This is a genomic window from Mycobacterium sp. MAA66, assembly GCF_041261665.1.
Classification (GTDB): Bacteria; Actinomycetota; Actinomycetes; order Mycobacteriales; family Mycobacteriaceae; genus Mycobacterium.
On record NZ_JBGCCC010000002.1, the window covers coordinates 1 to 57,671 of the forward strand.

The 57,671-nt window shown below is 65.0% G+C and carries 47 protein-coding genes and 1 pseudogene (1 of these 48 running past the window's edge); 30 read left to right on the forward strand and 18 right to left on the reverse strand.

All coding sequences use genetic code 11. The features are described 5' to 3' along the window. The 7 genes from ABIA30_RS06550 to ABIA30_RS06580 all read left to right on the forward strand — a co-directional run. A partial coding sequence (locus ABIA30_RS06550) for a hypothetical protein (RefSeq protein ID WP_370063396.1) occupies window positions 1-1,337 on the forward strand: 1,337 nt, incomplete at its 5' end. A 584-nt stretch (window positions 1,338-1,921) separates the two neighbouring features. Continuing rightward, window positions 1,922-8,818 carry an Ig-like domain-containing protein gene (locus ABIA30_RS06555; protein ID WP_370063398.1) on the forward strand — a complete coding sequence of 2,299 codons (6,897 nt, stop codon included), beginning with the start codon at window positions 1,922-1,924 and terminating at the stop codon, window positions 8,816-8,818. Between the two features lie 283 nt (window positions 8,819-9,101). Continuing rightward, the gene (locus ABIA30_RS06560) at window positions 9,102-9,998 is read left to right on the forward strand and encodes a sulfurtransferase (protein ID WP_370063400.1); all 897 of its coding nucleotides are present in this window, start codon (window positions 9,102-9,104) and stop codon (window positions 9,996-9,998) included. Further along, a complete protein-coding gene (locus ABIA30_RS06565; protein WP_370063402.1) occupies window positions 9,995-10,414 on the forward strand; it encodes a SufE family protein in 420 nt (139 codons plus the stop codon). The genes ABIA30_RS06560 and ABIA30_RS06565 overlap by 4 nt, the downstream gene beginning before the upstream one ends. Before the next feature lie 212 nt (window positions 10,415-10,626). Continuing rightward, window positions 10,627-12,060, forward strand: coding sequence for a hypothetical protein (locus ABIA30_RS06570; RefSeq protein WP_370063404.1), 1,434 nt, complete (start codon window positions 10,627-10,629; stop codon window positions 12,058-12,060). Window positions 12,061-12,200: 140 nt separating this feature from the next. Further along, entirely contained in the window at window positions 12,201-14,000 is a 1,800-nt protein-coding gene (locus tag ABIA30_RS06575; RefSeq protein ID WP_370063406.1) for a biotin carboxylase N-terminal domain-containing protein, read from the forward strand. 85 nt (window positions 14,001-14,085) lie between these two features. After that, window positions 14,086-14,403, forward strand: a complete 318-nt coding sequence (locus ABIA30_RS06580; protein ID WP_370063408.1) for a hypothetical protein — start codon at window positions 14,086-14,088, stop codon at window positions 14,401-14,403. On the opposite strand, the gene ABIA30_RS06585 is transcribed toward ABIA30_RS06580, so the two are convergent. The 4 genes from ABIA30_RS06585 to ABIA30_RS06600 form a co-directional block, all read right to left on the reverse strand. Continuing rightward, a complete protein-coding gene (locus ABIA30_RS06585) occupies window positions 14,400-14,738 on the reverse strand; it encodes a hypothetical protein (RefSeq protein ID WP_370063410.1) in 339 nt (112 codons plus the stop codon). The genes ABIA30_RS06580 and ABIA30_RS06585 overlap by 4 nt on opposite strands. 38 nt (window positions 14,739-14,776) lie before the next feature. Further along, window positions 14,777-15,088, reverse strand: coding sequence for an ArsR/SmtB family transcription factor (locus tag ABIA30_RS06590; protein ID WP_370063412.1), 312 nt, complete (start codon window positions 15,086-15,088; stop codon window positions 14,777-14,779). Window positions 15,089-15,090: 2 nt separating this feature from the next. After that, window positions 15,091-15,522, reverse strand: a complete 432-nt coding sequence (locus tag ABIA30_RS06595; protein WP_370063414.1) for an SRPBCC family protein — start codon at window positions 15,520-15,522, stop codon at window positions 15,091-15,093. A 63-nt stretch (window positions 15,523-15,585) separates the two neighbouring features. After that, window positions 15,586-16,017 carry a hypothetical protein gene (locus ABIA30_RS06600; protein ID WP_370063415.1) on the reverse strand — a complete coding sequence of 144 codons (432 nt, stop codon included), beginning with the start codon at window positions 16,015-16,017 and terminating at the stop codon, window positions 15,586-15,588. 81 nt (window positions 16,018-16,098) lie between these two features. On the opposite strand from ABIA30_RS06600, the gene ABIA30_RS06605 reads away from it, so the two are divergent. Further along, on the forward strand, window positions 16,099-16,629 hold the full coding sequence (locus ABIA30_RS06605) for a restriction endonuclease (RefSeq protein ID WP_370063417.1): 531 nt from the start codon (window positions 16,099-16,101) through the stop codon (window positions 16,627-16,629). Window positions 16,630-16,782: 153 nt separating this feature from the next. Here ABIA30_RS06605 and lat read toward each other — a convergent pair whose 3' ends face one another. Next, window positions 16,783-18,114, reverse strand: a complete 1,332-nt coding sequence (gene lat, locus ABIA30_RS06610) for an L-lysine 6-transaminase (protein ID WP_370063419.1) — start codon at window positions 18,112-18,114, stop codon at window positions 16,783-16,785. Between the two features lie 49 nt (window positions 18,115-18,163). After that, window positions 18,164-18,625, reverse strand: a complete 462-nt coding sequence (locus ABIA30_RS06615; RefSeq protein ID WP_370063421.1) for an Lrp/AsnC family transcriptional regulator — start codon at window positions 18,623-18,625, stop codon at window positions 18,164-18,166. Window positions 18,626-18,652: 27 nt separating this feature from the next. Here ABIA30_RS06615 and ABIA30_RS06620 point away from each other — a divergent pair, with 27 nt between their 5' ends. Then, the gene (locus ABIA30_RS06620; protein ID WP_370063423.1) at window positions 18,653-19,852 is read left to right on the forward strand and encodes a 2-oxoadipate dioxygenase/decarboxylase family protein; all 1,200 of its coding nucleotides are present in this window, start codon (window positions 18,653-18,655) and stop codon (window positions 19,850-19,852) included. Continuing rightward, window positions 19,849-21,378 carry an aldehyde dehydrogenase family protein gene (locus tag ABIA30_RS06625; protein ID WP_370063425.1) on the forward strand — a complete coding sequence of 510 codons (1,530 nt, stop codon included), beginning with the start codon at window positions 19,849-19,851 and terminating at the stop codon, window positions 21,376-21,378. The genes ABIA30_RS06620 and ABIA30_RS06625 overlap by 4 nt, the downstream gene beginning before the upstream one ends. A 113-nt stretch (window positions 21,379-21,491) precedes the next feature. On the opposite strand, the gene ABIA30_RS06630 is transcribed toward ABIA30_RS06625, so the two are convergent. From ABIA30_RS06630 to ABIA30_RS06655, 6 genes are all read right to left on the reverse strand, one after another. Beyond that, window positions 21,492-22,640 carry a CaiB/BaiF CoA transferase family protein gene (locus tag ABIA30_RS06630; protein ID WP_370063427.1) on the reverse strand — a complete coding sequence of 383 codons (1,149 nt, stop codon included), beginning with the start codon at window positions 22,638-22,640 and terminating at the stop codon, window positions 21,492-21,494. Then, the gene (locus ABIA30_RS06635; RefSeq protein ID WP_370063429.1) at window positions 22,633-23,559 is read right to left on the reverse strand and encodes an SDR family NAD(P)-dependent oxidoreductase; all 927 of its coding nucleotides are present in this window, start codon (window positions 23,557-23,559) and stop codon (window positions 22,633-22,635) included. The genes ABIA30_RS06630 and ABIA30_RS06635 overlap by 8 nt, the downstream gene beginning before the upstream one ends. Beyond that, a complete protein-coding gene (locus ABIA30_RS06640) occupies window positions 23,537-25,369 on the reverse strand; it encodes a flavin-containing monooxygenase (protein ID WP_370063431.1) in 1,833 nt (610 codons plus the stop codon). Before ABIA30_RS06640 ends, ABIA30_RS06635 begins: the two co-directional genes overlap by 23 nt. Beyond that, window positions 25,366-26,562 carry an LLM class flavin-dependent oxidoreductase gene (locus ABIA30_RS06645; protein ID WP_370063432.1) on the reverse strand — a complete coding sequence of 399 codons (1,197 nt, stop codon included), beginning with the start codon at window positions 26,560-26,562 and terminating at the stop codon, window positions 25,366-25,368. Before ABIA30_RS06645 ends, ABIA30_RS06640 begins: the two co-directional genes overlap by 4 nt. Before the next feature lie 66 nt (window positions 26,563-26,628). Continuing rightward, window positions 26,629-27,978, reverse strand: a complete 1,350-nt coding sequence (locus ABIA30_RS06650; protein WP_370063434.1) for an SRPBCC family protein — start codon at window positions 27,976-27,978, stop codon at window positions 26,629-26,631. Beyond that, window positions 27,972-28,817, reverse strand: a complete 846-nt coding sequence (locus ABIA30_RS06655) for an SDR family NAD(P)-dependent oxidoreductase (protein WP_370063436.1) — start codon at window positions 28,815-28,817, stop codon at window positions 27,972-27,974. The genes ABIA30_RS06650 and ABIA30_RS06655 overlap by 7 nt, the downstream gene beginning before the upstream one ends. 146 nt (window positions 28,818-28,963) lie before the next feature. Here ABIA30_RS06655 and ABIA30_RS06660 point away from each other — a divergent pair, with 146 nt between their 5' ends. The 7 genes and pseudogenes from ABIA30_RS06660 to ABIA30_RS06690 all read left to right on the forward strand — a co-directional run. Then, complete coding sequence (locus ABIA30_RS06660; RefSeq protein WP_370063438.1) at window positions 28,964-30,559, forward strand: SMP-30/gluconolactonase/LRE family protein; 1,596 nt, start codon at window positions 28,964-28,966, stop codon at window positions 30,557-30,559. A gap of 2 nt (window positions 30,560-30,561) precedes the next feature. Next, complete coding sequence (locus ABIA30_RS06665; protein WP_370063440.1) at window positions 30,562-31,296, forward strand: GntR family transcriptional regulator; 735 nt, start codon at window positions 30,562-30,564, stop codon at window positions 31,294-31,296. Beyond that, on the forward strand, window positions 31,293-32,762 hold the full coding sequence (locus ABIA30_RS06670) for an AMP-binding protein (RefSeq protein WP_370065420.1): 1,470 nt from the start codon (window positions 31,293-31,295) through the stop codon (window positions 32,760-32,762). Before ABIA30_RS06665 ends, ABIA30_RS06670 begins: the two co-directional genes overlap by 4 nt. Continuing rightward, window positions 32,753-33,511, forward strand: coding sequence for an SDR family NAD(P)-dependent oxidoreductase (locus ABIA30_RS06675; RefSeq protein WP_370063442.1), 759 nt, complete (start codon window positions 32,753-32,755; stop codon window positions 33,509-33,511). The genes ABIA30_RS06670 and ABIA30_RS06675 overlap by 10 nt, the downstream gene beginning before the upstream one ends. Beyond that, window positions 33,508-34,965: an AMP-binding protein gene (locus ABIA30_RS06680; RefSeq protein ID WP_370063444.1), complete on the forward strand. Its 1,458-nt coding sequence runs from the start codon at window positions 33,508-33,510 to the stop codon at window positions 34,963-34,965. Before ABIA30_RS06675 ends, ABIA30_RS06680 begins: the two co-directional genes overlap by 4 nt. Before the next feature lie 10 nt (window positions 34,966-34,975). Further along, window positions 34,976-35,767, forward strand: coding sequence for an SDR family oxidoreductase (locus tag ABIA30_RS06685; protein ID WP_370063446.1), 792 nt, complete (start codon window positions 34,976-34,978; stop codon window positions 35,765-35,767). A 62-nt stretch (window positions 35,768-35,829) separates the two neighbouring features. After that, window positions 35,830-36,096, forward strand: a pseudogene (locus tag ABIA30_RS06690) (ankyrin repeat domain-containing protein); the annotation flags it as partial. A gap of 210 nt (window positions 36,097-36,306) precedes the next feature. Here the strand turns inward: ABIA30_RS06690 and ABIA30_RS06695 are convergent. The 3 genes from ABIA30_RS06695 to ABIA30_RS06705 all read right to left on the reverse strand — a co-directional run bounded on the left by ABIA30_RS06695 (window position 36,307) and on the right by ABIA30_RS06705 (window position 39,016). Further along, the gene (locus ABIA30_RS06695; RefSeq protein ID WP_370063448.1) at window positions 36,307-37,773 is read right to left on the reverse strand and encodes a catalase; all 1,467 of its coding nucleotides are present in this window, start codon (window positions 37,771-37,773) and stop codon (window positions 36,307-36,309) included. Then, a complete protein-coding gene (locus ABIA30_RS06700) occupies window positions 37,743-38,240 on the reverse strand; it encodes a Fur family transcriptional regulator (protein WP_370063450.1) in 498 nt (165 codons plus the stop codon). The genes ABIA30_RS06695 and ABIA30_RS06700 overlap by 31 nt, the downstream gene beginning before the upstream one ends. Window positions 38,241-38,377: 137 nt before the next feature. Beyond that, window positions 38,378-39,016, reverse strand: a complete 639-nt coding sequence (locus tag ABIA30_RS06705; protein WP_370063452.1) for an HD domain-containing protein — start codon at window positions 39,014-39,016, stop codon at window positions 38,378-38,380. Between the two features lie 219 nt (window positions 39,017-39,235). Here ABIA30_RS06705 and ABIA30_RS06710 point away from each other — a divergent pair, with 219 nt between their 5' ends. The 5 genes from ABIA30_RS06710 to nei2 all read left to right on the forward strand — a co-directional run bounded on the left by ABIA30_RS06710 (window position 39,236) and on the right by nei2 (window position 47,810). After that, complete coding sequence (locus tag ABIA30_RS06710; protein WP_370063454.1) at window positions 39,236-39,751, forward strand: DUF4333 domain-containing protein; 516 nt, start codon at window positions 39,236-39,238, stop codon at window positions 39,749-39,751. 101 nt (window positions 39,752-39,852) lie between these two features. Beyond that, a complete protein-coding gene (locus tag ABIA30_RS06715; RefSeq protein ID WP_370063456.1) occupies window positions 39,853-44,316 on the forward strand; it encodes an ATP-dependent helicase in 4,464 nt (1,487 codons plus the stop codon). 192 nt (window positions 44,317-44,508) lie between these two features. Continuing rightward, window positions 44,509-46,005 carry a UbiD family decarboxylase gene (locus tag ABIA30_RS06720; RefSeq protein ID WP_370063458.1) on the forward strand — a complete coding sequence of 499 codons (1,497 nt, stop codon included), beginning with the start codon at window positions 44,509-44,511 and terminating at the stop codon, window positions 46,003-46,005. Window positions 46,006-46,068: 63 nt separating this feature from the next. Next, window positions 46,069-47,040, forward strand: a complete 972-nt coding sequence (locus tag ABIA30_RS06725; protein WP_370063460.1) for an NAD(P)H-dependent flavin oxidoreductase — start codon at window positions 46,069-46,071, stop codon at window positions 47,038-47,040. Then, window positions 47,040-47,810: an endonuclease VIII Nei2 gene (gene nei2 / locus ABIA30_RS06730; protein ID WP_370063462.1), complete on the forward strand. Its 771-nt coding sequence runs from the start codon at window positions 47,040-47,042 to the stop codon at window positions 47,808-47,810. The genes ABIA30_RS06725 and nei2 overlap by 1 nt, the downstream gene beginning before the upstream one ends. Here the strand turns inward: nei2 and ABIA30_RS06735 are convergent. Both ABIA30_RS06735 and ABIA30_RS06740 read right to left on the reverse strand, forming a co-directional pair. Next, complete coding sequence (locus ABIA30_RS06735) at window positions 47,742-48,851, reverse strand: fatty acid desaturase (RefSeq protein WP_370063464.1); 1,110 nt, start codon at window positions 48,849-48,851, stop codon at window positions 47,742-47,744. The genes nei2 and ABIA30_RS06735 overlap by 69 nt on opposite strands. Before the next feature lie 36 nt (window positions 48,852-48,887). Beyond that, window positions 48,888-49,940 carry a flavin reductase family protein gene (locus tag ABIA30_RS06740; protein WP_370063466.1) on the reverse strand — a complete coding sequence of 351 codons (1,053 nt, stop codon included), beginning with the start codon at window positions 49,938-49,940 and terminating at the stop codon, window positions 48,888-48,890. 145 nt (window positions 49,941-50,085) lie between these two features. Between ABIA30_RS06740 and ABIA30_RS06745 the strand changes: the two genes are divergently transcribed. The 4 genes from ABIA30_RS06745 (at window position 50,086) to ABIA30_RS06760 (ending at window position 53,411) form a co-directional block, all read left to right on the forward strand. After that, window positions 50,086-50,769, forward strand: a complete 684-nt coding sequence (locus tag ABIA30_RS06745; RefSeq protein WP_370063468.1) for a TetR family transcriptional regulator — start codon at window positions 50,086-50,088, stop codon at window positions 50,767-50,769. A gap of 130 nt (window positions 50,770-50,899) precedes the next feature. Next, a complete protein-coding gene (locus tag ABIA30_RS06750; protein ID WP_370063470.1) occupies window positions 50,900-51,679 on the forward strand; it encodes an FkbM family methyltransferase in 780 nt (259 codons plus the stop codon). Window positions 51,680-51,705: 26 nt separating this feature from the next. Further along, window positions 51,706-52,500, forward strand: a complete 795-nt coding sequence (locus tag ABIA30_RS06755; RefSeq protein ID WP_370063472.1) for an enoyl-CoA hydratase/isomerase family protein — start codon at window positions 51,706-51,708, stop codon at window positions 52,498-52,500. Between the two features lie 32 nt (window positions 52,501-52,532). Beyond that, window positions 52,533-53,411, forward strand: a complete 879-nt coding sequence (locus tag ABIA30_RS06760) for an oxidoreductase (protein WP_370063474.1) — start codon at window positions 52,533-52,535, stop codon at window positions 53,409-53,411. On the opposite strand, the gene ABIA30_RS06765 is transcribed toward ABIA30_RS06760, so the two are convergent. Continuing rightward, entirely contained in the window at window positions 53,408-53,854 is a 447-nt protein-coding gene (locus ABIA30_RS06765; RefSeq protein ID WP_370065422.1) for a MarR family winged helix-turn-helix transcriptional regulator, read from the reverse strand. The genes ABIA30_RS06760 and ABIA30_RS06765 overlap by 4 nt on opposite strands. A gap of 286 nt (window positions 53,855-54,140) precedes the next feature. On the opposite strand from ABIA30_RS06765, the gene ABIA30_RS06770 reads away from it, so the two are divergent. From ABIA30_RS06770 to ABIA30_RS06785, 4 genes are all read left to right on the forward strand, one after another. Then, the gene (locus ABIA30_RS06770; protein WP_370063476.1) at window positions 54,141-54,686 is read left to right on the forward strand and encodes a YceI family protein; all 546 of its coding nucleotides are present in this window, start codon (window positions 54,141-54,143) and stop codon (window positions 54,684-54,686) included. Further along, window positions 54,622-55,377 carry an NADPH-dependent F420 reductase gene (locus tag ABIA30_RS06775; protein ID WP_370063478.1) on the forward strand — a complete coding sequence of 252 codons (756 nt, stop codon included), beginning with the start codon at window positions 54,622-54,624 and terminating at the stop codon, window positions 55,375-55,377. Before ABIA30_RS06770 ends, ABIA30_RS06775 begins: the two co-directional genes overlap by 65 nt. Window positions 55,378-55,562: 185 nt before the next feature. Next, window positions 55,563-56,807: a PucR family transcriptional regulator gene (locus ABIA30_RS06780; protein ID WP_370063480.1), complete on the forward strand. Its 1,245-nt coding sequence runs from the start codon at window positions 55,563-55,565 to the stop codon at window positions 56,805-56,807. Window positions 56,808-56,922: 115 nt separating this feature from the next. Then, a protein-coding gene (locus tag ABIA30_RS06785) for an SDR family NAD(P)-dependent oxidoreductase (RefSeq protein WP_370063482.1) crosses the window boundary here: on the forward strand, window positions 56,923-57,671 show its 5' portion. Its footprint extends 202 nt past the window's final position; the window shows 749 of its 951 coding nt (coding positions 1-749); it begins with the start codon at window positions 56,923-56,925; the stop codon falls past the right edge of the window.

Consider the following 57,671-nt stretch of genomic DNA (forward strand, 5'->3'; position numbering starts at 1 on the left):
CAACGACTTTGGCACAGCAGAGTGCCTCAGTCGGCGGACCCACCACCGACAGCTTCACCGTCACGGCCACCAACACCTCCGGATTCACCGGCACCGCCGGCACCATCACCGTCCCGATCAACCCAATCCCCGACACCCCCACCACGCCCACCGCCACCATCAACCAAAACCTGGCCAGCGGTGTCGTCACCGGCACCGCCAGCTCCACCGACCCCGCCGGCAAGACCCTCACCTACACAGTCACCGGCCCGACCAACGGCACCGTCACCATCACCGGAACCACCTACACCTTCACCCCCACCACGGCCGCCCGCACCGCAGCCAACAGCACCACCACCAACGGCACCTTCACCCTGACCGCGACCAACGGCACCTACAACTCATCGGCCACCATCACAGTGCCGATCTCCCCGGCCTCCAACGACACCCCAACCACCCCGAGCACCGGCACCCAAACCACCACCGCCACAACAGGTGTGGTGACCGGAACGGTCTCAGCGACCAGCCCCGACAACACCACCGTCACCTACACCACCTCCAACCCGGTCAACGGAGCCGTCAGCATCAACGCCACCACCGGCGCATACACCTACACGCCGAATGCAGGCACCCGCACCGGCAGCGTCACCGGCAGCTTCACCGTCACCGCCACCAACACCAGCGGTTTCACCTCCACCGGAACCATCACGGTGCCCATCGCCAGCGACATCCCCGCCGGACTGACCCTCGCCGGGACCAGCAACAACCTGTCCACCGGCGTGACAACCGGCACCGCCTCAGCCTCCAGCCCCGACGGCGGCACCATCACCTACACGGTGTCTAGCCCGTCCAACGGCACGGTCAGCATCAGCGGCGCCGCCATCACGTTCACCGACTCGATGGCAGCCCGCACCGCCGCCGTCAGCACCACCACCAACGGCACCTTCACCATCACCGCCACCAACGCCGCTGGCTACTCCACCACCTACACCGCCACCGTGCCGATCTCCTCGGCAGCCAACTGGACGCCCGGGGCAACCACCGTCATCAACCAGGTTCAGAGCAGCAGCACCGGCATCGTGACCGGCACCTTCAGCATCGCCGGCGATCCGGGCAACGTGGCCGAGACCTACACAATCACCAAGGGCCCCACCACCAATTCGAGCCTCGGGTTGAGCCAAAGCGGCAACACCTGGACATTCTCATTCAGCCCAGCAGAGCAGACCATGGACAACGTGTGGTGGGGCACGGGTCCCTCATCCGACACCTTCACCGTGAAGATGACCACCGCAGGCGGAGTCTCCACCAGCACCACCTTCACCGTGCCGATCCTGAAATGCTTCGTCTGCGAACCGTAAAGACAGCGTCGAACATTGACGCCAGCGCCGTCGGCGGTCACCCGTTTCGGGTGGCCGCCGATTGCTTTTGCGCACCTGCCGGACGGGGCCGCCATGACCCGCCTGCTCAGACTCATCCGACCCCATGTGAAAACTTTGCCGGACTCACATCGAAATAATCTTTGGCTATGAAAAGACCCGTCCAGCTATCCATCGACACCAGTTGAGCACCTGTCAGCTTCCCTGGCATACCACTGGATACGACTCAGCGCCGAGTTCCCATCACGTTGTCGACGAGTCCAACTATTTGCAGGTAAAGCCGAAATACCGATACCACTGACGCGGCAATCATTTGCTTCTTCAGCTGATTTGCAGCTATCAGACCAGCCGCACCCGGCCCGCATCACCGGAGTCACCGGCAACCAACACGCCCATAAGTGTGGTTACGGCGAATCTTCGCAAACGAAAATATATCGCCGAAAACTTTGCGAAAACCGCCTGAGAGTCTGGTAAGAATTTGACGTCGATGTCGAATTTCGCGTGAATTCGGCCACTCAAGACCCTCGCCGTGTCACCTGACACGGCCCTTTGGATGGAGATTCAGCATGTCGGGTGCGCACCGATCCACCTCGCGGTCCAAGAACAACAGCCGCAAGAAGGGCAACCACCGGGTCGCACCCAAGCCGTCACACCAGCCCTACAACTGGCTCGGCGTCGGCGCAGTCACCCTGGGCCTGGGTGCGGCAATGGCGAGTGGTTCCGGCATCGCCAACGCCACAGGCGGCGACGGATCCTCGGCATCGAGCAACTCCAACTCGAAGAACTCCGGCCCAGACCATTCCAACAAGGGCCACCGGCCGGGGCAGCGGCCCAAGCCTGCCACCAGCACGACTGATACCGGCACATCCGTTGTCCCCAGCACGGACGCCACCGGCACCACCCCGTCCAACGGCACAGCCTCCGGCACAACACCGTCGGACGGCACCGCCTCCGGTTCGACCACCTCGGACGGCACGGCATCGAACCCGACCGACCAAAATGCCAACGGCGCCAACAACTCCAATGCCGGCAAGGGCAAGAAGACCAAGAACGCCGCCGCTGCCGACCAGTCCGGCAAGTCCAAGTCGAAGACCAAGACCAAGCCGGCACCGACCGGGGCTGTCGACAGCTCGTCGCCCGAAGCCCCGGCGCCCGCTGCACAGACCTCCGTGCCGGTCGCCGCCGCAACCGTCCCGAACACCGCCACCAAGCTGCAACCGGTCGCCGCTGCGGCAGTCACCAAGACCGCCAACCCGGCTGCCGCCACCGGCGGTTCCACCACCACCACGACCACCGCGGTCCCGCACGCCACCAGTTCCAACCCGATCGTCGCGGCCATCCAGAACGCGATGATCAGCTTCTTCACCAACCCGTCGACCATTGCGACGCTCACAGCGAATGGCCTCACCGGCCCCGCCGCCCCTTCCAACTTCGTCGGCGCCTTCCTCTACGGCATGTACCGCGGCATGGAGGACTTCGCCGGGCTGGTGCCCAAGGCCGGTAACCCGACCACGACGTCCGATCCGCACACCGGAACCGTCACCGGCAACCTGAATTTCACCGTGCCCGCCGGAGGTCCCGCGCTGACCTACACGGTGCGCACCAACCCGCTGTTGGGTTCGGTCGTCGTCGATGCCAGTGGTTCGTACACGTACACACCGTCGGTGTCGGGAGCTTCGCTCGGCGCGAACGCGACCGATCACTTCACCGTGACCGCCAGCAATGGCATCGCCTCGACCAACGCGACCGTGACCGTGCCGGTCAACGTGGCCAGCAATGCGCCGACCACGCCGACCGCGTCCAACGTCAACACCAACGCGATCACCGGTGTAGTCACCGGCACCCTGACCTCCACCAGCCCCAACGGCGCCGCCGTCAGCTACTCGGTGACCGGCAACCCGACCAAGGGCTCAGTCACCTTGTCGGGCAACACCTTTACCTACACCCCCGCCGACGCCGCCCGCACCGCCGCCAACAGCGGCGCCACCACCGACAGCTTCACCGTCACCGCATCGAACGGTTCGGCCACCAGCACCGGCACCATCACCGTCTCGATCTCGCCGGCCTCCAACAACACCCCCTCGGTCCCGACCACTTCCAACGTCTCCACCGGCACCAACGGTGTGGTCACCGGCACCCTGCACTCCACCAGCCCGAACGGCGCTGCCGTCACCTACACCGTGACAGGCAACCCGGTCAACGGCACCGTGACGGTGAGCGGTTCGACGTTCACTTACACCCCGAGCACCCTGGCCCAGGAAAGTGCGTCGGTCGGCGGCCCCACCACCGACTCGTTCACGGTCACTGCCTCCAACGGCCAATTCACCTCTGCCGCAGGTACTGTCACCGTGGCCATCGCGCCGGTCGCCGACGTCCCGTCCAGCCCGGTGGCCAACAATGTCAACACCAACAACGTCACCGGCACCGTTACCGGCACCATCTCGGCCACCGACCCCGCCGGCCACACCCTGACCTACACCGTCACCGGAAACCCGGCCAACGGCGCCGTCACCGTCAATGCCAACACTGGCGAATTCACCTACAACCCGTCCGATTCGGCACGCCTCGCGGCCAACACGGGCACGACCACCGATTCCTTCACGGTCACCGCCTCCAACGGCACCTTCAGCTCGACGGCCACCATCACCGTCCCGGTCTCCCCGGCGTCCAACAACACCCCGGCCGTCCCGACCACCTCCAACGTCTCCACCAACGCCAACGGTGTAGTCACCGGAACGCTGAACTCCACCAGCCCCGACGGCTCGAACGTCAGCTACACGGTGACCGGTAACCCCACCAACGGATCGGTCACGGTCTCCGGAAGTACCTTCACCTACACCCCGAGCTCGCAAGCTCAGCAGCAGGCCGCGATGGGCGGAGCCACCACAGACTCCTTCACCGTCACCGCTACCAACGGCCAATTCACCAGCAGCGCAGGCACAGTCACCGTCGCGATCGCCCCGATCGCCGACACGCCCACCACTCCGGTGGCGAGCAACGTGAACACCAATGCCATCACCGGCACCGTCACCGGCACCATCGGTGCCACCGACCCCGCCGGCCACGCCCTGACCTACGTCGTCACCGGTAACCCGTCGGGCGGCTCGGTCAGCATCGACGGCACCACCGGTGTCTTCACCTATAACCCCACCGACGCCGCCCGCCTGGCCGCCAACAGCGGAGTGATCACCGACAGCTTCACCGTCACCGCGACCAACGGCACCTACACCAGCAGCGCGGTCGTCACGGTTCCGGTCTCCCCGGCGTCGAACAACACCCCGTCGGTCCCGACCAGCTCGAACGTCTCCACCGGCGCCAACGGCGTGGTCACCGGCGCGCTGCACTCCACCAGCCCAGACGGGTCCACCGTGACCTATACCGTCACCGGCAACCCCACCAATGGTTCGGTCACGGTGTCGGGCAACGGCTTTACCTACACCCCGAGCTCGCAAGCTCAGCTGCAGGCGTCGATGGGCGGAGCCACCACGGACTCCTTCACCGTCACCGCTACCAACGGCCAATTCACCAGCAGCGCAGGCACAGTCACCGTCGCGATCGCCCCGATCGCCGACACCCCGAGCGTGCCGACTGCCAACAACGTCAACACCAACAACGTCAGCGGCACTGTCACCGGCACCATCTCGGCCACCGACCCGGCCGGCGCTCCACTGACCTACACCGTCACCGGCCACCCGTCGGGCGGCTCGGTCACGGTCAACGCGAACACCGGTGAATTCACCTACAACCCGAGCGATTCGGCACGCCTGGCCGCCAACGCAGGCGCGACAACGGATTCCTTCACGGTCACCGCCTCCAACGGCACCTTCAACTCGACAGCCACCATCACCGTCCCGATCGCCCCGGCCTCCAACAGCACCCCCAGCACCCCGACCGCCACCACCAACCAGAACGTGGTTACCGGCGTGGTCACCGGCACGGTCTCCGCGACCAGCCCCGACGGCACCAACGTCACCTACACCGTCAGCGGCAACCCCGCCGGCGGCACTGTGAACGTCAACTCCACCACCGGTGAATTCACCTACACCCCAAGCGATTCCGCTCGATTGGCGGCCAACAACGGCACCGACACCAGCGACAGCTTCACGGTGACCGCCTCCAATGGCCAATTCACCAGCAGCGCAACGGTCACCGTCCCGGTTTCACCCGCGTCGAACAACACCCCGAGCGCCCCGGCGACCACAAACGTCTCGGCCGGCTCCAATGGCGTGGTCACCGGAACGTTGACGTCGACCAGCCCGGACGGCCACACCGTGGCCTACACCGTGACGGGCAACCCGGCCAACGGCACGCTCAATATCACCGGTAGCACGTTCACCTACACGCCGTCCTCCCTGGCTCAGCTGCAGGCCTCGATGGGCGGAGCCACCACCGATTCCTTCACCGTCACCGCCGACAACGGCCAATTCACCAGCGGCGCAGGAACAATCACTGTTGCGATCGCACCGGTTGCCGACACCCCGTCGACCCCGACCGCGACCAACGTGAACGCCAACCCGATCACCGGCACTGTCACCGGCACCATCGGTGCCACCGACCCCGCCGGCCACACCCTGACTTACACCGTCACCGGCAACCCCGCCAGTGGCACCGTGAACGTCAACGCCATTACCGGTGAATTCACTTACAACCCGACCGATTCGGCACGCCTGGCCGCCAACACGGGGGCCACGACGGACAGCTTCACCGTGGCCGCATCCAACGGCACCTTCAGCTCGACAGCCACCGTCACCGTCCCGGTCTCCCCGGCGACGAACAACACCCCGTCGGTACCGACCACCTCCAACGTCTCCACCGGCGCCAACGGCGTGGTCACCGGAACCCTCAACTCCACCAGCCCCGACGGCAACACCGTCACCTACACCGTCACCGGGAACCCCGCCAACGGATCGGTCACCGTTTCGGGCAACACCTTCACCTACACTCCGACCGCACTGGCGCAGGCGCAGGCTAGCCTCGGCATCACTACCGACAGCTTCACGGTTACCGCCTCCAACGGCCAATTCACCTCGGCCACAGGAACAGTCACGGTCGCTATCGCTCCGGTCGCCGACGTTCCGACCGCTCCGGTAGCCGGCAATGTCAACACGAACACCATCACCGGTGTGGTGACGGGAACCCTGACCTCGACCGACACCGCCGGCCAGTCGTTGACCTACACGGTCACCGGCCACCCCGCGGGCGGCAGCGTCACCATCAACGGGAGCACCTTCACCTACACCCCGACCGCGGCGACCCGGAACAACGCGACCACCGACAGCTTCACGGTGACCGCGAGCAATGGAACCTTCACCAGCGACGCAACTTTGGTCACGGTGCCGATCTCACCGGCGTCCAACAACACCCCGTCCGCCCCGACCTACACCACCGACCAGAACCCGGTCACCGGCGTGGTCACCGGCACCTTCAGCTCCACCAGCCCGGACGGCGTCAACGTCAGCTACACGGTCAGCGCGCTGACACACAGCACCGGCAGTGTCACGGTGAGCGGCAATACATTCACCTACACGCCAACGGCTTTCGCTCGCAGCGATGCCAACTACGGCACCAACACCAGCGATACCTTCACCGTCACCGCATCCAACGGCACCGCCACCAGCAGCGCCGTCGTCACGGTGCCGATCTCGCCGGCATCCAACAACACCCCGAACGTCCCGGCCGCGACCAACGTCTCGACCAACGCCAACGGTGTGGTCACCGGCTCGTTCAACTCCACCAGCCCCGACGGCGCCACCGTCACCTACACGGTGACGGGCAACCCGACCAAGGGCTCGGTCACGGTGAGCGGCAATGACTTCACCTACACCCCGACCCTGTCGGCTCAACAGCAGGCCTCGATGGGCGGTGCCACTACGGACTCGTTCACGGTGACGGCATCCAATGGCCAATTCACTTCCGGCGTAGGCACAGTCACGGTTGCGATCAAGCCGGTTGCCGACACCCCGACCACACCGACCTACACCACCAACCAGGACCAGGTCACCGGTGTAGTCACCGGCACGGTCAGCTCCACGGACCCGATCGGTCATTCGTTGACCTACACGGTCTCAGGCGCGACCAATGGCACAGTGAGCATCTCGGGCACCACCTACACATTCACCCCGACGAACGCGGCCCGTACGGCGGCCAACACGACCGCCACCAACGGCACGTTCACCGTCACCGCGTCCAACGGCACCTACAGCTCCACCGCCACGGTTACGGTCCCGGTCTCGCCGGCCTCGAACAACACCCCGAGCGTTCCGACCTCCGGCACGCAGACCACCACCGCCTCGACCGGCGTGGTGACCGGCACGGTGTCTTCGACCAGCCCGGATAGCGCCGCGATCACCTACACCGTCGGCACCGGGACCAACGGCACGGTGAGCATCAACGCCTCCACCGGGGCGTACAGCTTCACCCCCGCCAACGGCACCCGCACCGGCAGCGTCACCGGCAGCTTCACCGTCACGGCCACCAACACCTCGGGCTTCAGCTCGACCGGAACCGTCACGGTGCCGATCAACAACGACGTCCCGTCGGCGCCGACGGCCGGCCAAAGCGCTAACGCAACCACGGGTGTGGTCACCGGCACGATGTCCTCGACCAGCCCCGACGGCGGCGCCATCACCTACACCGTGGGTAGCGCCACCAACGGCACCATCAGCTCGTCAGGCACCAGCTACACGTTCACTCCTGCAGCAGGTACCCGTACCGGCACCCAGTCGGGCACGTTCGTGATCACCGCCAAGAATTCGGCGGGCTACCAGTCGACCGCAACGATCACCGTGGCGATCAACAGCGACGTGCCGACCGGGCTGACCATCACCGGGGTCAACAACAACCTGTCCACCGGTGTCTCGACCGCCACCGCCTCGGCGACAAGTCCCGACGGTGGGGCCATCACCTACACCGTCTCGAACTCCTCCAACGGCACGGTCTCCATCAGCGGAAGCACCATCACGTTCACCGACTCGGGTCCCGCCCGCACCGCGGCCGCGGCCAGCTCGGTCAACGGCACCTTCACGCTGACGGCCACCAACGCGGCCGGCTACACCACCACCTACACCGCCACCGTGCCGATCGCCTCGTCGACCAACTTCGCCGTCACCAGCCCGACCTCCGCAAACCAAAGCCAGAACCAAAGCAACGGCGTGGTCACCGGACAGCTGGTCCTGCCCGGTGACGTAGGCGGCAACATCCAGGGCACCTACACCGTGGTCACCCAATCGTCGCTCGGCGGCGGTCTTGGCCCCGGTAGCACAACCGTCGGCCAGCACGCCGACGGCACCTGGTGGTACACCTACACACCCACAGCACTGGCGATGAGCAATTCAGCTAACTCGTGGCTTGGCTTCGCCACCTCCGACTCCTTCACGGTCAAGTTCGTTGCGACCGCCGGAGGCTACTGGAACCAATCCGCCCCCATCTCGGTGCCGATCCTGAAGTGCCGCGCCGGCTGCTGATCAACACCCGCGGTCCCAATCGGCGGTCACCCGAAAGGGTGGCCGCCGTGGTGATTTCGTCATTCTTGGCACTGCTATCGGCCCCCTGCTCTTGCCACACTTCGGTTGGGGATCGTCAACTTTCCCTGACCGGTCAAGGAAAGTTGACCGCTCCAAATCGGAAGTGCCACAACAGCGGCCGACACGCGGAGCCGCCAAACGGGCACGTGGCCTGACGGGCACCACCCTGTTGAGAAACACGCCTTGCACTATGCGAGCAAAAACGCGTGGGTAGGCTCATAGGGTGCCGCTTCCCGCAGATCCAGACCGCGCCCTCGCCGCCTACGCCCACCCTGAACGGTTGGTGACGGCTGACTGGCTGTCGGCCAACCTCGGCCGTCCCGGGCTGGCTATCGTCGAGTCCGACGAAGACGTACTGCTGTACGACACCGGCCACATCCCCGGCGCGGTCAAGATCGACTGGCATATCGACCTGAACGACCCCGCGGTGCGCGACTACATCGACGGCGAACGTTTCGCCGCCCTGATGGATCGCAAGGGCATCAGTCGCGACGACACCGTCGTCATCTACGGCGACAAGAGCAACTGGTGGGCGGCTTATGCACTCTGGGTGTTCACCCTGTTCGGCCACGAGGACGTCCGTCTGCTCGACGGTGGGCGCGACCTGTGGGTCTCCACCGGCCGCGACACCTCGCTCGACGTGCCGGCCACCCAGAGCACGGGCTACCCGGTCGTGGAGCGCAACGACGCCCCCATCCGGGCGTTCCGCCAAGATGTGCTCGACACGCTGGGCACGTCGCCGCTGATCGATGTGCGTTCTCCGCAGGAGTACACCGGTGAGCGCACCCACATGCCCGACTACCCCGAGGAAGGCGCACTGCGCGGCGGTCACATCCCGACCGCGGTGTCGATTCCGTGGGCCAAGGCCGCCGATGACAGCGGACGGTTCCGCAACCACCACGAACTCAAGGAGCTCTACGGGCACCTCGACGCCGACGACGCGATCATCGCCTACTGCCGGATCGGTGAGCGCTCCAGCCACACCTGGTTCGTGCTGACCCATCTGCTGGGCCTGCCCGACGTGCGCAACTACGACGGTTCCTGGACCGAATGGGGCAACGCGGTACGGGTGCCGGTCGTCATGGGCGACCAGCCCGGTGAGGCTCCAGGCAAATCGTGACGGTGCCGGCCGCGCTGGCCGAGGTCGTCTCCGAGTTCCAGGATGTCACCGGTCAGGACAAGCTCCAGCTACTTCTGGAGTACGCCAATGAGCTGCCCCCGCTGCCCGCTCATCTGGAGCAGTCGGCCATGGAGCCGGTGCCGGAATGCCAGTCGCCGTTGTTCCTTGATGTCGACGTTTCAGATCCCGAGCAGGTGCGGCTTTATTTCACTGCGCCGGCCGAGGCCCCGACGACCCGCGGGTTCGCTGCGATCCTGGCTGCCGGCCTGGACGGACAGCCCAGAGCAGCTATCCTCGAGGTGCCCGACGATTTCTATGCAGACCTGGGGCTATCGGCGTTGATCAGCCCCCTTCGGCTACGCGGCATGTCGGCCATGTTGACGCGCATCAAACGGCGTCTTCGGGCCACACTGTAGGCCCGGAAGTGTTTGCTCGAATTTCCTGGGCAAACGACATAAATAACGTTCACGTCACGTATTCTTGTCGACGAACTGTCATGTGACGGCAACGGCGCCGTTGTCAGGTTCGCGTAGCGTCGTCCGGATTGCCTGCATTCCGTACGACAGCTACACCGCATGACGCCGGCCGACCCGCTGGCAACGGATTTTCACGAAAGGGGCCACGCCCGATGGACCGCCAGCGCAGAGATGTCATTCTCTACGAGCTCAACGAGGTTCCGTGGGACGTCGTCGACATCTACGTCAAGAATCGGCCCAACTCCAACCTGGCAGCCCTGATCAAGGAAGGCCAGTCGCAGACCACAGTCCACGAGGACCGCAAAGAGCAGATGGGTCTGCAGCCGTGGCGCACCTGGCCGACGCTTCACATGTCGACCTATGCCCACAATTCGTTTGATCTGGGTCAGGACCCGACCACATTCAAGGGCGACCCGATCTGGGACGTCGCCGAGGCCGCAGGACTGTCAGTCGGCCTGTTCGGCCCGATGCAAAGCTGGCCGGCCCGGCAGTTCAAACACGGCGGGTTCTATATCCCCGACACCTTCAGCCAGGATGCCAAGACCTACCCGAAGTCCCTGGAGCGCTTCCAGACCTTCAACTTGGCCATGACGGGAGCCAACGGCTTTTCGCCCGCTGAGGTACTGAACCCGAAAATGCTGGCCGGCACCGCGGTGGACATGCTGCGTCAGGGGCTGACCCCGCGCTCAGCCGCCACGCTGACCACCCACCTGGTCAAGGAGCGCCGGGACCCGCGCTACAAGGCCTTCCGCTCGGCCATGCAAGCGCCGCTGGGCTTCGACCTGTACTGGAATGCCCACCGCAAGCACGACCCGCGGTTGTCCATCTTCTTCACCAACCACGTCGCCGGCATGATGCACCGCTTCTGGGGTGACGGCATGCCCGGCTACACCGAGAAGTACGAGTACGACGCCGACGAGGTGTACGGCAGCTTCATCATCGAAGCGATGGACATCACCGACAGCCAGCTCGGCCGGATCCGCAAGTATCTGGCCAAGCATCCGCAGTCGATGCTGGTGTTGGCGGCGAGCATGGGCCAAGGTCCGGTTGCGGTGAGCAAGTTCGATGACAACTGCTTCGTGCTCGACGACCACACCAAGCTTCTGTCCGTGCTGGGGCTGCCGAAGGCCGACACCGGCCTGGCGATGTACCCGATGGTGTCTCTGGTCTTCGCCACCGAAGCCGATGCGCGGGCCGCAGTGGCCCCGCTGGAATCGGTCACCATCGGTGACCAGGGGCCGCTGTTCGCGCGGGTGCGCGCCGAGGGCATCACGGTGACGTTCGGCATCGATCCCGAGAGAGGCGCCGATCCCGACGCGACGCTGCGGTACCGCGTCACCGGGTCCGACAACGACGGCACGTGCAAGCCCGCCGATCTCGGCTTCAGCACCCAACCGCGCGTCGGTGGCATCAACACCGGTTACCACATCCCGGAGGGCATTCTGCTGACTGCCGGCGCCGGGGTGCCCAGGGATCCGTCGCGCAAGGAGGTCGACGTTCTGGACGTCGCACCGTCGTTGTTGGCCAACGTCTTGGGCATCGATCCGGCGCCGTCGATGCAGGGCATTCCGACGCTTTTCGCCTAGTTCCACCCGATCTTCCAAAGATCTTTCGTTGGTCTCCTCGATTTCGGGGTGCCGACACACCACCCCCGGTATCGGGCGCATACACTGCGCCCGATACATTTCTAAAGACATTTCTTAGAGAACCTGTTGCAGGAGGCACCGTGGCCAACCACGCCAGTTCGAAGATCTCCAAGGTGCTTGTCGCCAACCGTGGAGAGATCGCCGTCCGGGTCATCCGGGCTGCAAAGGATGCTGGGCTGGCCAGCGTGGCGGTCTACGCCGAGCCCGACGCCGACGCCCCCCACGTCCGGCTAGCCGACGAGGCCTTCGCCCTGGGCGGTCAGACCTCGGCCGAGTCGTACCTGGTGTTCGACAAGATCCTCGACGCCGCCGCCAAGTCGGGCGCCAACGCCATCCACCCCGGCTACGGATTCCTTTCGGAGAACGCCGATTTCGCGCAGGCCGTGCTCGACGCCGGGCTGATCTGGATCGGCCCGAGCCCGCAGTCCATCCGCGACCTCGGTGACAAGGTCACCGCGCGTCACATCGCCGCAAAGGCGAAGGCGCCCTTGGTCCCCGGCACGGCCGAGCCAGTCAAGGACGCTGATGAGATCGTCGCGTTCGCCAAAGAATTCGGCGTTCCCGTCGCCATCAAGGCGGCGTTCGGCGGTGGCGGTCGCGGTATGAAGGTGGCCCGCACCATCGAAGAGATCCCCGAGCTGTTCGACTCCGCCACCCGCGAGGCCGTCGCCGCATTCGGCCGTGGCGAGTGCTTCGTCGAGCGCTACCTGGACAAGCCCCGCCACGTCGAGGCCCAGGTCATCGCCGATACCCACGGCAACGTCGTGGTCGCCGGTACCCGTGACTGCTCGCTGCAGCGCCGCTTCCAGAAGCTGGTCGAGGAGGCCCCCGCGCCGTTCCTGACCGAAGCGCAGCGCAAGGAGATCCACGAGTCCGCCAAGCGGATCTGCAAGGAGGCCGGTTACTACGGCGCCGGCACCGTGGAGTACCTGGTCGGCCAGGACGGCCTGATCAGCTTCCTTGAGGTCAACACCCGTCTGCAGGTGGAACACCCGGTCACCGAGGAGACCTCGGGCATCGACCTGGTGCTGCAGCAGTTCAAGATCGCCAACGGCGAGGCACTGGACATCACCGAGGACCCGACCCCCCGCGGACACTCGTTCGAGTTCCGGATCAACGGCGAGGACGCCGGTCGCGGCTTCCTGCCCGCCCCCGGCCCGGTGTCCAAGTTCGAGGCCCCGACCGGCCCCGGCGTCCGGATGGATTCCGGTGTCGAGACCGGTTCGGTCATCGGCGGCCAGTTCGACTCGATGCTGGCCAAGCTGATCGTCACCGGCGCCAACCGCGACGAGGCCCTGGCCCGCTCGCGTCGTGCGCTGGCGGAGTTCAACGTCGAAGGCCTGGCGACCGTCATCCCGTTCCACCGGGCCGTGGTCTCCGACCCCGACTTCATCGGTGACGGCACCAAGTTCGACGTGCACACCCGCTGGATCGAGACCGAGTGGAACAACACGGTCGAGCCCTTCACCGGTGGCGAGCCGCTGGATGAGGAAGATGCCGCACCGCGCCAGACGGTGATCGTCGAGGTCGGTGGCCGTCGTGTCGAGGTATCGCTGCCCGGCGACCTGGCCATCGGCGGTGGCGGCGGCGGTGCTGCGTCCGGCGCCATCAAGAAGAAGCCGAAGCCGCGCAAGCGTGGCGCCGCCGGCGGTAAAGCCGCCTCGGGCGACTCGGTCACCGCACCGATGCAGGGCACCGTGGTGAAGGTGGCCGTCGAGGAGGGCCAGCAGGTCTCCGCGGGCGATCTGATCGTGGTGCTGGAAGCCATGAAGATGGAAAACCCGGTGACCGCGCACAAGGACGGCATCGTGACCGGCCTGTCCGTCGAGGCCGGTGCCGCCATCACCCAGGGCACCGTCATCGCCGAGCTGAAGGACTAGTTCTCCGTTCCGCCGAGCGGCCATTTATTGCACGCTTTCTCGCGAAATCCGGGCAATATCTGGCCACTCGGCGGTTCTATTTCCCATGGAACCCATCGAGATCAACGCCGGCGGCTGGTATCTGCGCGCACTGCGCGCCGACGACCGGATGGACGACCGGCCCTCGCTCGCCGATTTGGGCGAGTTCTCCCCCACCCACGTGGAAACCCGTGCGGCGCAATGGGAGTCCGACACACTCTATTCGTGGGCAGTCTGCGAGCCGACAACCGGTGAACTACTGGCCGAAATCGTGTTGGACCCGTCGTCCGGTGCCATCACCACCCGGGCCCGGGCCGGGTGCGATGAAGCAGCCGCAACCGGAGCTCAGGCCGTGCGTCGATTCGCCGACGCCATGCTCCGCTAGAGCAGCAGCACCGGCAGGCTCATGGTGAGTACCACCGACATGAGCACCAGCAGGAACCAGCCGGCGCCCTGCCAGGCGAACCACGTCCGGTAGTGCCGCCAGGCCTGATATGTCCGCACGAATGCCCACACTCCGCCGCCGAACAAGATGGCCGGGCCGCCCAGCGCCAGCGCGGTCCGGTACGGCATGCTGCACGCTGCGGCGTCGACGCCGTGACAGTGCTTGGTCCAGGCCGCGGCCAACGCCATGAACGCAACGCCGAGGACACCCATCACCAGTGCGAACTTCGCCGCCTGATGCACGCTGGGGTCGTCTTCACGAAACTCATACCGCATCGAAACCACCACCAAGCCCAAGTATGCGCCAACCGGCCTCAGGTCGCCAGGTCGCTCTCGGCGATGCGCTTGATCGCGGCCAGCCGTCGATCCCATTGGCGGCCAATGCGTTCCAATTCCGTCGCCAGCGCGCTGAGCCTGGCGCCCAGGGCACGGTAGCGAATTTCCCGCCCCACCCTGACCGACTCGACCAAACCGGCATCGGACAGCACGCCCAGGTGCTTGGCGATGGCCTGTCTACTGACCGGCAGCCGCTCGGCGAGCGCACTGGCAGACAGGTCGGCGCGGCCGAGCTCGGTGAGGATGTGCCAGCGGGTCTCGTCGGCCAGCACCGCGAGCTCGGTGGGCATGCTCATGGCGTGGCCTGCAAAAACGCCACCAGATCCCCGAGTTCGGCGGTCCAGCCGCCCGAGTTCTCCGCGTGCGCGGTCTGCGGATCGACCAGGTCCTCGAACCCTGTCTCGAGCAGGTCCAGCCGAGTGCCATCGGCGATCGCGGTGAGCTCGAAGCGCACCAGAGTGGAGTTGCTCGGTGTCGGCTCGGCGTCGACCTCGCGGTGCGCCCAGCGGTAGACCAGCGTATGCGGCGGGTTCACCTGCTCCACGACCACCCGGAACTTGCCGTGGGTGTTCCAGGCGAAGAATCCGGCGCCACCCGGGGTGGCTTCGAATTCCGTTGCGTCACCGAACCATTGGGAGATGAGTTCAGGTTCGGTGATAGTCGCCCACACCTTCTCGATGGGTGCGTTGATGTCGATGGTTCGAGTGATGTCCAGAGAGTCCATGATCATTCCTAGGGTCGACAAATTGTGCAACTCCAGAGTTGCACAAGTGCCGCCAGAGCGCAACTACCGAGTTGCAGTTTGTCGCCGACGGGCGCGCAGTACCAACACACCGACCACCCCGAAGATCAGATCTGCGGCGATCTCGACTATCGCCGTCACCCACGAAAACGCCGTCACCCGCGCCCACGGTGGTGCATCGATGAAGCTGTCGCTGAAGAACCCCCACGTCGGAAGCAGATGAGCCGCAGCGAATCCCACTGCACTGACGAAGCCGATTACCACGGCCGCGGATGGCGCCCAGCGATTCCGGGTGATCACCAGAGCGACAGTCGCCGCCGCCAAGATCAATTGGAGGGTGCCACCAACCATCACGGCCGGCCGGACCACATCCATCCCCCGCCGCAGATGGTCAGCGCCGTGCAGTACCAGAGCTACCACGAACAATGCTGCGGCCCAACGAAAGATGCGTTCGACACCGCTGGTTTCCTCGACCATTGCGACCACCTCTACTACGCACAGTAGTAGCCGCTCTGCGCCATGTAAAGACCTGTCAGGGCTTGGCTCTACGATGCCTGCGTGCGGATAAAACTCGTGGTAGCGGTTGGCCTGCTCGCCGGCGGCGCCGCGTATCTGCACGGTTGGAGTTGGCAGGTGGCGCTTGCGATTACCGCAGGCGTCCCACTGCTGATCGTCGCCATTCCGCACATCCTCACCGGAATCCGTACGCCGAGTCCCCGCGAGAACCCCGTGGACGACATGTCGGGCACCGAGTTCGAGGACTACGTCGCGCGGATTGCACGGTCCTGCGGAGTTTCGGTGATCATGACCGCGATCACGGGCGACTGGGGTGTCGATCTGATTGTCGGCAAGCGGCCCAATCGCCTTGCCATTCAATGCAAACGGCTGAACCGGCCGGTCGGCACCAGCGCCGTACAAGAGGTCGTGGCCGGAGCCCCGATGCAGGACTGCGCACACACCATGGTGGTGACCAACAACGAGTTCACGCCGGCGGCACGGAAGTTGGCCGAGCTGCACCATTGCACGCTGGTCAGTGGGGCCGAGCTTCCCCGCCTCAAATCCCTGATCCGCCAACTGACCTCGGTATAGCAACACCGCAACGCAGAAGCACGCCGGTCTCCCCCCAACGAGTCGGATCCAGACCTGTCAAAAAACGTGACATTGTCAACGATCGTTGACAGGTCCAGATCGCACGGGTCACCAGAGAGCCCGCCGCCGGGCGACGCGACCACCGCACCGAACTCAGGCGAGCGTACGCAGCACCTCTCGCACCGCGTGTACGGCTTCGTCGAGTTCGGCCCGCGACACCGTCAGCGCCGGCCGGAACCGCACCGAGTCCTCGCCACTGGCCAGCAGGATGACCTGACGCTCCCATAGCCGCCGGATCACCTCGTCACGCTGTCCGGCCGACGGCAAGCTGAACGCACACATCAGCCCTCGTCCGCGTGGATCGAGCACCAGTGAGGGAAAGTCGCTTGCGAGGCAGCGCAACTGGCCAACCAGGTACCAACCCATCCTGACGGCGTTGTCGACCAGTCCATCGGCTTCGATGACCTCAAGTATGCGGCGGGCCCGCACCATGTCGGTGAGGTTGCCACCCCAGGTGGAGTTGATCCGCGAGCTGACCCGGAAGACGTTGTCGTCGATATCGTCCACGCGCCGACCCGCCATCACCCCGCATACCTGAGTCTTCTTGCCGAAGGCCACGATGTCGGGAACAACCCCCAATTGTTGGTAAGCCCAGGCGGTTCCGGTCATCCCGCAACCGGTCTGCACCTCGTCGAAGATCAACAGCGCGTCGAACTCGTCGCACAGATCCCGCATCGCGGCGAAGAACTCGGCACGCATGTGCCGGTCGCCACCCTCACCCTGGATCGGCTCGGCGACGAAGCAGGCGATATCGTGCGGGTACGCCTCGAACGCCGCACGCGCCTGCCGCAGCGATTCGCGTTCCAGCGCAACGATATCCACGCCAGGCGACACCACCGGCGCATCGATACGCGGCCAATCGAACTTCGGGAACCGCGCCACCTTGTTGGGGTCCGTATTGGTCAGCGACATCGTATAGCCACTGCGACCGTGAAAAGCGCCACGCAGATGCAGGACCCGGGTGCCCAGCGACGCGTCAATCCCACGGGATTCGTTGAGCCGGCTCTTCCAGTCGAACGCCACCTTCAGCGCGTTCTCCACTGCCAGCGCGCCGCCGTCGACAAAGAACAGATGCGGCAATGCGGGGTCGCCCAGAACCCGCGCGAATGTCTGCACGAAGCGCGCCATCGGCACGGTGTAGATGTCGGAGTTGCTCGGCTTGTTCACCGCCGCCTGCGCCAGTTCGGCGCGAAACGCCGAGTCCGCCAACGCCGGATGATTCATGCCCAGCGCCGACGACGCGAAGAACGTGAACATGTCGAGGTAACGACTGCCGTCGCGCGCGTCGACAAGGTACGAACCACCGGATCTGTCGAGGTCGAGGACGAGGTCCAAACCGTCGGTCAGGATGCTGCGGCCAAGCACTTCGTGCACGTGGCAGGCGCTGTCGGCCAATAGCCCGTCAGATGTCAGAACAGCAGTCATGCCGCCATCCTAACGCAATATTTACGGCCTGCACGACTACAAGCAGTAATTATTCCGGTACGGATACCTGATCATCGTAAAAAGTCTGTAAGATGATGGTGCTTCGCGTGCGAACGTTGGCAACGGTACGGATCCGTTGGAGCAGGCCTTCCAGCGCTCGCGCCGAGGCAACGCGTACCAGGAGGACATAGCTTTCGTCGCCGGCCACCGAATGACAGGACTCGATTTCGGCGAAGTGCTGCAGGCGGGCGGGGGCATCATCGGGTTGGGAGAGGTCGAGCGGGGTGATCGCAACAAATGCCGACAACATGTGGCCGATGGCCTCGGGGTCTATGCGTGCGGTGTACCCGGTGATCACTCCGCGCGATTCCAGTCGGCGCACCCTCGACTGCACCGCCGACACCGACAGTCCTGCCGACGTCGCCAGATGTGCGAGGGTCGCCCGGCCGTCGGCGATCAGTTCGCGCACCAAAGTGCGATCGACATCGTCAAGTTGCTCGGCTTCGGCCATGCGCGGAGACTACCCCGGAGCCATCCTGTGACCGTCCAAACCTGGAAGCTACGCGCCGCATTCGCCGCCGCCCTGTCGCACATGTACGGCGCCGAGGTGCCCGCCTACACCACGCTCGTCGAGGTCAGCACTGCCGTGAACCGGGATTGCGCCACCGATGACCGGCTCGGTTCCGTGGATCGGGTCACCGCGGAGCGCCATGGCGCGATCCGGGTGGGCAGTCCCACCGAACTCGCCGACGTCGCGGACCTCTTCGCGGCGTTCGGGATGTACCCGGTCGGCTTCTACGACCTGCGCGAGGCCGCCGCGCCGGTGCCGGTGGTCTCGACCGCATTCCGTCCCATCGACTCAGATGAACTGGACCACAATCCGTTTCGGGTCTTCACTTCGATGCTGGCAATCGATGACGCCCGATTCTTCACCCCCGATCTGCGGGCACGTGTTCAGCAATTCATCGGTCAGCGTCAGTTGTTCGATCCCGCGCTGATCGCTCAGGCGCGTCGGATAGCCGTCGACGGCTGCCCCGAATCCGAGGCCGGCGACTTCGTCAGACGTGCCACCGCGGCGTTCGCGCTATCCCGCGCACCGATCGACAAGGCCTGGTACGACGAGCTCGGCGCCGTGTCCGCGGTGGCCGCCGACATCGCCGGAGTCAGCAGCACCCACATCAACCATCTCACCCCGCGGGTGCTCGATATCGACGAGCTGTACCGACGGATGACCGCCCGCGGCATCACCATGATCGACGCCATCCAAGGCCCGCCACGCACCGCTGGCCCGCCAGTCCTGTTGCGCCAGACATCGTTTCGGGCGCTGTCCGAGCCACGCACGTTCCGTAGTGCCGATGGCAGCGTGTTCGACGGGACCCTGCGGATACGTTTCGGCGAGGTGGAGGCCCGAGGTGTGGCGCTGACCCGCAAGGGCCGGGACCGCTACGACGCCGCCATGGCTGACCGCGCACAATGGTCGCGGTACTTCCCCGCCACCGATGCCGAGATGTCAGAGCAGGGCCTGGCCTACTACCGTGGCGGCGACCCTGCGAAACCCGTTGTCTACGAGGACTTCCTGCCCGCATCCGCGGCCGGCATCTTCCGGTCCAATCTGGACACCGACGCCAAAGCGGTAGACGTCGACGACCGCTCGACTTACAGCGTCGACTGGATGGCCGGTGCCATCTGTCATCACATCCATGACCCCTACGACCTCTACGAGAAAGCGGCATCATGACTTCCGTGCAAACTCTGTTACCCACCGCCGATCAACTTCGCGACCGCGTGCGTACCGCACTGCAGGCCATCGGCGCAGACGTCACGCTCGATGAGCCAGGCTTACCGGCCCGCACCCCCATCACCGGCGATGTCCTGTTCACGGTGGCGGAAAGCAGCACAGAAGAGACCGACATCGCGATCGCCGAAGCGGCCCAGGCATTTACCACCTGGCGGGTCACGCCGGCGCCGGTGCGCGGTGCACTGGTAGCACGCCTGGGTGAGTTGCTCGTCGAGCACAAGGCCGATCTCGGCACCCTCGTAACCATCGAGGCCGGCAAGATCACCTCCGAGGCACTCGGTGAGGTGCAGGAGATGATCGACATCTGCCAGTTCGCCGTCGGCCTGTCCCGGCAGCTCTACGGCCGCACCATCGCCTCGGAGCGGCCCGGGCACCGGCTCATGGAGAACTGGCATCCGCTCGGGGTGGTCGGCGTCATCACCGCTTTCAACTTTCCGGTCGCGGTGTGGGCGTGGAATACCGCCATCGCGCTGGTCTGCGGTGACACCGTGGTGTGGAAGCCTTCAGAGCTCACCCCACTGACTGCCATCGCGTGCCAGGCCCTACTGGAACGCGCCGCTGCCGACGTGGGCGCGCCGGCCGCAGTAGGCCGACTGGTGCAGGGTGGACGGCAGATCGGCGAGCAGCTGGTCGACGATCCCCGGGTCGCCCTGGTGAGCGCGACGGGTTCGGTGCGGATGGGGCAGCAGATCGGTCCGCGGGTGGCGCAGCGATTCGGCAAGGCGCTGCTGGAACTCGGCGGCAATAACGCCACCATCGTCACGCCGTCGTCCGACCTCGATCTGGCGGTGCGTGGCATCGTGTTCGCCGCAGCAGGCACCGCCGGGCAACGGTGCACCACGCTGCGCCGGGTCATCGCGCACCGGTCCGTGGCCGATGCCTTGGTTCAGCGGATCGTGAGGGCCTATCGGAGCCTGCCGGTGGGTGACCCGTCCGCTGACGGGACTCTGATCGGGCCGCTGATTCACGAACAGTCCTACCGAGACATGATGGATGCGCTGGAGCAGGCCCGCGCGGACGGCGGGGACGTGACCGGTGGCGAGCGCGTCGATGTGGGCGATGGTTCGTATTACGTGACGCCGGCGGTGGTGCGGATGACCAAGCAGACGGCGATCGTGCACAAGGAAACGTTCGCGCCGATCCTGTATGTCCTCACCTACGACACCCTCGATGAGGCCATCGAACTCAACAATGCTGTGCCGCAGGGACTTTCATCGGCGATCTTCACCACCGACCTGCGAGAGGCCGAACGGTTCATGGCTGCCGACGGGTCGGACTGCGGGATCGCGAATGTCAACATCGGCACGTCAGGCGCAGAAATCGGTGGGGCGTTCGGCGGTGAGAAGCAGACTGGCGGCGGCCGCGAATCGGGCTCGGACTCCTGGAAGGCCTACATGCGCCGGGCCACCAATACGGTCAACTACTCATCCGATCTGCCTCTGGCTCAGGGCGTTCAGTTCGGATGACGCCAACGGGCGGCAGCCTCCCGCATGACTCTCGTCGCAGCCTGTCAGCATGTGCTGACATTGTCAGCACATGCTGACAGCTTCAGATCGCAAGTACTACCGGACAGCCGGACTCAAGCTGTCAGATGATCCGGCAACGACGCCAGCACTGCCTCCGTATCAGCTCCCAACTCCGGTGCCGGCCCGGCCACCCGGCCCGGCGTACGTGAAAACCAGGTCGGCACACCGGGAAAACGCACCGGACCGTACTTGGTCTCGACTGTCTCGAACAACCCGACGGCATTGAGATGCGGATCGTCGAACAACGCATCAGGTGATTGGATGGGCGCCGCCGGAATCTCCAACTCGCGGAACAGCTTCAGCCACTCGGCCGTCGTTCGCGACCGAAGAGTCTGCGCCACCAGCCCGTACACCACATCGATCTGCTTGGCGCGCTGCTCCAGGGTGTCAAAAGACGCGCTGCGCCACGCGGGCTGAACCGCTGAGACAAACGCGGCCCATTGCTTGTCGGTGTAGATCAGCGCGGCGACCTGCCCATCTTTGGTCTCGTACGGCCGACGGTTCGGCGCGACGGTCCGCGGGTAGACGGCCGGCCCGAGCGGCGGCGAGAACATGGCACCGTTCGCGTGCTCGACCAGCATGAAGGCAGCCATGGTCTCGAACATACTGACCTCGACCTCCTGCCCCTCCCCGGTACGCTCGCGGTGGAACAGCGCCATCGTGGTCGCGTAGAGGGCCGTCATGCCGGCGACCTTGTCCGCCATGATGGTGCCGACGTACGTCGCATCGCCGGTAAGTTGTTGCTGCACAGCAGGAATTCCGCATTCGGCCTGGATGGTGTCGTCGTAGGCGGGCCGGTCCGCATGTGGGCCGCGCCGTCCATAGCCATAGCAGTTGGTGTAGACGATGTCGGGTTTGATCGATGCCACCGCCTCGTAATCGAACCCGAGTTTGGCAATTGCCTTGCCGCGCATCGAATGAATGAAGACGTCGGCATCGGTGATCAGCGCACGCAACGCCTCACACCCCTGGACGGTCTGCAGATCCAGCACCACGCTGCGCTTGCCACGGTTGACGTTGACAAACACCCCAGACATTCCGGGCGCGGGGCCCACGGAGATGTAGCGGGTGTTATCTCCCTGCGGTGGCTCGATTTTGATCACATCGGCACCCATGTCGGCCATGATCTGGGTGCAGTACGGTCCCATCACCATCGCGGTGAGGTCGACGACGCGAATACCCTGCAGTGGACCGCTACCCATGGTCGGCCATTCCGAAGCTGTACCGGATGTGGTCGGCGTGTGCACCGGGCACAACGGGGAACTCCAATGACTCCCGCATATCCCGGATCTCAACTGCAGCCGCGGCCACCTCTTCGAGGCTCCACGACGGCCGATACACACCGGGGCTCTCCATGATGGCCGCCCGCGCCACCCGGCCCGCGATGGCGATCAACATCTCGCCTGTCACCGAACAACTTTCATGCGAAAGCCAGCCGACGACTGGGGCTACCAATTCCGGCCCCATCGGCGGGTAGGACGAGATGTCAATCCCCTCAGCCATTCTGGTAATCGCCGACGGCACGATGACATTGCACTTGACACCACAGTCAGCACCTTCCAGGGCCACCACATTCGAAAGGCCGATCAGACCTGCTTTGGCCACGGCGTAGTTGGCGACGTCGTGGTTGCCGTACAGGCCGCCGATCGACGAGGTCAGCACCACCCGCCCATAGCCGGCGGCCTTCATCAGCGGAAAGGCCGGGCGCACAACGTGAAACGCGCCACGCAGGTGCACATCCAGGACGGACTCGAAATCGTCATAGCTCATGTCTGACAACGACGCCCGCCGCACCGTACCCGCGTTGTGCACCAGCACATCGACACCACCAAACTCGCGGACCGCGGTATCGATGATCGCCTGGCCGCCTTCCGGCGTCGCCACCGAATCGCCGCTGACAACCGCATGCCCACCGGCCGCACGGATCTCATCCACCACCCGCTGTGCCGGAGCGGCATCCGAACCAGAGCCGGTCACGCTGGAACCCGAGTCGTTGACCACCACCCGCGCACCGCGCGCTGCCAGCAGTAGGGCGTACGAGCGGCCCAGCCCGCGGCCGGCGCCAGTGATGACGGCGACGCGTCCGTCGAAGCGCAGTTCATCCGCTGGTGACGAAGCCATCCAGTCCACCCTCATTCCGCCATGCTGCCAGCAGGTCGCCGAACGCGTAGAACCCCGGCCCATACGGCTCACCGAGGTGGCTGCGCAGCCCCTCGTCACCACCACCCTCGTTGTTGTAATAGCCCGGCGTGCATTGGGCGTCGAACGCCGAGTTGTCGATGTAGTTGTCCTTGATGGCCTGGCACCAACGGTCTTGGGCGGACTGACTGGGCTCGACGGTTGTCAGCCCTCGATCCAGCGCCTGGGCGATGATGTACGCGATGTGCTCGCCCTGCAGTTCGTAGTTCGCGGCGATATTGGCCGAGATGCCGACCTGGGTGAAGCCGGTGAAGAACTGGTTGGGGAATCCCACGCTGGTCATGCCGTGCAGTGTCTTGTAACCGTCAGCCCAATTGTCGTAGAGCGACAGGCCGTCTCGCCCTTTGATCGAATCGATCGAGTAACGCCTGCTGATCTCCGTGGTGATCTCGAAGCCGCTGGCGAAGATGATGCAGTCGACCTGGTATTCCCGCCCGCCTGCAACGATCCCGTCGGCGGTGATCCGTTCGACGCCTTTGGCATCGGAGACATCCACCAAAGTGACATTGGAACGGTTGAAGGTCTGCAGATAGTCGTCGTTGGAACATGGCCGTTTACACAGGAATCGGTAGTACGGCTTGAGGCCCTCGGCGGTGTTCGGGTCGTCCACCAAGTCCGCAATGCGACGCCGAAGCCGCTCCATGAGCTTGTAGTCCTCTTCCTCGCGCAGTTCCATGAACTGCAGCGGGGTCATGGACGCCGGGTCCGGCAACGCGAGCACGCGCGCCGCGGTGTTACGGCCCAGCTCGGTCCAGAAATCGCAGACGTAGTCCGGCTGGCCCAGCGCCATGCCTTCGAAAGTCCACGCGTGAAAGTTGCGCTGGCGTTCCTTCTGCCAACCCGGCCGGAGGGTCTTGACCCATGCCGGGTCGGTCGGGGTGTTGTTGCGCTCGTCGACGGTGGACGGAGTGCGCTGAAACACATAGAGGTGCTGAGCATCTCGACCCAGGAACGGAACCAGCTGTACGCCGGTGGCGCCAGTGCCGATCAGCGCGACCTTCTTGTCGGCCAGCCCGATCAGGTTCCCCGAGGAGTCACCGCCGGTGTAGTCATAGTCCCACCTCGACGAGTGGAACATCTGGCCCCGAAAGTCGCCGATACCCGCGATGCCGGGCAGTTTCGGCCGGTTGAACGAGCCCGAACCCAGCACCACGAATCGTGCGCGGATGTCGTCGCCACGGTTGGTGCTGATCCGCCAGCGTTCGATGCTGTCATCCCAGGCCAGATCCTTGACCTGGGTCGAGAAGATGGCGCCGTCGTACAAGCCGTAGTGCTTACCGATATTTCGGCAGTGCTGGTAGATCTCCGCGCCGTCGGCGAACTTCTTGCTCGGCATGAAGTTCAGCTCTTCGAGCAGCGGTATGTAGCAATATGATTCGTTGTCGCACTGAATTCCGGGGTAGCGGTTCCAATACCAGACGCCGCCGAAGTCCCCACCCATCTCGATGATGTGGACGTCCGCCACCCCGGCCTTCTTCAGGTAGGCAGCGGACAGCAGGCCGGCGAAACCACCGCCGAGAACTGCCACATCCATGTCGGTGTCGATGACGTCGCGCTCGACGAACGGGGTATGCGGGTCGCTCTCGCCGTAGGAGGCGAACCGATCGGCGGTCTGGATGTACTGCTTGGAACCTTCCTTGCGCAGCCGCTTTTCGCGTTCCACGCGGTACTTCTCCCGCAGCGCGTCGATGTCGATATCGGCGGGCGTGTCTGTGGGGCCACACGCCGTCATGCGTTGACGTCCTCCGGCAGAACCGAGCTGTGCAGTGGGGCGGGCATGTTGTGCACCGCCGGCAGCACTTCGGCCGCGAACAGCCTGACGCTCTCGAAGGCCGATTCATATGGCATGGTGCCGAACTGCGGGACGATGGTGACCTCGGAGAACGAGCATGCTTCCTGTGCGGCCCTGAGCTTTTCGAACACCACGTCCGGGGTTCCGATCAACAGGTTGGAGGCATGATAGCCAGGCGGTCCCTTCTTGTCGCCGGGCTTGGGGCCGCCGCTGCCGTCGCCCTGGACCGACTCCGCCAACAGCGCCGTCGCGGTCGCCTCCCGGTTGGCGTAAGCCTCATATCCCTTGACGCCCTTGAAGTTCGATGCGTCAGCGAAGCCGTAGTGCACGTTCACGTCGCGGTTGGCGGTCCAGATCCACTCTTCGGTCTCGGCCACCTGGGCTTCCTCAGGTACGCAGTACATGAACATGACGTTCTTCGGCTGGCATGGGCCGAGCCCCTCCTGCGCGCGGAAGGTATTGACCTTCTTGACTTCTTCCCCGGCGTCCCAGATCGGCTTGTTGCCGACGAATAGCGGGACCAGACCCTTGCGGGACAACAGCTCCAGTGATTCCGGCGTGGACGACGAGCTGTAAATCCGGTCGAACAGGTCGGTGCTCATCGGCTCTGGGCGCAGCGACATCTCTGGGAAGCTGAAGATCTCGCCGTCGTAGGAGAACCGCTCACCGGAGAACGCCAGCTTGAGGATGTCCAAGGTCTCGTTGAATCGGTCGCGACTCTGCTCGCGCGGCACGCCGACTGCGTCGAACTCCGCCTTGGATACCCCGCGCCCCAGGCCGATGGTCGTATAGCGCCCGCCCGACACGATATCCAGGTACGCGATCTGGGTGGCCAACCTGATCGGGTTCCACCACGGCGCCACCGCGACGAAAGTACCCAGGTTGACCCGCTCCGTGCGGCCGGCGAAATAGGTCAGTGCCTGAATCGGGTTGGGCGTCATGCCATATGGCGTGCCGTGATGCTCGGGGAACCAGATGCCGTCGAAGCCCAGCGGCTCGGCCATGTCGCCGAGAGCCAGCGCGGCCTGCACGCATTTGTAGTCGGGGGTCTGCGGCGGGGTGCTGAAATCTCCCGCCAGGACGCGCTCCCAGTCGCGGGAGTTCTGCGCCCCCGTACCCAGATTGACCTTCATGTATCTCTCCTCACTGAGCGATTTCGGCGTGTTCGGGGGCGTCCAGCACCCACCGGCACGCGGAAATCACGAGATGTCGCGGGGTTCACCGGTCCCCATGTATTTGGAAAGTTGGTAGTGCAGGTTCACCGTGCTGCGCTCGCGGTACGGGTTGGGCTTGGTGCCCGGGAAACCCAGCGACTTCATGCCCTGCTGCACTGCCGCCATGTTCGAGAAATCCTGCGGCAGCACCGACAGCCAATTCGGGCTGTCCGCCGGGGTGTATACCCATTCCGTCTGTGGCTCTGAGCCTTTCGGATACAGCTCGAACACCGACACCTCGAAGATGCACTTGTCCGGGTGGTAGCTCGGGTCGGGTCGGGCTCCGTAGCACAGGGCGCTGGTCAGGCCCTGACCGATCTGGAAATTCGGGAACAGCTGCCACGCGGTGCCGCTCTGGCCCAGGATTTCGGCCGGGATGGTCGGCCAGATCACTCCACGCGCTTCATCGTCCGTGCGTGCCGAGGACAACCAGTGCTCCAGCACCTTGTCGGCGGGCGTGCCCTCGGGTAGCTCGTCGACCAGACGCAGTGCGGCATTCACCAGCGTCTTGGTGGTGGTCGCGTTGGTCTCTTCCATGGTGTAGACCTGCATCTCCGCAGTCGAGATGCGGGGGTCCCCGGTGCCCAACCGGATCTTGGACTTGGTCTCGGCCATGTCTTCAGGCGCGTCGTAGCCGATATTGCTGTGCCGCCCTTGAGCTTTCGCCCAACCCTTGAATTCGCCGAACCGGTTGAACTCGGGATGGGTGGTGAAGACGTGGTACGTCTCGTTGAAGGCCTCCATGGCGACCTTCCAGTTGCAGTCGAAGTGCAACCATTTGCGCCACTTGTAGCGCATGTTCTCCAGGCCGAACGGGTCCAAGATCTTGGCGGCCGGGTAGAGGAAGTCGGCCAGCGGCTCGCAATCGGGGTCCATGTTGATCCACAGCCAGCCGCCCCAGGTGTCCACCCGAACCGGCGCCAGCCTGGTGTTCGTCGGGGTCAGAACCCCTTGCCAGTCATCCTTTTCCCGAATGTGTGTGCAGACGCCGTCCAGACCGTAGGTCCAGCCGTGAAAGCCACAGACGAACGACTTACGCGCCCGGTCACACGCATTCTTCGCGCCGGCACGCGTATCGACCAGCCGCCGGCCACGGTGCATGCAGACGTTGTGGTGCGCGGCAAACTCATTCGGACCGGTCCGGACGATCAGGATGGAATCGTCGAGGATGTCATAGGTCAGGTAGCTGCCGACCTCCGGGATGTCCTCGACCCGCCCGACCTGCTGCCACACCCTGCGCCAGAGCCGATCCCGTTCCGCCCGTGCGTATTCCGGTGACGTGTAGGCCTCCACCGGGATGGTCGTCGGGTGGGACAGTTCTTCGCTGTTCACCATTGCTTGATCGCCTCCCGAAAACCCTGATCTTTCAAGAACAGTGACGTGTTGTCCGCTGCCAGGTGGCTCCACTTCAGGTTGAGCCCGCCGTCGACCAGCAGGGTCTGGCCGGTCACGTAGGTCGAAAGGTCTGACAGCAGAAAGACGATCGCGCCCGCGATCTCCTCGGGGGTGCCGCGCCGTCCCATGGCGATGGCCTGGCGGTCCCGGTCCTCGTCGTCGTCGACGTAGGTGCGCGAGGCCGGGGTCGCGGTCACACCCGGCGCGACCGCATTGACCCGGATTCCGGACAGCGCCAGCTCGACGGCCATCGTTCGGGTGACCGCGACGAGAGCGGCTTTGGCGGTGCCGTAGCCGATGTGCAACGGGGCGGTGTTCATCCCGCTGATCGACGAGATCGATACGATCGACCCCGGCCGTCCCTGTGTCCGAAGCTCTGCGGCCACCGCCTGACTCATGAAGAACATGGTCTCCAGGTTCTGACTGAACAGGCTCCGCCAGTCCGCTCGCGACACCCGAGTGGACGGCATCCAGGTAGCCGGCTCGGCGCCGCCGGCGACATTGACCAGTCCGTGCAGCGGCCCGGCCCCACGTGCCGCCGCCAACGCCACGGCAATGCCCGAGTCAGTAGCGGCGTCCGCGGCCACCGGTACCACCGGCAAACCTTCCGCGACGATGGGCCCGATGTGGGTATCCAGGTTGTCCTGCGAACGACTCACCGCAACCACGATCGCTCCGGCGTCGGCCAGCAACCTGGTCACCGACGTGCCGATGCCACCACCGGCCGCACCCGAGACCACGACCACCCGACCGCCGAGGTTCAGCAGGTCTGTCACCACCCACTCCGGCCATTTGTACGGACATGAAAACGCTGTGCTCTCATCGGAGAACAATATTCTCCTAGGTAACTACCCGCGTCAAGACTCAAAATGAGGTTTACGAACCACTATTGTCTGGACCACTAACCGTTGCTAACGTCCGACCGGTGAACAGCGCTTCGACGACGCGTTACCCGGCGACACCCCAGGCTGCCGACGGCTGGCGGCTCGACCGGATCGCCGCGCCCAGTCGACTGTTCGGTGCCAATGGGCTGCGCACCGGACCAGACGGTCGCGTGTACATCGCCCAGGTCACCGGCAGCACCATCAGCGCACTCGACGTCGACACCGGCGACTTGGAGACCATCAGCGCCAAAGGCGGCGACATCATCGCGCCCGACGACGTCGCCTTCGGCGCCGACGGCACGCTGTACGCGACAGAGGTGATGGACGGGCGGGTCAGTGCCCGCGACACCAACGGCCGCTCGCGCGTGCTGCGCGACGACATGCCCTGCGCCAACGGCATCACCGTCCACCAGGGTCGGCTGTTCATCAACGAATGCCGCGAGGGCGGAAGGCTTTTCGAGATGGATCTGGCCGGCGGTCCACCGCGGCTGATCACCGAAAACCTGCCCTCCCCCAACGCCATGGAGGTCGGCCCCGACGGCATGCTGTACTTCCCCGTGATGGGCGCCAATCAGATCTGGCGGATCGATCCGGACGGCGGCGAAACCCAGGTGGTAGCAAGCGATCTCGGTGTTCCGGACGCGGTGAAGTTCGATGCCGACGGATTCATCGTCTCCACCCAGGTACACAGCGGCCAGGTGCTGCGGATCGACCCGAGCACCGGATCGCAGACGGTGCTCGCCAACCTCGCCCCAGGCCTGGACAACTGCACCTTCGTGGACAATCGGTTGTTCGTCTCGAATTTCACCGGCTCGATCACCGAAGTGCTGGGCGACGGCGGCGCGCGCGACGTACTGCCCGGCGGGCTGAACTGGCCACTGGACCTGACCATCGGCACCGACCGGCGACTCTACGTCGCCGACGGCACCTACCTCTATGCCCTGGGCCGCGACGGCACGCTCGAAACCGTCGCGATGCTGTTCACGCCCGGCTACCCGGGCTTCATCCGCGGCGTGACGGTCTCGGGATCCGGTGAGTTCGTGGTGGCCACCTCCGGCGGTCAAGTGGCCCGCTACCGGCCGTCCCTCGGTGAAACCGATTATCTGGCAGACGGTTTGGACCAGCTGTACGGGGTCGCGGTCGACGGCGACCGGGTCTTGGCGGTCGAGCAGGGCACCGGAAGGCTGCTCTCTGTAGTGGCAGGCGTCGAGGTGGTCACCTCCGGACTCGACACACCCGTCGGCGTGGCCGTCGGGCCCGACGGTCCGCTGGTCTCAGAAGTCGGTCGGGTCGTGGCCGCCGACGGCACCCCCGTGGTCGAAGGCCTGCTCACGCCGCAGGGCATCGCGGTGCGCGACGGGGTGCTGTACATCGTCGACGCCGGAGCCAAAGAAGTGGTGGCCGTCGACCTGGGCACCGGGACGCGTCGCACCCTCGCATCGGGACTGCCGCTCGGGGCACCACCCGGGGTGACGCCAAAACCGTTGCGCGGCATGCCCCCGTTCTCCGGGCCGCAGGGGCCGTTCGCCGGTATCGCCGCCGCGTCCGATGGCACGCTGTATGTCTCGGCCGACGGCGACGGCAGCATCCTGGCGCTGTGTCCAGTTTCTGGCCTGCCGGCCAATCCGGAGACGTGATCATGTCCGAACCAACCGATCACCGTTACCTGCAGGTGGCCCGCACGTTGCGCAAGGAGATCGTCGACGGCGTTTATCCCGTCGGCTCTCAACTACCCACCGAACATGAACTGTGCGAACGGTTCTCGGTCAGCCGATACACCGTGCGCGAGGCACTGCGCCGACTGCGTGACGACAACCTGGTGTCCTCCAAGCCACGCGCAGGCACACTCGTGGTACCGCGGCCCACGTCGAACTCCTATGCCCAAGACGTCATGTCGATCAACGACCTCTTGGCCTGGGCCGCCGGGGCCGAGCTGGAGATCGAGTCGACGTCGATGGTGACGATCGACAAGCCGCGGGCCGAACGCAGTGGACTGCCGCTGGGCACCCAGTGGCTGGCGGTCAGCGGTCTACGCCGAAGCGCCCATACCGAACTGCCGGTGTGCCGCACCGACTACTTCATCAACCGGGCGTTCGCGGCGGTCGGCCGGATGCTGCCCCGACACACCGGACCGATCTTCCCACTGATCGAGGACCTGTTCGGGGTGAACATCACTGAGGTGCACCAGGAGATCGCCGCCGTGATCGCCACCTCCGATCTCGCCGCCCAACTGCAGATCGCTGAAGGTGCTGCGGCCCTTGAGGTTCGCCGTTCCTATTCCACCTCCGACGGCGAGATCGCGCAGGTGACCATCAACACCCATCCCGCCGCGAGGTTCCGGCACACGATGACCATGCGGCGCGTGAAGAGCTGACCGTGATCCTCTCCGAGGCCCTCTGCGCGGCCGCCACCCAGACCCCGGACCGGGTGCTCGTCATCGACGGCGCGGACACACTCGACTGCCGTACCCTGCTGCAGCGGGCGAACGGTCTGGCACAGGCGCTGCTGGCACGTCTGCAGGTCGGCAGCGTGGTGTCATTCATGCTGCCCAATTGGCATGAGGCCGCGGTGATCTATCTCGGCGCAACGTTGGCCGGCATGGTGGTGAACCCAATCCTGCCGTCGTTACGCGAACACGAGCTCAGCTATATCCTGGCTGACTGCGAAAGCCGGATTATCTTCATTCCCAGTACTTTCCGCGGACATGACTACCCCTCCATGCTCATCAGCGTCTGCGCCGGCCTGCCGAATCCGCCCGAGGTGATCGTCGTCCGCGGTGACCAACCGTGGGCCACCTCTCCGGTACACACCGACCTGCCACAACTCGATCTCGACGACGTCCGGATGGTCCTGTACACCTCGGGCACCGCCGGGAAGCCGAAAGGGGTTCTGCACAGCCACCGTTCCCTCGGCGCCCTGATTGCCCAGCTGCACCAGCACTGGCGCGTCGAACCTGGCGATACCTTCCTGGTGCCATCCCCTGTCGCGCACATCGGCGGGTCGATCTACGCCTTCGAATGCCCACTGCTGCTCGACACCACCGCGGTATTGATGGACCAGTGGGACGCTGCCGCGGCTGTCACCCTGATGACCGAACACCGCTGCACCCATATGGCCGGTGCCACCCCTTTCCTGACCGGCCTCCTGGCCGCGGCCAAGAAGGCACTTTCCCGTCTGCCTGACCTGAAGGTCTTCATCTGCGGCGGGGCCTCGGTGTCGCCGCAACTGATCCGCAGCGCCGCAGCATATTTCGACAAGGCCATCGTCACCCGGGTCTACGGCTCAACCGAGATCCCGGTGACCACCGTGGGTGCACCCGATGATCGCGAGCGAGCCGCGGACACCGACGGACGGCCCGGCATCGCCGACGTCAAACTGGTCGACGGCGAGATCCGCGTCAAGGGTCCGCAGATGCTGTTGGGCTATCTGCATCCCGAGGACGACGCTCTCGATGCGGACGGCTACTTCCGGACCGGTGACCTAGGACGGTGGACCGACGACGGGTATCTGGTGGTCACCGGTAGGGCCAAAGATCTGATCATCCGCAACGGGGAGAACATCTCGCCCAAGGAAATCGAGGACGTACTGGCCGGGCATCCCGACATCGACGAGGTCGCCGTCGTCGGGCTGCCCGATGAACGGACCGGCGAACGCGCGGTGGCGGTAGTGATCACGGCTGCCACGATCACCGTCGCCGACCTGCGGCGCTATCTGACCGAGCGCGGCGTCGCCAGGTTCAAGATCCCTGAGCAAGTCGAGATTTGGGATGCGCTTCCGAAGAACGACGCCGGCAAGATACTCAAGCAGCAGATCCGAACGGAGTTGGCCGCATGCCAGTAGCCATAGTGACGGGGGCGAGTAGCGGAATCGGCCTCGCCTGCGCCAAACGCCTGGCCGCCGAGGGAATGTCCGTACTCGGCACCGGCCGCGATGAAGTCCGGCTGGCCGACCTCGCCTCGGAGCGGATTCACACCCTCGCCGTCGATCTGACCGACGACGACGGGCCCCGCCGGATCGTCGACGAAACGCTGAAGCGTTGGGGCCGCGTCGATTTCCTGATCAACAACGCGGGTCTCGGCAGCCCCAAGCCACTGCACGAGACCGACGACGAAACCCTGGACGAATTCCTGGGCGTGATGCTGCGGGCCCCGTTCCGGTTGGCACGCGAAGCCATCGGCCACATGGGACCAGGGTCGGCGATCATCAACGTCACGTCCACGTTCGCGGTAGTCGGCGGGCTGCGAGGCGGCGCGTATTCGGCGGCCAAGGGTGGGCTCACTGCCCTGACGACCCACATCGCCTGCCAGTACGGCGCGCAGGGAATTCGCTGTAATGCGGTGGCGCCCGGGGTGACTCAGACCCCGATGGTCGCCCAGCGCCTGAGCGACGAGCGGTTCCGCAAGATCACCACCGAGATGACGCCGCATACTCGCCTCGGCACCGTCGATGACATCGCTGCGACGGTGGCCTTCCTGTGCTCGGAAGGCGGCAGCTTCATCAACGGCCAGACCATCGTGGTCGACGGCGGTTGGAGCTCCACCAAGTTCCTGTCCGAACGCGCGCTGTCCTCGGAATGGGTTGACAGGTGAGTCTTTTCGGAATACTGGACAACGCCGCCGCCCGCTTCGGCGATAACCCTGCCGTCTTTCTCGGCCAAGAGCAACTGCACACCTGGGCCGAACTCCGGGATCGCGCCCTGCGCCTGGCTTCCTCCATCCGAGAGACCCTTCCGGCGGGTTCCAGGATCGCGGTCGCCTCGGAGAACCGCCCGGAAGTCATCGAGTTGATGTTCGCCGCCTGGGCTGCCGAATGCGTCGTCGTGCCGATCAACTACAAGCTGCACGCCCTCGAGATGCAGCAGATCATCGGTGACTCCGGCGCCGAGTTGGTGTTTGCTTCTCCCAAGGTCGCCGTCGGCCTTGACACCACCGAAGTGATTGGCAGCGAGCTGTACTCGCAGCGGCTCGCCCGCCGCCCCGCGACGCCGCCGAATCCCGCTCCGGACGCGCTGGCCTGGTTGTTCTACACCAGCGGCACCACCGGTAAAGCCAAGGGCGCCATGCTCAGCCACCGAAACCTGACGGCGATGGCCGTCGCGCACCTGGCCGACATCGATGCCCCCGACGAGAACTCGAGCCTGATACACGCGGCACCGATGTCGCACGGCTCGGGCTTGTACGTCCTGCCCTACGCGCTGCGCGGCGCACGTCAGGTGGTGCCGGCATCCGGCTCATTCGCCCCAGACGAGTTCCTGGATCTGTGTGGCCAACACCCGTCCTGTAGTTCCTTTCTGGCACCGACGATGGTGGCCCGGCTGGTTCGCACCGGCCGGCCACGGCCCACGCAGCTGCGCACCATCGTCTACGGCGGCGGACCCATGTACGTCGAGGATCTCAAGCAGGCCACCGAGTCGTTCGGCAGGATCTTCGCGCAGATCTACGGCCAGGGTGAGACACCGATGACCATCACCGGATTGTCGGCCGCTGGTCATTGCGACGCCTCGGACGCGGTGCTCGGCTCGGTCGGCGTCCCTCGCTCCGGTATGCAGGTGTCGGTGATCGACACAGACGGAACCCGTTGCGAAACCGGTGAGGTCGGTGAAATCGTGTGCCGCGGCGACTCCGTGATGTCGGGCTATTGGAACAACCCGACTGCCACCACCGAAACCCTGCGCAACGGTTGGCTCTACACCGGCGATATGGGCTCCTTCGATGCCAACGGATACCTGACGCTGAAAGATCGCTCCAAGGATGTGGTGATCAGCGGCGGCAGCAACATCTATCCGCGTGAGGTAGAGGAGGCACTGTTGAGCCACGACGCGGTGGTCGAGGCGTGCGTGGTCGGCGCGCCCGATCCGGAATGGGGTGAAGTCGTGGTGGCCTTCATCGTCGGCCAGGCAACGCCCGGTGAATTGGACAGCCATCTGCTCGAACGTATTGCCCGGTTCAAGCGCCCCAAACGCTACGAGTTCGTCGACCAGCTACCCAAGAACAGCTACGGCAAGGTGCTCAAGCGAAAGCTACGTGCCCAGCTGATCGGGTAGACATGACGTCATGAAGATCGACGGTGCGGTGGCGGTCGTCACCGGGGCGGGTTCGGGTATCGGCCGATCCATCGCAGTGGCACTGGCCGCTGCAGGCGCATCGGTCGTCGCGGGAGACCTCGACGGCGCGGCCGCGGCCGAGACCGCCGCCAAGATCGGTGGTGCCGGCATACGTGCGGACGCCGGCACTGTCGATGGCATTGCCACCTTGATCGGCGCCGCGCGCGAACAGTACGGTCCGGTGGACATCTACGTCGCGAATGCCGGTATCACCGGCCAACCGGGTCTGGGTGATGACGAGGACGGCTGGGACCGGATCATCGACGTCAATGTCCGCGCCCACATCCGGGCGGCGAAAGCGCTTGTGCCGGAATGGCTTGAGCGTGGCAGCGGGCACTTCGTCGCGGTCGCCTCGGCTGCGGGCCTGCTCAGCCAGCTCGGGGCAGCCGGGTACAGCGTCACCAAGCACGCCGCCGTCGGATTCGCCGAATGGTTGTCGATCACTTACGGCGACCAGGGCATCGGCGTCAACTGTGTCTGCCCCATGGGCGTGGACACGCCGCTGTTACGGGACATGGTCGACTCGTCCGACCCCACGATTCGGGTGGCCGGCGCGGCGGTCGCCGTCGCGGGCGAGGTGATCGGTCCCGACGCGGTCGCCACACGGGTGATCGAGGCTATCGGCACCGGCCAATTCCTGGTATTACCGCACCCCGAGGTGTTGGACATGTACCGGCGCAAGGGCGCCGACTACGACCGCTGGCTCGCCGGGATGCGCCGGTATCAGCGCACATTGACGTAACAGTTCGACGAGGAGGTTTCCATGGCTGATGGCGCGATGGAAGGCCGTGGCACGGCGACACCCTCGTCATGCTGGCGACCTATCACGGACACCCGGCTACGGCCGCGGCCCTGATCGAGCGCCACGCCGACGTCAACCGACACAACAATCGAGGACAAACTCCGTTGATGGCGGCCGTCTTCAAAGATGAGACGGGCGTCATCGAAATGCTCTTGCGCGCCGACGCAGATCCGCTCGCGGGTTCGCCGTCGGCCTTGGAGACTGCGAAGTACTTCGGTCGCGAGGACACGCGACGCCGGTTGGAACAGCATATCGCCGAGCAGAGGTGAAACGGTCCTCTGCAACGCGAACCACGGTCGGCTCTCCTGGGACACTTGCGGTCTGGAGCCGTCAGCATCGGTTGACAATGTCGCGTTTTGTGACAGCCGCCAGCGCGCACTGGTACCGGAAACCGCTGCCCTTGACCCGCAGCGACCAACGCCGACTCACCTTCCCGCCCAATGAGGCTGGGCGGGAAGGTGATTCGTGGCTAACCCGGCTCAGAGCGCTCCGAGGGCTTCGCAGGCCTTGCGCACCCCTTCGCCGTAGGCGGGGTCGGCGTTGCCGCAGTTCTCGATGTGCCGTTCCACGGTCTCCCGACGCGCGCCCTTGATGGCCCGCGCAGTGTTCTCGAACAACCGTTGCTGCTGCTCACCGGTCATCAGCCGGAATAGGTTGCCGGGCTGCTCGAAGTAGTTGTCGTCATCGGCGCGGAAATCGAACCGGTCAGCCGTGGCCCCGATCGGCTGCGCCGGATCGGCATAGGCAGGTTGCTCAGCCCACCGACCGAAGTTGTTCGGCTCCACCCCCGGCACGCCACCCTGGTTACCATCGACCCGCATCGCGCCGTCCCGGTGGTAGGTGTTGACCAACGTGGCCGCCCGCGGGTAGTTGACCAGGATCTGGTGGTGGTTGACGCCTACCCGGTAGCGTGCTGCATCGCCGTAGGAGAACAGCCGGCCTTGCAACATCTTGTCCGGGCTGAAAGAAATCCCGGGCACCAGGTTCGCCGGCGTGAACGCGGCCTGCTCGACATCGGCAAAGTAGTTGTCCGGGTTGCGATTCAGCTCGAACTCGCCGACCTCGATCAACGGGTAGTCCTGCTGACTCCACACCTTGGTCAGGTCGAACGGGTGGTAGCGGTAGGTCAGCGCATCCTCTTCGGGCATCACCTGAACTGCCAGCGTCCACTTCGGGTATTCACCGCGTTCGATCGCCTCGTACAGATCGCGTCCGTGGGACTCGCGGTCCTGCCCGACCAGTGCTGTCGCTTCCTGATCGGTGAGGTTCTCGATGCCCTGCTGGGTACGGAAATGGAACTTGACCCAATGCCTTTGGCCGGCGGCGTTGATCAAGCTGAAGGTGTGCGATCCATACCCGTGCATGTGCCGGTAGGACTTGGGCAGGCCCCGATCACTCATGGTGATGGTCACCTGGTGCAGCGACTCGGGCAGATTGGTCCAGAAGCCCCAATTGTTTTCGGGATTGCGGAGATTGGTCCGCGGGTCCCGTTTGACCGCCCGGTTCAGGTCGGGAAACTTCAGTGGATCGCGGTGAAAGAAGACCGGGGTGTTGTTACCCACCATGTCCCAGTTGCCTTCGGTGGTGTAGAAACGCAACGCGAAACCCCGGATGTCACGTTCGGCATCAGCCGCACCCCGCTCGCCGGCGACGGTCGAGAATCTCGCGAACATCTCGCAGCTGTTGCCGACCCGGCTGAAGATCGCGGCCTTTGTGTACGCAGTGATGTCACCGGTCACCCGGAACGTACCGAATGCGCCCGATCCCTTGGCGTGCATGCGCCGTTCCGGAACGACCTCGCGGGCGAAGTGCGCCAGCTTCTCGATCAGCCACAGATCCTGCAACAGCAGCGGGCCGCGCGGCCCGGCGCTCATGCTGTTCTGATTGTCGACCACGGGAGCTCCCGCAGCGGTCGTCAACGGTTCGGTGTTCTCTTCGAAAGACATTTCTTCTCCTTGTTGGTTGGCAGCGGCACGTCGCGCCGCGATCGGCGATTGGTTGAAGCGCAGGAAGGGCACAGCCCCCAGAAGATGACCTCGGCTTCGTCGACGACGAAACCGGCGGAGCTCGACGGCGTCAGGCACGGCGCCTCGCCCGTTACGCAGTCCACGTCGGCCAGCACCCCACATCGGCGGCACACCAGATGGTGGTGATTGTCCCCGGTGCGTAACTCATACAGCGCGGGCGAACCGGCCGGCTCGACCTTACGGACCAGCCCGGCCAGCTCCAACGCGGCCAGCGCGTCATAGATGGCTTGGCCAGAGACCGAGCCGATCGCCTTGCGTACCGCCTCAGTCAGGAACCGCGTATCGGAATGCGGGCACCGACTGAGTATTTCGAGTACAGCGACGCGTTGCGTAGTTACCCGAAGGGATGCACCACGCAACAGCTCCACCGTATTGCGACGCGTCATCTGCCATCACCTGTCCAGTTCTGGGCGGGGGAAAAGTGGCACTGTCGACCGCCGCACCCATGGCAACTGCGAGTCCGGCGGCCACCACAACCGGCACGAGAGCGGCCCGTCCGGGCAGGCCGCGAACTGTGGCGCGATCATTCCGGCCAGGCATTGTTCTCAATGATGTCAACGAAATTCGCACGTTTGAATGACGGATCGAAGTGCGCCAGCACGTCATCGTTCATGGTTCCGAAGGTGGTCTCCGGTCGTGCGGCCATGCCGTCGTAGAACGCCCGCAGGATGCGGCTTTTGAAGTCGGGGCGCGGATGGGCGGCCAGGACCTCGGCCCGCTGCTGATCGGTGATCTCGTCCAGATCCAGGCCCAGCACGTCGGTTTCGACACCCAGACTCACCACCGCCACCTCCGGCGGCAGGTGATGCGGCACTTCCGGGGTGGTGTGCAGCGCGATGGCCAGCCACACATTCGTTGCGTCTTGCGTGGAACGGCCGAAGTCCAGCAACAGGTCTCGCGCCGCGTCAGCGCCGTCGATCTCGAACCGCTGGGCCGTGGTGCCATACGCCGAGGTGAGACCGAGATCGTGGAAAAGTCCCCCGACATAGGCCAGTTCGGGGTCCACCTCCAGACCACGCCCGGCAGCCTTGAGCGACCCCCACAGGAAAACCCGCCGGGAATGGTTGAACAGCGTCTCATCGGCCACCTTGCGAACAATCGCGGTCGCCTCACGAACCAACTCGGTATCCGGAATCACTACCCCGGCAATAACTTCGGTCATTGTGACATCTCCCCAGGTCGGGCTTAAGCGGACACATTCCACTCTGTCCGAGCAGGAGCTCGGCCCACAGGGCACAAACCGACACATAAGCCACAAAACCGGACATGGCACCCGTCGGCAGTGACTCGGCACCTTTTCGTCGGCGCAACGAGAGAGCCCAATTCTGTGTACCTCCTGGATTCCTTGCGCACGAGCCGGCGACCAATCAAACTCCGCTGCATGACAACCATGTCCGGAACGTTCGTGGCCACCGCGGCCCTCCTGAGTGCGGCGGCCCTGCAGCTCACCGGCTGCGGACGGCCTGAGACCGCACAGATCGTTCCGGACAAGGCGGCGGAGTTCATCAGCCAGGAAGTGGCGAGCAAGTCCGGGTTCACGCCCACCAATGTGAGCTGCCCGTCGGGAATCGAAGCCAAGGTCGGCGCGCAGTTCGCATGCACCTTCTCCGGCCCGAACGGGAAGTACACGATTCGTATGAAGGTCACCAAGGTGGATGGGAGCTACGTCGAATACGACATGAGTTGGCGCCTTACCGAGGTGGTCGACGACGGCACCGGTACTGCTCCAGGGAGCAGCGCCGTCCCCGGTACCAGCGGGGCGCCCGACGACAGTGGCACGCCGGCCACCGTGGCCCCAGGCACTGACGGCGGCGCGCCGAACGGCACCGACAATCCGAGTACCCCGGACACCGGTGGCAGCAATCCGCCGGCCTCCGGACCTCCAGCCGGTAACTGACCAAACCTGGGAATATCCTGCGCGTCGGAGGTTCCGACAGCAGCGAGTCCCGTCCCACCCGAACCCGAAATCTTGTCGGACCCGCAGGGCAGTATGGACGTGTGAATCCACTCGACAGGTTCAGCGAGCTGACCCGGCAGTGGTTCACGTCCACATTCCAGACCCCCACCCCGGCCCAGGCGCAGGCCTGGAAGGCCATCGCCGACGGCAACAACACCCTGGTCATCGCCCCCACCGGGTCGGGCAAGACGCTGGCGGCCTTCCTCTGGGCCATCGACCAACTGGCCACGGCACCAGAATCCAAAGGCACCAAGGTCCTCTACGTGTCGCCACTGAAGGCCCTGGCAGTCGATGTCGAACGCAACCTGTCCACGCCGCTGACCGGCATCACCCGTGTCGCCGAACGCCTGGACCGCACTGCCCCCAACATCACCGTCGGCGTCCGCTCCGGCGACACCACCACCGCGGGGCGCCGCCAGCTCATCGCCAAGCCACCCGACATCCTGATCACCACCCCCGAATCCCTGTTCCTCATGCTGACCTCGGCAGCCCGCGAGACCCTGGCCAGCGTCCGGACCGTCATCGTCGACGAGGTCCACGCGGTCGCCGCAACCAAACGCGGTGCACACCTGGCACTTTCACTCGAACGTCTCGACCAGCTGCTCGAGAAGCCGGCCCAGCGCATCGGCCTGTCCGCGACCGTCAAGCCACCCGAAGAAGTCGCACGATTCCTGTCCGGGGACAAGCCGGTCACCATCGTCAAACCGCCCGCCGCCAAGACCTTTGACCTCGCCGTCGAGGTTCCGGTGCCCGATATGGCCAATATCGAGGGCAATACCATCTGGCCCGATGTCGAGGAGCGCATCGTCGACCTCATCGAGTCGCACCGATCGTCGCTGGTGTTCGCCAACTCCCGGCGCCTCGCCGAGCGGCTCACCGCACGGCTCAACGAAATTCACGCCGCCCGCACCGGTATCGACCTTCCCAATGAACCCAATCCCAAGGTCGGCGCAGGCGCCCCGGCGCACATCATGGGCAGCGGCCAAACATTCGGCGCACCAAGCATTCTGGCCAAGGCACACCACGGCTCGGTGAGCAAAGAGGCGCGCGCCCAGGTCGAGGACGAACTCAAGAGCGGACTGCTCAAGGCTGTGGTCGCCACGTCCAGCCTGGAACTCGGCATCGACATGGGCGCAGTCGATCTGGTGATCCAGGTCGAGGCCCCGCCGTCGGTGGCCAGTGGCCTGCAACGAATCGGCCGGGCCGGCCACCAGGTCGGCGAGATCTCGGAGGGCGTACTGCTGCCCAAACACCGCACCGACCTGATCGACTGCGCCGTCAGCGTGCAACGCATGCGGGCCGGTGAGATCGAAACCCTCGCGGTGCCGGCTAATCCGCTGGACGTATTGGCCCAGCACACGGTGGCCGCCGCCGCCCTGGAGCCGCTCGATGCCGATCGCTGGTTCGACGCGGTACGCCGCAGCGCCCCCTTTGCGGCGTTGCCGCGCAGCGCGTTCGAAGCCACCCTGGATCTGCTGGCCGGCAAGTATCCATCCACCGAATTCGCCGAGCTGCGGCCGCGCCTGATCTACGACCGCGACCACGGGACGCTGATCGCCCGGCCCGGCGCACAGCGGCTGGCGGTCACCTCCGGTGGAGCCATCCCGGACCGCGGTATGTTCACCGTTTACCTGGCCACCGGCGACGAAAAGCCATCGCGGGTAGGTGAACTCGACGAAGAGATGGTTTACGAGTCCCGACCCGGCGACGTCATCTCATTGGGCGCGACGAGCTGGCGGATCACCGAGATCACCCATGACCGGGTGCTGGTGCTACCCGCCCCCGGCCAACCGGCCCGACTGCCGTTCTGGCGCGGCGACGCCGTCGGACGTCCCGCTGAACTGGGCGAGGCCATCGGCGCGTTCACCGGAGACCTGGCCGGAAAGAATCGCACTGAGTTCGACGAGCACTGCCGGACAATCGGTTTCAACGACTACGCCACCGATAATCTGTGGCAGCTGCTCGACGAACAAAAGCAATCCACCGGTACGGTCCCCACCGACACCACCTTCGTGGTCGAACGGTTTCGCGACGAACTCGGTGACTGGCGCATTGTGCTGCACTCCCCCTACGGCCTGCGGGTGCACGGCCCGCTGGCACTGGCGGTGGGCCGGCGCATCATGGAGCGTTACGGTCTCGACGAGAAGCCCACCGCCTCCGACAGCGGCATCGTCCTGCGATTGCCGGACACGGGTGAGAATCCGCCAGGGGCAGAGCTTTTCGTCTTCGAACCCGATGAGGTTGAGCCGATCGTCACCGCGGAGGTCGGTGGCTCTGCATTGTTCGCCTCGAGATTCCGGGAATGCGCAGCCCGCGCACTGCTGCTGCCACGGCGCCACCCGGGTAAGCGCTCGCCGTTGTGGCACCAGCGTCAGCGCGCGGCCCAGCTGCTCGACATCGCCCGTAAGTACCCGGACTTCCCGATCGTCCTGGAGACGGTGCGGGAATGCCTGCAGGACGTCTACGACGTGCCGATGCTCGTCGAGGTCATGCGGCGCATCGACCAGCGCCGGATCCGTGTCCTCGAAGTGCAGACCGCCACGCCGTCACCGTTCGCCGCATCCCTGATGTTCGGCTACGTCGGGGCATTCATGTACGAGGGCGACAGCCCGTTGGCCGAACGCCGAGCTGCTGCACTGTCTTTGGACCCGACTCTGCTGGCCGAGCTGTTGGGCCGCGTGGAGCTCCGAGAATTGCTCGACCCGGAGGTCATCGCCTCGACCACCCGTCAGCTCCAGCACTTGACCGACGAACGTGCCGCGCGCGATGCCGAGGGCGTCGCCGACTTACTGCGCCTGCTCGGACCGCTGAGCATCGAGGAACTCCGAGAACGGTCCACCGCCACCGATGTCGGAGCGTGGTGCGAGGCGCTGTACGCCGCCAGACGAGCCGTCCCGGTGACGTTCGCGGGACAGACCTGGTGGGTCGCGGTGGAGGAAATGGGCCTGCTGCGCGACGGCCTCGGCGTTGCCATTCCCGTCGGCGTCCCAGCCGGCTTCACCGTTGCCGTGTCCGATCCGCTCGGCGAATTGTTGGGCCGCTACGCCCGCACCAACGGCCCCTTCACCACGACACAAGCTGCGGGCCGCTTCGGCCTGGGCCTGCGCGTCACTGCCGATGTGCTGAGCCGGATGGTGCTGGACGGCAAGCTGATTCGCGGCGAGTTCATCGAATCCACCGGGCCCGAACAGCAATGGTGCGATGCCACCGTGCTCAAGATCCTGCGGCGCCGATCGCTGGCGGCACTGCGCGCCCAGATCGAGCCGGTCACCACCGCGGCCTACGCCCGATTCCTGTCAGCCTGGCAACAAGTCGGCGATGCCCGCGGCGTCGATGGCCTGGCATCGGTCATCGAACAGCTTGCCGGGGTGCCGATACCGGCCTCCGCGGTCGAACCGCTGGTGTTCGGCCACCGCGTGTCCGACTATCAACCCGCCATGCTCGACGAACTGCTGGCTTCCGGCGAGGTCACCTGGTCCGGCGCCGGGCAGATCGGCAGCAATGACGGCTGGGTGGTGTTCCACCGGGCCGAGACGGCACCGCTGTCGCTGACGCCGGCCACCGAGATCGACTTCACCGAAACCCATCGCGAACTACTCGACACGCTGGCGGGCGGCGGGGCCTACTTCTTCCGGCAACTCGCGCCCGACGACAGCGGTGATGCGAAACAGGCTCTGTGGGAACTGATCTGGTCCGGCTGGGTGACCGGTGATACCTTCGCTCCGGTCCGCTCGGTGCTGAGCGGCAAGAGTGGCGGCGCGCACCGGCAGCGCAGCCGCCCGCCGCGGCTCAGCCGCTACAGCGTCGCCCGGCCGCAGACCCGCACCGATCCCACCGTGGCCGGCCGCTGGTCGGCGCTGCCGCCAGCCGAACCGGAATCCACTGTGCGCGCTCACTTCCAAGCCGAACTGCTGCTGGGCAGATACGGAGTGATCACCCGCGGCGCCGCCGACGGCCTGCCTGGCGGGTTCGCCACCCTGTACAAGGTGCTGAGCGCATTCGAGGAAGCCGGCCGGTGCCAGCGCGGCTACTTCGTGGAATCCCTTGGCGGAGCACAATTTGCGGTGGCATCGACGGTCGACCGACTGCGCACGTACCAGGACAACATCGACCCCCACAACCCCGACTACGCGACGGTGGTACTGGCTGCGACCGACCCGGCCAACCCCTACGGCGTGGCACTGCCCTGGCCCGAACCGTCCGACACCGGACACCGCCCGGGCCGCAAGGCCGGCGCGTTGGTCGTCTTGGTGGACGGCGCCCTGGTGTGGTTCGCCGAACGTGGCGGCAAGTCGTTGTTGTCGTTCGGCGCTACCCAGGAATCCCAGCGCGCCGCCGCCGGCGCCTTGGCCGATCTGGTCAGCACGGGCCGGCTGCAGTCGCTGCTGATCGAGAAGGTCAATGGCATTTCGGTGCTGGATCCCGCCGCGGCGGGATCTCCCGCGCACCTCGCGTTGGCCGATGCCGGGTTCGCCCGCACTCCGCGGGGCCTGCGGCTGCGCTGATATCTGTGCCCAGAGACCCGACGCGGCGGCCGAGGTGCCGTTCGGACCGTTCGTTCGGACCGTTGTACCCGGGCACACCGAGGTGCCCTTCGGGCTGTCAACCAGTCCATCGACAGCGCCGGTCAACACGTCGATATTGAGACTCGGGAACCGAACCAATCCGGCCACGAAACTCAAGGCGGTGAACATCTGATGGCTCCGATCACGGACCTCCGCGCGTATCTGGACGCACTCGTATCGATCAACGATGTCGAACGCATCGATCGTCCGGTCAGCGCGGAACTCGAGGCCGCGGCCATCACCCGCTGGTCGACCGAGCAGCGCCGCCCGGCGCCGTTGTTCACCAACGTCGACGGCGTGGCACCCGGATTCTGGATGTTCGGCGCCGGCGGCGCATTGTCCGGCGATACAAAACATCCGCTGGCCCGTATTGCGCTGTCACTGGGACTGCCCTATGACGCATCCGCGCAGGATCTTGTCGAGCATCTGGTCGCCGTGCACCGGAAATCGCCGATTCCACCCACCCTCGTCTCGGCGGAATCCGCACCCTGCAAACAAAACATCCTCCGCGGCACCGACGCCACGCTGGATCGCTTCCCGATTCCGCTGGTACACGAAGACGACGGCGGACGCTACGTCAACACCTGGGGCATCATCGTCGCGAAGACGCCGGACGGCCGGTGGACGAACTGGTCCATCTCCCGCATCATGATGCTCGACGGTCGGCACATGACCGGTCTGTTCCTGCCGCAGCAGCACATCGGCATGATCTGGGCCGAATGGGTCAAGCGCGGCGAGCCGATGCCGTTCGCCGTGGTGCAGGGTGGCGATCCCGGCATTCCGATCGTCGGCGGCATGCCCATTCCCGCCGAGATGGACGAAGCGACCTACCTAGGCACGCTGTACGGCCAACCGGTTGAGGTGGTCAAGTGCGAAACGGTGGATCTCGAAGTGCCCGCGGGCGCGGAAGTCGTTATCGAGGGCCATGTTTCGATCACCCGCGACGCAACCGAGGGACCGTATGCCGAGTTCCACGGCTATGCGCTGCCCGAGACCTCCCCGGAACCCGTCTACACCATCGAGGCGATCACCCACCGCGACAATCCGATCTGGCCGGTGACCTCCACCGGCCGCCCGCCCGACGATTCGCAGATCGCCCCGGCCCTCGGAGTATCCGCCGAGCTACTGGCGCTGCTGCGCGGCGCCGGACTACCCGTGACGACGGCATGGCTGCTGGTCGACACTGCGTGTCATTGGATGGTCGTTACCGTCCCACGGAGTTGGCGCAACATTCTCCCCGGCACGACCTCCACCGAGTTCGTGCACCGGATCGGCGAACTGATGAGCGCCAACCGAGTCGGGCACATGTGCCCGGTCACCTACGTGCTCGACGACGACATCGACCCCACCGACACATCCGACGTGCTGTGGGCGCTCGGCACCCGCATCCACCCCGATCAACGCCAGGAACACTGGGAAGTCCCGATCTTGCCGTGGTACCAGTGCTACACCGAAGACGAACGACATAGCGGACGCGGGCCCATCGTCGTACATGACGGACTGCTGCTGGCGTTGGAAGACGGCCACGGCCGGCAGGCGAAATTCGACACGCTCTATCCCAAAGAGCTACGCGAGCGCATTCGCGCCGACGAGTCCAGCACGGGTAGCAGCCCGCCGAACGTGAAGTAGATATCCAGATTCTGCCGAAAACTCGTCATCAAGTTCGCGTTGGACGGGTGGATAGAGTGGGGCATGGCCCTGCGTACCCGGCTGACCGAACTGTTCGGCATCGAGCATCCGATCGTCCTGGCGCCGATGGGTGACGTGTCCGGCGGTCGACTCGCCGCCGCGGTATCCGAGGGCGGCGGACTGGGCCTCATCGGCGGCGGTCGCGGGAACCTCGACTGGCTGGCCACCGAATGCATCCTCGCCCGCCGAGGCACCGAAAAGCCTTGGGGCATAGGACTGCTCACGTGGGCTGTCAACGAGGAGATCGTCGACTGGGTGATCGCCCAACGACCCGCCGCCATCATGTTGTCGTTCGGTGACCCGGCCCCCTTCGCCGACGCCATTCACAAAGCAAAAATCCCGCTGATGTCCCAGGTGCATACGCTCGACGAGGCGAAGCAGGCCCTCGACGCGGGTGTCCAGGCATTGGTGGCGCAGGGCAGAGAGGCCGGAGGCCACCACGGCGGTAGGTCTACCCTGCCGTTCGTCCCGGCCGTGGTCGACATCGCCGGCGGCACGCCGGTCCTGGCCGCGGGAGGCATTGCCGACGGTCGTGGCCTCGCGGCGGCACTGACGCTGGGTGCTGCCGGCGCCATGATCGGCACCCGGTTCGAGGCCACCCAAGAATCCCTGCTCACGGCGGCCGCAGCCAAGGCGATGTTGAACGCCACCGCGAGCGACACCACCAGTGGCCGAGCCATCGACATCGCTGCTCGGCCGCCCCAAACACGCTGGCCTGCACAGTTTCCAGCCCGCACGCTGCGTAGCGTGTTCACGGACACGTGGCAGCATCGCGACCAGGAGCTGGAGGCAGACGAACAGGCGCAACACGATTTCCGGGACAAGGTCGCCGAGCAGAACATCGATTACCTGCCGATCTGGGCCGGCGAAGCACTCGATCTGATCGACCACCTGGAAGTAGCCGGTGTCCTGGTCAAGAAGATTGTCGATGACGCCGAACATGCGCTGGCTCGGGCCAACGCCTGCCTCAGCTGATGCCCGAAGGCGACACGGTCTGGCACACCGCCGCGGTCCTCCGCGAGGCGCTGCAAGGAAAAGTACTGACGCGCTGCGATATTCGCGTTCCGCAGTTCGCCACGGTAGACCTCACCGGCGAAACGGTCGATGAGGTCATCAGCCGCGGCAAACATCTGTTCATCCGGATCGGTGACGCCAGCATTCACTCCCACCTGAAGATGGAGGGCAAGTGGCAGGTCGGCCCCGGACCACGACGGCCCGATCATCGGGTCAGAATCATTTTGGAAGCCAACGATATTCGGGCGACTGGAATCGATCTGGGCACATTGGAGGTCCTCCGCCGAGACCAGGACGACGAGCCCGTGAAGCATCTGGGGCCCGATCTGCTGGGCCAGGACTGGGATGCCCACACTGCGGCGGAGAACCTGACCCAAGAACCACAAAGACCGCTACACCGAGCCCTGCTGGATCAACGCAACCTGGCCGGCATCGGCAACGTCTACGCCAACGAACTGTGTTTCATCGTCGGTCGCCACCCCGAATCTCCGGTCAGCACAGTCAAAGACCCGCTGCGATTGGTGCAGCGGGCCCGAGACATGCTGTGGCACAACAAGGCGAGGTGGAATCGCACCACAACGGGCGATACCCGGCCCGGCCGCGGGCTCTGGGTGTACGGCCGGACCGGGCAGGCATGTCGCAGGTGCGGGACGCTGATCGAATCAGACGGCGACCGGCTCCAGAACCTCGACGACCGGATCATCTTCTGGTGCAGGCTGTGCCAACCATGAATCCGGCAGAGCCAACCGGCAGATCTTCTTGACCACCGAGAAGAACTGCTTGTGGATCGGGCCCGAGTTGTACGGCAGGTCGTAACGCTCGCAGATCGCCCGAACCTCGGTGGCGATCTCGGCGTAGCGGTGCGCCGGCAGGTCGGGGAACAGGTGGTGCTCGATCTGGAAGGACAGGTTGCCGCTCATGATGTGGAACCAAGGTCCGCCCGAGATATTCGCCGAGCCCAGCAACTGCCGGTAGTACCACTGGCCGCGGGTCTCGTTGATGGTCTCTTCGATGGTGAATTCATGGGTGCCCGCGGGGAAGTGACCGCAGAAGATGATGGTGTACGACCACACGTTGCGGATCAGGTTGGCGGCCATGTTGCCGGTGAACACGAACGGCGCGAACGGTCCGGCCAGCAGCGGGAACGCCACGTAGTCCTTGAGGGTCTGCTTGCGGACCTTGGCCCAGATTTCTTTGAGCGTGTCCTTCTTGTCCCGGATGCTGATCTCGCCAGAGCGGATGCGCTCGGTTTCCAGCTCGTGCAGCGCCACGCCGTACTGGAAGAACACCATCAACAGGAACGCGTAGACCGGGTTGCCCAGGTAGTACGGGCTCCACCTCTGGTCCGGGCTCATCCGCAGCACGCCGTAACCGATGTCGCGGTCCATGTCGACGACGTTGGTGTAGGTGTGGTGCATGTAGTTGTGCGAGTGCCGCCACTGATCCGATGGGCAGGCCGAATCCCATTCGAATTCCTGGCCGCGCAATCCCGGATCCCCCATCCAGTCGTACTGGCCGTGCATGACGTTGTGGCCGATCTCCATGTTGTCCAGGATCTTTGACGCACCGAGCAGCGCGACCGCGACGGGCCAGGCCGGCGGCAGGAACATCAGAGCCCGCCCGGCAACCTCCAGGCCGCGCTGCTTTTTGACGATATCGCGGATGTAGTCGGCGTCACGCTCGCCCAGGTCGGCGAGCACGCGCTCGCGGATGGCGTCGAGTTCGCGGCCGAAGGTCTCGAACTGCTCGGGGGTCATCGGAGTCTTAGTCATGATGAATTCCTTTGCCTGATGGGTGGTTTGAAGGTTCTAGAGGTCGATCTGGACGTCGCCGCACGGAGCGGTCACGCAGATCTCGATGTTTTCGTCGGGCGCGGTCGAGACCGCGCCGGTGATCAGGTTCTTCACTGGCCCGCTGATCTTCTTGCGGGTGCAGGTGTGACAGATGCCCATCCGGCAGCCGTTCTGGGGGTTGAGTCCGGCGGCCTCGGCCTGCTCGAGGATCGAGCGGCCGTCATCGACAACGGCGACGGCACTGTCGGTGAACGCGACGGTGCCGCCCGAAGCGTCGGTCGGCACCGCGATGACCGGCGGCACAAAACTTTCCGACCGGGCGTCCGGCAACAATTCCCGCACCGCGGAGACCAAAGCCGGTGGGCCGCAGACGAACACGGCGTCGGGGTTCGGCATCGCAGCGGCCAGGTGGTCCGGGCCGAAGTGGCCGGTCAGGTCGCCCCGGTTCGATCTGGTGTAGCCGTGCAGCACCGTGACGCTGGGAGTCGCGGCCAGCTCGGTGGCGTAGGCGGCCTCTTCGGGGTTGCGCGCGTAGTGGATGAAGGCGATTTCGCCGTCGAAGTTCTCCTCGCGCAGGGTGCGCAGCATCGAGAGCACCGGCGTGATGCCGCTGCCGCCGGAGACCAGCAGGATGCGCCGGGGACGCTGCGCCGGCAGGACGAAATCGCCGCCGACGGAGTCCAGGCCGACGACCATGCCCGGCCGGGCGTTGCGGTACAGGTGGGTGGAGACCTGGCCGCCGTCGTGCAGGCCGATGGTCAGTTCGATGACGGGGCTGCCCTCGGCGTTGGCCGGCGAGTAGCACCGGGTACGGGAGCGGCCATCGATCTCGACGGACAGGTTGATGTGCTGGCCGGCCTGAAAACCCCGCCAGGTGTCATTGGGCTGCAGGGTCAGGGTGACGCTGCGCGGCGTCTGACGACGGACCGCGACCACCCGGGCGCGGGCCTCACCCAGCGTCCAGGTGCGGTCGAAAGCTTCGGTGTACCGGTCCACACCATGCGGGCCGGTGAGGATGCCAACCAGGGCGGAGCCTCGAATCTTGCGGCTCAAGGTTTCAGTGAACATATGTACACAGTGCACGCCTTCATCCGTTCACGTCAATAGCTAAACCGCAGGCTGTCATGGGGATCACACCGTGAACGTATGTGTGCTTGAAACCGATACATCTGTATCAATCAGCGAATTAGTTAACCTGTGTACACTTTTTTCAGTGAACACTCGTAACCCTGGTTCACGAGACCATCGGTCGAGTCGTTCCAGGAGCTCTCGCTCCCAGGACCCCCTTTCCCGCGAAGAACGCAAAGAGGCGACCCGCCGCGCGATCATCACCGCGGCCCTCAAACTGCTGGAAGAAGACAGCTTCAGCGCGCTGAGCCTGCGCGAGGTGACCAGAGAGGCCGGCATCGTGCCCGCCGCCTTCTACCGGCACTTCGAGACCATGGAGGCCCTTGGTCTGGTCCTGATCGACGAATCCTTCCGCGCTCTGCGCGAGATGCTGCGCAATGGCCGCGCCGGCCAACTCGACCCCAAGCGCATCATCGAGTCGTCGGTCGACATCCTGATCAACAGCGTCATCGAACGCCGCGAGCACTGGCGATTCATCAGCCGTGAACGCAACAGCGGCGTCACCGTCCTGCGGTACGCCATTCGCACCGAGATCCGCCTGATCACCTCCGAACTGGCCATCGACCTCGCCCGGGTTCCCGGACTACATAGCTGGAGCAGTGCGGACCTCAACATCCTGGCAAGCTTGTTCGTCAATTCGATGATCGCCATCGCCGAAGCCGTCGAGGACGCCAACGATGCACAATCGATCGCCGAGGTCCGCGGCACCGCGCTCAAGCAGCTCCGGATGATCGCCGTCGGCGTCCGCGGCTGGCAAAGCAGCAATTGACTTCCACGGCGATTAGTCTGTGGCCTTGCCGGTAGATTTGGCGCCGCCGTGACTACGCTGTCTCGCGGGCAAGCTGTCAGGATGCTGGGAGCGGTACGCGCTATGAGCAATACGCACTATGGAGGTAAGCATGCAGGTTGGCGGACGAGACCTCGCCAGGATCGCCCATGCAGTGGTGGCGCGTCGCAACTACGTCGCTGCGATCAACATGGTGCGACTGTATGACCACCCGGTCAACATGCTCCACCGGTACCTCACTCGCAGCGGCGAATACCCCGCTACCTTTCCGGTGCGCACCCCGCAGTCCGACATCGACCTGACCCTGTACTCCCCTGACGACCTGCTCACGCTGAACGAGATCTTCTGCCGCAATGACTACCTCGCGGACATCTCCGACAAGGTGATCGTCGACTTCGGTTCGAACATCGGGATCTCCGCGGCCTATTTCCTCACCCGCAACGCGTCGGCGTTTGCCTATCTGTTCGAGCCCCTGCCGACGAACATCGCGCGGCTGCGCGACAACCTGCGGCCGTTCGACGGCCGGTACGAACTACAGGAGGTCGCGGTCGGCACCGCTGAAGGCGACGTCGAGTTCTGCTGGGAAGAATCCGGTCGATACGGCGGCGTCAACAGAGCCGGCCTGAGTCACACCCTGACGGTGCCCTGCGTGAATTCACGGACGGTGCTGGAAAACGTTGTCGCCAAGCACGGTCGTATCGACGTCCTGAAGGTTGACATCGAAGGGCTGGAGCAAGCGGTGATCGCCAACATTCCGGTCGAATTGGCTCGCAAGATCAAGAAGCTGTACGTCGAAGAGATCTTCGAGACCAACCCGTTGACACAGACGCATTCGATGGTGCACTACGGCGGTATCGCCCAGTTCCACCTGCTGGATTCTCAGTCCGCCTGAGTCGTCGCGCGGCATAGAGTCGGCGCATGCCGCCGCTGACTCTTGTCTATCCCCGCCCTGACGTCGCCGTCCTGACCCTGGATCGACCCGAGAAGCTCAACGCGCTCAACTACGAGTTGGTCGAGGCGCTACACCACACGCTTGATGAGATCCACCGCAACGGCCAATGCCGTGCCGTGGTGCTCACCGGCGCGGGCCGCGGATTCTGTTCGGGCTTGGACCTTTCCGACCCCAACCCACCGGAAGCCGGTGGCGGACTGGAGTTTCCGCGTTCGGGCATGCGGTGGCAGGAGCGCATCGCCGAGCTGACCACCCGGATTCAGGGCCTGCGCCAACCGGTGATCGCCGCGGTCAACGGGCCGGCGTACGGCGGCGGGTTCGCCGTTGCGCTGGCCTGTGACATCCGGATCGCCGGTCCCGGTGCCCGGTTCTGCACGCAGTTCATCAAGCTCGGGATCGGTGGTTGCGACATCGGGGTGAGCTACACGCTGCCCCGCATCGTCGGCGCCGGGCAGGCGTTCGATCTGATCCTCACCGCCCGCACCGTTGAGGCCGCCGAGGCACTGCAGTTGGGCCTGGTATCCCGACTGTCAGCCGGCGATGTGGTTGCCGACGGCCTACAGATTGCCGAAACTCTTTGCAGCTACGGAAAATTCGGCGTCGAGTCGACCAAACAGGTGCTGTGGGCCAACCTGGAGGCATCGAGCCTGCAGTCCGCGTTACACGTGGAGAACCGCAGCCAGATCCTGGCCTCCACCGCGGGCGAATTGGGGCTGGCCACGAAGGCCTTCGGCGAACGAAAACCACCGATTAAAGATTGATGTATCATGCAAAATAGTGTTAGCGTGCGGTCATGGACACGATGCCCGGCGGGCGTTATCCCCTGGCGGACAAAGATGTTTGGCGAGTCGGCTACGGTGCGATGCAGCTGGCAGGCGACGGGGTATTCGGGCCACCGCGAGACCGCGGCGAAGCGATCGCCGTCCTGCGGGCTGCGGTCGATGCAGGTGTCGATCACATCGACACCGCGGAATTCTACGGCCCCGGTGTGGTCAACGAACTCATCCGCGAAGCGTTGTTCCCCTATCCCGAAGGCCTGGCTGTGGTCAGCAAGGTGGCTGCGCGGCGTGACGATGTCGGCGCGGTGTTGCCCTACGACGACCCCGACCAACTGCGCGCAGGGATCGAGGAGAACCTGACCACCCTGGGCAAGGAACAACTCACGGCCGTGAACCTCCGGGTGATGGACAAGGCGGTGCCCAATCAGCGGTTCGCCGACCAACTCGGTGCGTTGGTGAACGCCCGCGATGAAGGTCTGATCGCGGGTGTCGGGGTCAGCAATGTCAGCCATCGACACCTGTTGACCGCACTCGAGATCACCGACATCGTTTGCGTACAGAACGCGTACAACCTTGCCGACCGGTCATCCGAGGCCGTCCTCCGCGACTGCATCTCGCGGGGTATCGCCTTCGTTCCCTTCTGCCCGTTGGGATTTCCCAGTGATCAACGCGACGCCATCCGCACCAACGCCGTGGTCGTGGACGTCGCCGCCAGTCACGGCGCCACACCGACCCAGGTCGCACTGGCCTGGCTGCTGGCGATCGCCGACAACATCCTGCTGATCCCGGGAACCCGCAGCCGGGGTCATCTGGCGGAAAACCTGGCTGCCGGGTCGTTGACGTTGCGCGACGACGAGATCGACCGACTCAGCGACGCCTGGCCGCCGGGTTAGTTCGGACGGTTCGGGTACAGCGGCACCGGTGGCAATGACGAATTCATGTTGAGGCTGACCTGGATGTGTTCCAGCGCTGCGGTGAAAGGAGCGATCAGATCCTCGGGCAGCGAGTCGAAGAACAGCTTCCTCACGTGCTCCATGTGGCCCGGGGCCGCGGCTTCCAGGGCTGCCATGCCCTTCTTGGTCAGCACCGCGTCCGTGGCCCGGCCGTCATCGGCGGATTGCACGCGCTCGGTGAAGCCCCGCTCGGTCAGCCGGCGCAGGTGGTGGGACAGCCGGCTGCGTTCCCATCCGATGAAACCGGCCAGGTCGGTGACCTGCATCCTGTTGTCCGGGGCCATGCTCAGTGGATTCATCACGTGGTAGTCAGCCAGGGACAGTCCGCTGTCGCGTTGCAGTTGGTTGTTGATCTCGTAGTTCATCCGCAGCTGGACGTGCATGAACGCCACCCAGGCACGCTGCTGTGGCGGCGTCAGCCATGAGTTGTCACAAGTCGGTGAGCGGCGGGAACGCGGCATGTCACGGTCTTTCTGCTGGATGTTTCACCTTCATTATCCGTAACCCGTGAACTGGCCACGAACGCCCGAGCCAAACTCCAGACGCATCGGGTGGTCAGCGATTGACGACAACTCCGACGAATTGACCGGAATAGACCGGACCGCGGTCCGGTTAGACCACCCAGAGGGTCGGAGAGGCCGACACTCACACAGACAAAAGGACAGGCACATGACCACAGCAACCGCTCCCCTCAGCGTCGGCACCTGGGCGATCGACCCCGCCCACTCGTCGGTCGAGTTTTCGGTACGCCACCTGATGGTGAGCAAAGTGCGTGGAAAGTTCGAGAACTTCAATGGCGCCATCACCGTCGCCGCTGACGGCACGCCGTCGGTCACCGCGGAGATCGACGTGACCTCCCTCAGCACCGGCAACGAGCAGCGCGACGGCCACGTCAAGTCTGCGGACTTCTTCGACGCCGCGAACTACCCGGTCGCGACCTTTGCCTCGACGGCAGTGCGACCGAACGGCTCGGACTACCTGCTCGACGGAAACCTGACCATCAAGGGCGTTACCCGTCCGGTCACGCTGAGCCTGGAATTCAACGGCGTGAGCCCCGGACAGGGCTACGGCGAGGTCTCCGGCTACGAGGCGTCGGTTGTGTTGAACCGCAAGGACTTCGGCATTGATCTCGACCTCCCGATGGAGACCGGTGGCGCCGTGGTCGGCGACAAGGTCACCATCACCCTCAACATCGAGGCCGTCAAGCAGGCGTGAACCGAACCGCAACGCCGGGCCGGGTTCCCCGCAGCCTGTTCGCCCGGCCCGGCGTTGCACGCCACCAACGTGGCTCACCGCAGAAAAGGAAAAGACCATGGAAATTGGCATCATTGGCGCCGGACAGGTAGGCCAGGCAGTAGGACGGCAGTTGGCCCGCGTGGGTCACCGCGTGAAATTATCCAGCGCTCGCGGGGCAGAGGCCCTGACGCCGGTAGCCCAAGACATCGGCGCCGAGGCCGCCTCAGTGACTGCGGCAGCCGCATCCGAAATCGTCTTGCTCGCGGTCCCGTGGTGGGCGGTGCCCGAGGTGCTCGACCCGCTGCCCGATTGGCAGGGCCGCATTCTCATCGACGCGACAAATCCGTTCATCAGCTTCGACCCGCTGGAACTTGCCGATCTTGAGGGCGGCAGCGCGAGCGTCGTCGTCGCGAAGCACGCCCCCGGCGCCCGAGTTGTCAAGGCCTTCAACTCGATTGGCATGGTGAACTTCGAGAAGGGTCCCCAGGAAGGCACGGCGCGACGCGTGCTGTTCGTTTCCGGTGACGATGCCGGCGCGAAGCAGACGGTACACCAACTGATCGGTGATCTCGGCTACGTGCCGATCGATCTCGGCGGTCTCGACGAAGGCGGCCGCCTGCAGCAAGCCGGCGGTCCACTGGCCGGCCACGATCTACTGGCCGCTGAGTGATCTTGGCGTGCTGCGTCCCGATGACCGTGATGCAGCACGCCAAAATCGCGGGCCGAATACCGGCTCCGGCGCCGTGACGATTCGTCGGGCAGCACCGGTGAATACGTGGTAAACCGAATGGCGGCCGCTCCGACCAGCCTCGTCCGAGGCTCAGGACAGGCCACGTTATGGAGGCGACGGCACCTGTGACCACCACGCCGGCCGCGCCTCGTACCAACGGCCACCGCGTCCACACTGACTCGCCACGGCCTCGGTTGTCGCTGGTGCTCCGCGGAATGATCGACCGGATCGACGAACTCATGGGGGCGCTGGCCGACGCGGTCGCGGAGCAAACCCCGATCCCTGACAGCAGCGTCGGAGCCGCAGAGGCGCACTCCCCGTCGCAAACCTGTGGACAGAACCTGTACGCCATTCTGGTCGCGTTGGCTGACGGCACCGAATACGAGCCCAGCTCCGCTCATCGGACCGGAATCGCACGCGCACAAAACAACCAACCGCTCGCAGAAGCCATCGAGCGCGACCATGTGGCCCTGCGACGGCTGTGGGAGATGATCGTCGCCGAAGCCGAGCTGACCCCGGAAAGCGATCCCGAGGGGCTACGCCGCCTGACCGTCAGAATGCACACCCTCGAGGACGGCTACACCCAGGCGATGGTGGCCGGCTACCGCGGTGAGCAGAATCGACGACTGCTAGGGCAGGACGCGTACCGCGATTCCGTGGTGGATGCGCTGCTGCAACGCCAGGTCCACAGCCATTGGGCGTCCTGGTCGGCGGCCAACCACTTGCAGTTGCCGACTACCGGGCCTTTCGTGGTCATTGCCACCGAACTTCCGGCCGTCGGATCCATCGCGCTGCCGCAGATGGAAGCCAAACTGCGCAGCCTGGACGTGTACTCGGTCTGGCGATTGCTACCGGATCTACAGGTCGGCATTGTGCATATCGCATCCGCTCCACACCTGAAGCGAACGCTCGACTTGGTCTCACGCGTGTGCGCCAGACGTGTCCGGGTCGGAGTGAGCGCACAGTTCGACGATCTGCGCGAATGCGCCGACGCACTGCATTTCGCCAAGGTGGCGATGACCAGTCCGGCGGGGCAATCGTCGCCGATCGTGATGTTCGACGGCTCTCTACTGGCGACCGCCGCAGTGTCCTCACCGGACCTGATGATCAAGTCGGTCCGCCCCCTCTTCGCGAAATTCGACGACTTGTCCGACGACGATCGCGCCGCGCTCTTCGAAACCTTCCAAACCTGGCAGGAGACGGATGGTTCGATCCGGGCGACTGCCGAACTCCTTGCCTGCCATCCGAATACGGTTCGTCAACGGCTGCGCCGGATCGAGAAGCGAACGGGCAGATCATTGTCCCGGCCGCGCGACATCGCCGAATTGTGTCTGGCGTTTGAAGTGCGCCACCGGCTGATCCAGGACTGAACCGCCGATTGTCCCGCGGCACACTCCGAATGCTTGAGTGCTGTCAAATCTGACATAGACCGGGCACCGCGTGACGACAAGGATGTCCTGGGGGAACCGGCGACAGGAGATACCGATGGCGCGAAACTCTTTTGGTTGGGCTACCACCGCGGCCCAAGTCCTCGAAGGTGTCGATCTTCACGGTCTACGGGCCGTGGTGACCGGCGCGAGTTCGGGCATCGGCACCGAAACTGCCCGGGTACTCGCGGCCGCGGGCGCCGAGGTGACCCTGGCAGTCCGGAACACCGATGCGGGCCACCGCGCATCTGAAGGCATCGCCGCGCATCTACCTTCTGACGCCGGCGCGCTTCGGGTGGCCCGGCTCGATCTGGCCGATCCATTGTCTGTGACCGAATTTCATCGAGCGTGGGACGGCCCGCTGCATGTCCTGGTGAACAACGCCGGCGTGATGGCCCTGCCGCAACTCACCAGAACACCCACCGGGTACGAAATGCAGTTCGCGACAAATCATCTCGGCCACTTCTCCCTCACCGTCGGCCTCCATCGCTGGCTGGCAGCGGCCAACGGCGCCCGGGTGGTGTCCGTCGCCTCGATCGGGCACCTTTTCTCGCCAGTGGTTTTCGACGACCTGCACTACCGGTTCCGGCCCTACGACCAGTGGACCTCCTATGGCCAGTCGAAAACCGCCAACGTCCTTTTCGCGGTAGGTGCAGCGCAACAATGGGCGGCGGACGGCATCGTTGCGAACGCGGTGATGCCGGGCAACGTGGCCAGCACGGCTCTGGCCCGGCATATGGGGCCAGACGACCTGGCAGCATTCGGCGAACAGACGGAACTTGCCCTGCCACAGGGCAAGTCCATCGA

What these genes read in the sequence shown, in the direction of transcription:
- ABIA30_RS06710 (WP_370063454.1), top strand. Translation starts at nt 39,236, where the DNA reads ATGACAACCATGTCCGGAACGTTCGTGGCCACCGCGGCCCTCCTGAGT.
- ABIA30_RS06725 (WP_370063460.1), top strand. Translation starts at nt 46,069, where the DNA reads ATGGCCCTGCGTACCCGGCTGACCGAACTGTTCGGCATCGAGCATCCG.
- ABIA30_RS06765 (WP_370065422.1), bottom strand. Translation starts at nt 53,854, where the DNA reads ATGCACGTCCAGCTGCGGATGAACTACGAGATCAACAACCAACTGCAA.
- ABIA30_RS06600 (WP_370063415.1), bottom strand. Translation starts at nt 16,017, where the DNA reads ATGGTCGAGGAAACCAGCGGTGTCGAACGCATCTTTCGTTGGGCCGCA.
- lat (WP_370063419.1), bottom strand. Translation starts at nt 18,114, where the DNA reads ATGACTGCTGTTCTGACATCTGACGGGCTATTGGCCGACAGCGCCTGC.
- ABIA30_RS06770 (WP_370063476.1), top strand. Translation starts at nt 54,141, where the DNA reads ATGACCACAGCAACCGCTCCCCTCAGCGTCGGCACCTGGGCGATCGAC.
- ABIA30_RS06685 (WP_370063446.1), top strand. Translation starts at nt 34,976, where the DNA reads ATGAAGATCGACGGTGCGGTGGCGGTCGTCACCGGGGCGGGTTCGGGT.
- ABIA30_RS06700 (WP_370063450.1), bottom strand. Translation starts at nt 38,240, where the DNA reads ATGACGCGTCGCAATACGGTGGAGCTGTTGCGTGGTGCATCCCTTCGG.
- ABIA30_RS06705 (WP_370063452.1), bottom strand. Translation starts at nt 39,016, where the DNA reads ATGACCGAAGTTATTGCCGGGGTAGTGATTCCGGATACCGAGTTGGTT.
- ABIA30_RS06555 (WP_370063398.1), top strand. Translation starts at nt 1,922, where the DNA reads ATGTCGGGTGCGCACCGATCCACCTCGCGGTCCAAGAACAACAGCCGC.
- ABIA30_RS06650 (WP_370063434.1), bottom strand. Translation starts at nt 27,978, where the DNA reads ATGGTGAACAGCGAAGAACTGTCCCACCCGACGACCATCCCGGTGGAG.
- ABIA30_RS06570 (WP_370063404.1), top strand. Translation starts at nt 10,627, where the DNA reads ATGGACCGCCAGCGCAGAGATGTCATTCTCTACGAGCTCAACGAGGTT.
- ABIA30_RS06640 (WP_370063431.1), bottom strand. Translation starts at nt 25,369, where the DNA reads ATGACGGCGTGTGGCCCCACAGACACGCCCGCCGATATCGACATCGAC.
- ABIA30_RS06675 (WP_370063442.1), top strand. Translation starts at nt 32,753, where the DNA reads ATGCCAGTAGCCATAGTGACGGGGGCGAGTAGCGGAATCGGCCTCGCC.
- ABIA30_RS06750 (WP_370063470.1), top strand. Translation starts at nt 50,900, where the DNA reads ATGCAGGTTGGCGGACGAGACCTCGCCAGGATCGCCCATGCAGTGGTG.
- ABIA30_RS06735 (WP_370063464.1), bottom strand. Translation starts at nt 48,851, where the DNA reads ATGACTAAGACTCCGATGACCCCCGAGCAGTTCGAGACCTTCGGCCGC.
- ABIA30_RS06635 (WP_370063429.1), bottom strand. Translation starts at nt 23,559, where the DNA reads ATGGCTTCGTCACCAGCGGATGAACTGCGCTTCGACGGACGCGTCGCC.
- ABIA30_RS06585 (WP_370063410.1), bottom strand. Translation starts at nt 14,738, where the DNA reads ATGCGGTATGAGTTTCGTGAAGACGACCCCAGCGTGCATCAGGCGGCG.
- ABIA30_RS06595 (WP_370063414.1), bottom strand. Translation starts at nt 15,522, where the DNA reads ATGGACTCTCTGGACATCACTCGAACCATCGACATCAACGCACCCATC.
- ABIA30_RS06630 (WP_370063427.1), bottom strand. Translation starts at nt 22,640, where the DNA reads ATGGGTAGCGGTCCACTGCAGGGTATTCGCGTCGTCGACCTCACCGCG.
- ABIA30_RS06645 (WP_370063432.1), bottom strand. Translation starts at nt 26,562, where the DNA reads ATGAAGGTCAATCTGGGTACGGGGGCGCAGAACTCCCGCGACTGGGAG.
- ABIA30_RS06580 (WP_370063408.1), top strand. Translation starts at nt 14,086, where the DNA reads ATGGAACCCATCGAGATCAACGCCGGCGGCTGGTATCTGCGCGCACTG.
- ABIA30_RS06625 (WP_370063425.1), top strand. Translation starts at nt 19,849, where the DNA reads ATGACTTCCGTGCAAACTCTGTTACCCACCGCCGATCAACTTCGCGAC.
- ABIA30_RS06695 (WP_370063448.1), bottom strand. Translation starts at nt 37,773, where the DNA reads ATGTCTTTCGAAGAGAACACCGAACCGTTGACGACCGCTGCGGGAGCT.
- ABIA30_RS06615 (WP_370063421.1), bottom strand. Translation starts at nt 18,625, where the DNA reads ATGGCCGAAGCCGAGCAACTTGACGATGTCGATCGCACTTTGGTGCGC.
- ABIA30_RS06665 (WP_370063440.1), top strand. Translation starts at nt 30,562, where the DNA reads ATGTCCGAACCAACCGATCACCGTTACCTGCAGGTGGCCCGCACGTTG.
- nei2 (WP_370063462.1), top strand. Translation starts at nt 47,040, where the DNA reads ATGCCCGAAGGCGACACGGTCTGGCACACCGCCGCGGTCCTCCGCGAG.
- ABIA30_RS06740 (WP_370063466.1), bottom strand. Translation starts at nt 49,940, where the DNA reads ATGTTCACTGAAACCTTGAGCCGCAAGATTCGAGGCTCCGCCCTGGTT.
- ABIA30_RS06590 (WP_370063412.1), bottom strand. Translation starts at nt 15,088, where the DNA reads ATGCCCACCGAGCTCGCGGTGCTGGCCGACGAGACCCGCTGGCACATC.
- ABIA30_RS06755 (WP_370063472.1), top strand. Translation starts at nt 51,706, where the DNA reads ATGCCGCCGCTGACTCTTGTCTATCCCCGCCCTGACGTCGCCGTCCTG.
- ABIA30_RS06760 (WP_370063474.1), top strand. Translation starts at nt 52,533, where the DNA reads ATGGACACGATGCCCGGCGGGCGTTATCCCCTGGCGGACAAAGATGTT.
- ABIA30_RS06720 (WP_370063458.1), top strand. Translation starts at nt 44,509, where the DNA reads ATGGCTCCGATCACGGACCTCCGCGCGTATCTGGACGCACTCGTATCG.